At 62.3% G+C, this 56933-nt stretch carries 52 protein-coding genes and 1 tRNA gene (1 of these 53 running past the window's edge); 26 read left to right on the top strand and 27 right to left on the bottom strand.

The window, feature by feature from the left end; genetic code table 11:
• The 4 genes from MnOB_RS28085 to dinG all read right to left on the bottom strand — a co-directional run.
• Positions 1-262, bottom strand: partial view of an OmpA family protein gene (locus MnOB_RS28085; protein WP_352230911.1) — the beginning only. It extends 458 nt beyond the left edge of the window; the window shows 262 of its 720 coding nt (coding positions 1-262); the start codon lies at positions 260-262; the stop codon falls past the left edge of the window.
• 135 nt (positions 263-397) lie between these two features.
• Complete coding sequence (locus MnOB_RS28080) at positions 398-1546, bottom strand: serine hydrolase domain-containing protein (protein ID WP_077527822.1); 1149 nt, start codon at positions 1544-1546, stop codon at positions 398-400.
• Positions 1547-1629: 83 nt separating this feature from the next.
• Positions 1630-4005, bottom strand: coding sequence for a beta-galactosidase (locus tag MnOB_RS28075; RefSeq protein WP_077527821.1), 2376 nt, complete (start codon positions 4003-4005; stop codon positions 1630-1632).
• 164 nt (positions 4006-4169) lie between these two features.
• The gene (gene dinG / locus MnOB_RS28070; RefSeq protein WP_077527820.1) at positions 4170-6314 is read right to left on the bottom strand and encodes an ATP-dependent DNA helicase DinG; all 2145 of its coding nucleotides are present in this window, start codon (positions 6312-6314) and stop codon (positions 4170-4172) included.
• Between the two features lie 98 nt (positions 6315-6412).
• Here dinG and MnOB_RS28065 point away from each other — a divergent pair, with 98 nt between their 5' ends.
• Positions 6413-6877, top strand: a complete 465-nt coding sequence (locus MnOB_RS28065; RefSeq protein WP_077527819.1) for a CopD family protein — start codon at positions 6413-6415, stop codon at positions 6875-6877.
• Between the two features lie 33 nt (positions 6878-6910).
• On the opposite strand, the gene MnOB_RS28060 is transcribed toward MnOB_RS28065, so the two are convergent.
• The 4 genes from MnOB_RS28060 to MnOB_RS28045 all read right to left on the bottom strand — a co-directional run bounded on the left by MnOB_RS28060 (position 6911) and on the right by MnOB_RS28045 (position 9583).
• Positions 6911-7672 (bottom strand): hypothetical protein, encoded by a 762-nt coding sequence (locus MnOB_RS28060; protein ID WP_077527818.1) that lies wholly within the window; start codon positions 7670-7672, stop codon positions 6911-6913.
• The gene (locus MnOB_RS28055) at positions 7665-8036 is read right to left on the bottom strand and encodes a DUF1145 domain-containing protein (protein ID WP_352230912.1); all 372 of its coding nucleotides are present in this window, start codon (positions 8034-8036) and stop codon (positions 7665-7667) included. Before MnOB_RS28055 ends, MnOB_RS28060 begins: the two co-directional genes overlap by 8 nt.
• A gap of 30 nt (positions 8037-8066) precedes the next feature.
• Positions 8067-8795, bottom strand: a complete 729-nt coding sequence (locus tag MnOB_RS28050) for a PA1041 family peptidoglycan-binding anchor lipoprotein (RefSeq protein WP_077527816.1) — start codon at positions 8793-8795, stop codon at positions 8067-8069.
• A gap of 95 nt (positions 8796-8890) precedes the next feature.
• Positions 8891-9583: a PA1041 family peptidoglycan-binding anchor lipoprotein gene (locus tag MnOB_RS28045; RefSeq protein ID WP_077527815.1), complete on the bottom strand. Its 693-nt coding sequence runs from the start codon at positions 9581-9583 to the stop codon at positions 8891-8893.
• 130 nt (positions 9584-9713) lie between these two features.
• On the opposite strand from MnOB_RS28045, the gene MnOB_RS28040 reads away from it, so the two are divergent.
• Both MnOB_RS28040 and MnOB_RS28035 read left to right on the top strand, forming a co-directional pair.
• A complete protein-coding gene (locus tag MnOB_RS28040) occupies positions 9714-10211 on the top strand; it encodes a DUF6231 family protein (RefSeq protein ID WP_077527814.1) in 498 nt (165 codons plus the stop codon).
• Positions 10212-10213: 2 nt separating this feature from the next.
• Positions 10214-10684, top strand: a complete 471-nt coding sequence (locus MnOB_RS28035; RefSeq protein WP_077527813.1) for a YchJ family protein — start codon at positions 10214-10216, stop codon at positions 10682-10684.
• A 43-nt stretch (positions 10685-10727) separates the two neighbouring features.
• Here MnOB_RS28035 and MnOB_RS28030 read toward each other — a convergent pair whose 3' ends face one another.
• Positions 10728-11297 (bottom strand): hypothetical protein, encoded by a 570-nt coding sequence (locus MnOB_RS28030; RefSeq protein ID WP_077527812.1) that lies wholly within the window; start codon positions 11295-11297, stop codon positions 10728-10730.
• A 114-nt stretch (positions 11298-11411) separates the two neighbouring features.
• Here MnOB_RS28030 and MnOB_RS28025 point away from each other — a divergent pair, with 114 nt between their 5' ends.
• The 5 genes from MnOB_RS28025 to nadE all read left to right on the top strand — a co-directional run bounded on the left by MnOB_RS28025 (position 11412) and on the right by nadE (position 17332).
• The gene (locus MnOB_RS28025) at positions 11412-11912 is read left to right on the top strand and encodes an LEA/WHy family protein (protein ID WP_077527811.1); all 501 of its coding nucleotides are present in this window, start codon (positions 11412-11414) and stop codon (positions 11910-11912) included.
• A 7-nt stretch (positions 11913-11919) separates the two neighbouring features.
• The gene (locus tag MnOB_RS28020) at positions 11920-12114 is read left to right on the top strand and encodes an SEC-C metal-binding domain-containing protein (RefSeq protein ID WP_077527810.1); all 195 of its coding nucleotides are present in this window, start codon (positions 11920-11922) and stop codon (positions 12112-12114) included.
• 190 nt (positions 12115-12304) lie between these two features.
• Positions 12305-14848, top strand: coding sequence for a penicillin acylase family protein (locus tag MnOB_RS28015; protein ID WP_077527809.1), 2544 nt, complete (start codon positions 12305-12307; stop codon positions 14846-14848).
• Positions 14849-15287: 439 nt separating this feature from the next.
• Positions 15288-16493 carry a nicotinate phosphoribosyltransferase gene (gene pncB, locus MnOB_RS28010; RefSeq protein WP_077527808.1) on the top strand — a complete coding sequence of 402 codons (1206 nt, stop codon included), beginning with the start codon at positions 15288-15290 and terminating at the stop codon, positions 16491-16493.
• A gap of 11 nt (positions 16494-16504) precedes the next feature.
• Positions 16505-17332, top strand: coding sequence for an ammonia-dependent NAD(+) synthetase (gene nadE / locus MnOB_RS28005; RefSeq protein WP_077527807.1), 828 nt, complete (start codon positions 16505-16507; stop codon positions 17330-17332).
• Positions 17333-17486: 154 nt separating this feature from the next.
• Here the strand turns inward: nadE and dcd are convergent, their stop codons facing one another.
• The gene (dcd, locus tag MnOB_RS28000) at positions 17487-18053 is read right to left on the bottom strand and encodes a dCTP deaminase (RefSeq protein ID WP_077527806.1); all 567 of its coding nucleotides are present in this window, start codon (positions 18051-18053) and stop codon (positions 17487-17489) included.
• A 93-nt stretch (positions 18054-18146) separates the two neighbouring features.
• Positions 18147-19241 carry an iron-sulfur cluster carrier protein ApbC gene (gene apbC, locus MnOB_RS27995; protein ID WP_077527805.1) on the bottom strand — a complete coding sequence of 365 codons (1095 nt, stop codon included), beginning with the start codon at positions 19239-19241 and terminating at the stop codon, positions 18147-18149.
• 144 nt (positions 19242-19385) lie between these two features.
• Between apbC and metG the strand changes: the two genes are divergently transcribed.
• From metG to MnOB_RS27955, 8 genes are all read left to right on the top strand, one after another.
• Positions 19386-21419, top strand: coding sequence for a methionine--tRNA ligase (gene metG, locus MnOB_RS27990; protein WP_077527804.1), 2034 nt, complete (start codon positions 19386-19388; stop codon positions 21417-21419).
• A 264-nt stretch (positions 21420-21683) separates the two neighbouring features.
• On the top strand, positions 21684-22238 hold the full coding sequence (locus tag MnOB_RS27985) for an Rnf-Nqr domain containing protein (protein ID WP_077527803.1): 555 nt from the start codon (positions 21684-21686) through the stop codon (positions 22236-22238).
• Positions 22235-23605 carry an electron transport complex subunit RsxB gene (gene rsxB / locus MnOB_RS27980; RefSeq protein WP_077527802.1) on the top strand — a complete coding sequence of 457 codons (1371 nt, stop codon included), beginning with the start codon at positions 22235-22237 and terminating at the stop codon, positions 23603-23605. The genes MnOB_RS27985 and rsxB overlap by 4 nt, the downstream gene beginning before the upstream one ends.
• Positions 23606-23704: 99 nt before the next feature.
• Entirely contained in the window at positions 23705-24712 is a 1008-nt protein-coding gene (locus tag MnOB_RS27975; RefSeq protein WP_077527801.1) for an RnfABCDGE type electron transport complex subunit D, read from the top strand.
• Positions 24709-25317, top strand: coding sequence for an RnfABCDGE type electron transport complex subunit G (locus MnOB_RS27970; protein WP_077527800.1), 609 nt, complete (start codon positions 24709-24711; stop codon positions 25315-25317). The genes MnOB_RS27975 and MnOB_RS27970 overlap by 4 nt, the downstream gene beginning before the upstream one ends.
• Complete coding sequence (locus MnOB_RS27965; RefSeq protein WP_077527799.1) at positions 25314-25886, top strand: Rnf-Nqr domain containing protein; 573 nt, start codon at positions 25314-25316, stop codon at positions 25884-25886. The genes MnOB_RS27970 and MnOB_RS27965 overlap by 4 nt, the downstream gene beginning before the upstream one ends.
• Positions 25883-26521, top strand: coding sequence for an endonuclease III (gene nth / locus MnOB_RS27960; RefSeq protein WP_077527798.1), 639 nt, complete (start codon positions 25883-25885; stop codon positions 26519-26521). The genes MnOB_RS27965 and nth overlap by 4 nt, the downstream gene beginning before the upstream one ends.
• Positions 26522-26629: 108 nt before the next feature.
• Entirely contained in the window at positions 26630-26809 is a 180-nt protein-coding gene (locus tag MnOB_RS27955) for a PA3496 family putative envelope integrity protein (protein WP_077527797.1), read from the top strand.
• 247 nt (positions 26810-27056) lie between these two features.
• Here MnOB_RS27955 and MnOB_RS27950 read toward each other — a convergent pair whose 3' ends face one another.
• The 4 genes from MnOB_RS27950 to MnOB_RS27930 all read right to left on the bottom strand — a co-directional run bounded on the left by MnOB_RS27950 (position 27057) and on the right by MnOB_RS27930 (position 33283).
• Positions 27057-28370, bottom strand: coding sequence for an NAD(P)/FAD-dependent oxidoreductase (locus tag MnOB_RS27950; RefSeq protein WP_077527796.1), 1314 nt, complete (start codon positions 28368-28370; stop codon positions 27057-27059).
• A 109-nt stretch (positions 28371-28479) separates the two neighbouring features.
• Complete coding sequence (locus MnOB_RS27945; protein ID WP_077527795.1) at positions 28480-29844, bottom strand: glutamine synthetase family protein; 1365 nt, start codon at positions 29842-29844, stop codon at positions 28480-28482.
• Between the two features lie 526 nt (positions 29845-30370).
• Complete coding sequence (locus MnOB_RS27935; RefSeq protein WP_077527794.1) at positions 30371-31006, bottom strand: response regulator transcription factor; 636 nt, start codon at positions 31004-31006, stop codon at positions 30371-30373.
• A 24-nt stretch (positions 31007-31030) separates the two neighbouring features.
• Positions 31031-33283: a PAS domain-containing sensor histidine kinase gene (locus MnOB_RS27930; RefSeq protein WP_107504144.1), complete on the bottom strand. Its 2253-nt coding sequence runs from the start codon at positions 33281-33283 to the stop codon at positions 31031-31033.
• Positions 33284-33484: 201 nt separating this feature from the next.
• Between MnOB_RS27930 and MnOB_RS27925 the strand changes: the two genes are divergently transcribed.
• The 5 genes from MnOB_RS27925 to MnOB_RS27905 all read left to right on the top strand — a co-directional run bounded on the left by MnOB_RS27925 (position 33485) and on the right by MnOB_RS27905 (position 40410).
• Positions 33485-35107 (top strand): acyl-CoA synthetase, encoded by a 1623-nt coding sequence (locus tag MnOB_RS27925; protein WP_077527793.1) that lies wholly within the window; start codon positions 33485-33487, stop codon positions 35105-35107.
• Positions 35108-35249: 142 nt separating this feature from the next.
• Positions 35250-35579 (top strand): DUF485 domain-containing protein, encoded by a 330-nt coding sequence (locus MnOB_RS27920; protein ID WP_077527792.1) that lies wholly within the window; start codon positions 35250-35252, stop codon positions 35577-35579.
• The gene (locus MnOB_RS27915) at positions 35576-37225 is read left to right on the top strand and encodes a cation acetate symporter (RefSeq protein ID WP_077527791.1); all 1650 of its coding nucleotides are present in this window, start codon (positions 35576-35578) and stop codon (positions 37223-37225) included. The genes MnOB_RS27920 and MnOB_RS27915 overlap by 4 nt, the downstream gene beginning before the upstream one ends.
• 62 nt (positions 37226-37287) lie before the next feature.
• Positions 37288-39060, top strand: coding sequence for an acyl-CoA dehydrogenase C-terminal domain-containing protein (locus MnOB_RS27910; RefSeq protein WP_077527790.1), 1773 nt, complete (start codon positions 37288-37290; stop codon positions 39058-39060).
• 87 nt (positions 39061-39147) lie between these two features.
• A complete protein-coding gene (locus tag MnOB_RS27905; RefSeq protein ID WP_077527789.1) occupies positions 39148-40410 on the top strand; it encodes an OprD family porin in 1263 nt (420 codons plus the stop codon).
• Positions 40411-40719: 309 nt separating this feature from the next.
• Here the strand turns inward: MnOB_RS27905 and MnOB_RS27900 are convergent, their stop codons facing one another.
• The 3 genes from MnOB_RS27900 to pcsA all read right to left on the bottom strand — a co-directional run bounded on the left by MnOB_RS27900 (position 40720) and on the right by pcsA (position 42539).
• Positions 40720-41139, bottom strand: a complete 420-nt coding sequence (locus MnOB_RS27900) for a cupin domain-containing protein (RefSeq protein WP_077527788.1) — start codon at positions 41137-41139, stop codon at positions 40720-40722.
• A 7-nt stretch (positions 41140-41146) separates the two neighbouring features.
• Positions 41147-41587: a carboxymuconolactone decarboxylase family protein gene (locus tag MnOB_RS27895; protein ID WP_077527787.1), complete on the bottom strand. Its 441-nt coding sequence runs from the start codon at positions 41585-41587 to the stop codon at positions 41147-41149.
• A gap of 229 nt (positions 41588-41816) precedes the next feature.
• On the bottom strand, positions 41817-42539 hold the full coding sequence (pcsA, locus tag MnOB_RS27890; protein WP_077527786.1) for a phosphatidylcholine synthase: 723 nt from the start codon (positions 42537-42539) through the stop codon (positions 41817-41819).
• Between the two features lie 264 nt (positions 42540-42803).
• Here pcsA and MnOB_RS27885 point away from each other — a divergent pair, with 264 nt between their 5' ends.
• The 5 genes from MnOB_RS27885 (at position 42804) to MnOB_RS27865 (ending at position 46622) form a co-directional block, all read left to right on the top strand.
• Complete coding sequence (locus MnOB_RS27885) at positions 42804-43016, top strand: cysteine-rich CWC family protein (protein WP_077527785.1); 213 nt, start codon at positions 42804-42806, stop codon at positions 43014-43016.
• Positions 43016-43708: a pseudouridine synthase gene (locus MnOB_RS27880; RefSeq protein WP_077527784.1), complete on the top strand. Its 693-nt coding sequence runs from the start codon at positions 43016-43018 to the stop codon at positions 43706-43708. Before MnOB_RS27885 ends, MnOB_RS27880 begins: the two co-directional genes overlap by 1 nt.
• Positions 43709-44104: 396 nt before the next feature.
• Entirely contained in the window at positions 44105-44986 is an 882-nt protein-coding gene (locus MnOB_RS27875; protein WP_077527783.1) for an alpha/beta fold hydrolase, read from the top strand.
• Positions 44987-45083: 97 nt separating this feature from the next.
• A tRNA-Gly gene (locus MnOB_RS27870) sits at positions 45084-45157 on the top strand.
• Positions 45158-45332: 175 nt separating this feature from the next.
• Positions 45333-46622 (top strand): tyrosine-type recombinase/integrase, encoded by a 1290-nt coding sequence (locus tag MnOB_RS27865; protein ID WP_077527782.1) that lies wholly within the window; start codon positions 45333-45335, stop codon positions 46620-46622.
• A gap of 375 nt (positions 46623-46997) precedes the next feature.
• Here MnOB_RS27865 and MnOB_RS28960 read toward each other — a convergent pair whose 3' ends face one another.
• From MnOB_RS28960 to MnOB_RS29875, 9 genes are all read right to left on the bottom strand, one after another.
• On the bottom strand, positions 46998-47744 hold the full coding sequence (locus MnOB_RS28960) for a maleate cis-trans isomerase family protein (RefSeq protein WP_158713868.1): 747 nt from the start codon (positions 47742-47744) through the stop codon (positions 46998-47000).
• Between the two features lie 130 nt (positions 47745-47874).
• Positions 47875-48591 carry an ABC transporter ATP-binding protein gene (locus tag MnOB_RS27860; RefSeq protein WP_077527781.1) on the bottom strand — a complete coding sequence of 239 codons (717 nt, stop codon included), beginning with the start codon at positions 48589-48591 and terminating at the stop codon, positions 47875-47877.
• The gene (locus MnOB_RS27855; RefSeq protein ID WP_077527780.1) at positions 48588-49460 is read right to left on the bottom strand and encodes an ABC transporter ATP-binding protein; all 873 of its coding nucleotides are present in this window, start codon (positions 49458-49460) and stop codon (positions 48588-48590) included. The genes MnOB_RS27860 and MnOB_RS27855 overlap by 4 nt, the downstream gene beginning before the upstream one ends.
• On the bottom strand, positions 49457-50737 hold the full coding sequence (livM, locus tag MnOB_RS27850) for a high-affinity branched-chain amino acid ABC transporter permease LivM (RefSeq protein ID WP_077527779.1): 1281 nt from the start codon (positions 50735-50737) through the stop codon (positions 49457-49459). The genes MnOB_RS27855 and livM overlap by 4 nt, the downstream gene beginning before the upstream one ends.
• 1 nt (position 50738) lies before the next feature.
• Positions 50739-51650, bottom strand: a complete 912-nt coding sequence (locus MnOB_RS27845) for an ABC transporter permease subunit (protein WP_077527778.1) — start codon at positions 51648-51650, stop codon at positions 50739-50741.
• Between the two features lie 73 nt (positions 51651-51723).
• The gene (locus tag MnOB_RS27840; RefSeq protein WP_077527777.1) at positions 51724-52845 is read right to left on the bottom strand and encodes an ABC transporter substrate-binding protein; all 1122 of its coding nucleotides are present in this window, start codon (positions 52843-52845) and stop codon (positions 51724-51726) included.
• A 634-nt stretch (positions 52846-53479) separates the two neighbouring features.
• Positions 53480-54661: a M24 family metallopeptidase gene (locus MnOB_RS27835; protein WP_199824612.1), complete on the bottom strand. Its 1182-nt coding sequence runs from the start codon at positions 54659-54661 to the stop codon at positions 53480-53482.
• A gap of 63 nt (positions 54662-54724) precedes the next feature.
• Positions 54725-55723 (bottom strand): succinylglutamate desuccinylase/aspartoacylase domain-containing protein, encoded by a 999-nt coding sequence (locus tag MnOB_RS27830; RefSeq protein ID WP_077527775.1) that lies wholly within the window; start codon positions 55721-55723, stop codon positions 54725-54727.
• A 585-nt stretch (positions 55724-56308) separates the two neighbouring features.
• Positions 56309-56515, bottom strand: a complete 207-nt coding sequence (locus MnOB_RS29875; RefSeq protein WP_077527774.1) for a DUF7740 domain-containing protein — start codon at positions 56513-56515, stop codon at positions 56309-56311.
• Positions 56516-56933: the final 418 nt, after the last annotated feature.

Raw genomic sequence — 56933 nt, 5'->3', positions numbered from 1 at the left:
GCTCCACTTCCAGTTTGCTGCCTTTCACCGCCTCGCGCAGGCGCGGCTCGTACTGATCGAGCCAGGCTTGGGTCGCCTTGGTATCCACCTTGGCGACCTTGGTTTGTTTAGCCTTTTTATCGCCACCGAAGGGCCACCAGGACTGGCTGGCGGAGACGGTCTGCCCGGGCTTGGCAGGCACCTCGGCCTTCTGCTGGCCAAGCATGGTGCAGCCGGAGGCAGACACACAGAGTATCAGGGTGGAAATCTTTAACAGCTTCATGGGCAGGATTCCGTAGTCGCTGAAGGCCGCACGCCAGCACAAAAAGTGATGGCGTTTTAATCTCTCAATCGAGCTTAAATTCTCGCGCCAAGCCTTTATTCAGCAAAGATAAAAACAGTCGAGGTGACGAGTGGCTCAGCCCAGGCAGTCCTTGACCACACGGGCCAGCTTCTGGGCGCGCGGATCCATCAGAACGTAAGGGCCGAGGGTGTTGGTGACGAAGCCAAAGGCCAGTTCGCGTTCCGGGTCGGCAAAGCCGGTGGAGCCGCCTGCGCCGGGATGGCCGAAGGCGTATCGGCCCATGCCATAGGTGGCATTGGGTACGTCGGGTTGGTCGAGCATGCAGCCGAGGCCGAAACGGGTGGACGTCAGCAAGGTGAGGTCCTCGCCCTGGGCATGTTCGCGGGTCAGCTCCGCGAGCAGCTCGGAATCCAGCAGCTCGCCATCCAGCAAGCCGGCATAGAAGCCCGCTACGCTGCGCGCGTTGCCATGGCCATTGGCTGCGGGTTGCTGCATCCGTCGCCATTCCGGCTTGTTCGTGCTGGTCATGATCGACGGTGGATTGGTGAAGGAGCGCGTACTCAGCGAGTTCGGCTCGGTCATCATGCACTTGAGCAACCGCTGCGCTGCGGCATCGCCCATGTTGCCCTTGGCCCTGGCGATATGCGCTACGCGGTCGAATTCCTCATCCGCGAGGCCGACGTGGAAATCCAGCCCCAGTGGGGCGGCGACGCGGGCCACGATGGACTCGCCCGGACCCCGACCGTCCGCACGGCGAATCAGCTCACCGACCAGCCAGCCATAGGTGATGGGCGCATAACCATGGCCTTCACCCGGCATCCACCAGGGCTCTTCAGCAGCGAGGGCGGAGGTCATGGCCTCCCAATCGTAGAGGGCCTCGGCCGGCAGCATCGCGCGAATTGCCGGCAGGCCGGCGCGGTGGCAAAGCAGCTGACGAACAGTGATGCGTTCTTTCCCGGCCGCGGCGAATTCAGGCCAGTAGCGCGCGACGGGCGCGTCCAGCTCCAGCTTGCCCTCTCCCACCAACTGCAACAGGGTTACAGAGGCAAAGGTCTTGGTGCACGAGAACAGGTTGAGGATGGTGTCGCTGTGCCAGGCCTGCTGGCCATCCTTGTCGGCCACGCCAGCCCAGAGGTCGAGCACCGTCTCGCCTCCCACCTGCACGCACAGGGCGGCACCGCGCTCCTGCGGGTCAGCGAAGAGTTCGGCGAACGCGTCTTTCGCCGCCTCGAAGCGCAAGTCGAAATAGCCCTGGGTCTGCACCGGCGTGCTCCTGAAAGGAAATTGAGGCGGCATTGTTCCAGCCTTGCCGCCCCTTGTGAACCGTGCCGAAGACGGGTCGCCCATCAGGGCTTCCCGGTGTCTTCCTGCTTCGGCGCGTCAGGCTGGGAGGGCTCGTCGGCCTTGGGCTCAGCCGCCGGCTCAGTGCTCGGTTGCTCGGCCGCTTTCTCTGGCTCTGCGGGCTTTTCCGCCGCCGCGGGCTGGGCCGCTTCCTTGGGCTGTTCCTTTGCCGCTGCCTTGGGTTGCTCTTTCGAGGGAGCCGAAGATGCAAGGGGCTTGTTGATATCAGCCGCCAGCGCCAGGTTTGCCTTGCGCACGGCCTCGACGAAGCCCTGCCACGGACGGTCGGTGATGCCGACCAGGCCGAGGTGGCCGTTCTCGCCATCGAGCAGGCGGCCCGTGGCCGGCTGGTCGAGGTACTGGAACCAGTGGGCGCCGACGATCAGCGGCTCTTCGGCTGCCTTCTTGAGGTAGGCGGCGTAGGCCGGGCCACGCTCCTCTTCCTTGTAGACCTCGGAGACGCCACCCCAGAACGGACCACGGTCACGAGAACCGAAGTGGAACTCGGTGAGCATCAGAGGTTTGTCGAGGCGACGCAGCAGTTCCATGTCCAGGCCATGCTGCGGTTCACGGGTGTAGCGATTGAAGCTGATCACGTCGCAGTACTGCGCGCAGGACTCGATGGCCTCGGGCACGGTGGCGGCGAAACGGCCCCCGAGCAACATGTGGTTCGGCGCGTGCCACTTCATGGAGTCGGAGATGGTCTTGAAGTACGTGTCAGCATAGAAACGCTGGAAGCGCTGGAAGTCTTCCTCGATAGCCGGGTGCTCCGGATTCGGCAGCGGCGGTTCGAAGCCAGGGTCTTCCATCAGCTCCCAGGCCTGCAGATCGATACCCCAGGCTTTCGACAGCCCCTCCTGGTTGCGGTACTTATCGCGCAACTGCTTGAGGAAGGCGCGCTTGGCCGGCACGTCAGTGGTCAGGCGCAAGGTACCGTAGGCCAGCGCGTAGCGAGCTCGCGGATCCTCGCTGTGGCCGCCCCAGGCGAGTTCGTTGTCGGCGAAGAAGCCCAGGAGCCACGGATCGTCACGGTGGTCACGGGCGGCAATGGCGATGGCTCGCTCCGTCGCCATCGCAAATCGCGGATCGAACGGGTCGGGCATGCCGCCCCACCAGTCGAAGCCGGTATTGATGGTGGCGTAATCACCATGGATGGACAGCGGCAGCGTGTAGGGCATGCGCTGACTGGTGTTGAATGCCGGATCGCTCCAGTTGCCGACGGTGTTGAAGCCCCAGGCCTTGAGACGCTCAAGGCTGTGGCCGACCCAACGCTGCGGATCATTGCCGCCGTAGGTGCGCTCGATGTTGGCGCCATAGAAGTCGTACCAGCGGCCCTGGTTGAACGCACGCCCCATGTTGGCGTCGGTATCGGCACGGTCGTCGCCTTTGCCGAAATGGTTGGCCAGGGGTTCGTTGTCCTTCGGCAGTGCCTTGAACATGGCCTCGCGGCCTTCGACGTAGGTCTGGCTCAGGCCGGGGGTCACGGCGTTGACGCCCAGGGAGAAGAATGGATGGCCTTCCGGAGTGACGAGGAACCAGCGGCCGTTGCGCTTCTCGGTACGGAAGAAGCCGCTGGCTTCGAAGGTCTCACCGCCCAACCAACCACCGTAGGTGTCCTGTTGCGGCAACTTGGCGGTCCAGTCGGTCAGTTGTTTCGCTTCGTCCGCGGCGCCCTTCTTCAACTGCTCGTCGTTCTTCACCTTGCCTGGCCAATCGCCGCGGACGTACTGGCCGTAGGCGTCCATCAGGCCGTCGTAGAGGGCGCCCTGCTGATCCTGCTCCTCGGTGCCGAAACGGCCGAGCAGCACGTTCTGAGCAGCAGTCGGCTGATTCAGCGAAAGCGTCACGGAAGCGACCTTGCTGCGGTCGATCTCGCCGTTGACCAGCGTCGCTGGCAGCCAACGCTTGCCATCGAGGGTCCAGGGCACCGGCGGCGCCGCACGCATGCCGTGGGCATTGGGCGAGGTCGCGGAAAGGGGTATCAGCAAGGTCTGCGCCGGTCCTGCCGGCAGCGCAACCTGGGTGGTCAAGACCTTGCCGTCCGTGCTCTCGATGGCGACGTCCAGGGTAATCGCCCAATCCTGGGCGCTCTGGATGCGCAGGCTCATTGCCTCGGCCTTGGACCAGTCCCAGCTGCCGTTTTGCGGGGTGAGGCGCAGGCTGGGTTTCTCGGCGGCATTGAAGGTGAGGCGACGCAGAACTTCGCCATTGGCGGTGGTTTCAGCGGTCACGCTCGGCAGACTGGCATCCTGGGTAGTTACCTGCACCGCATCCAGCGGGCGGACGAAGTTGAACAGGGTCTCGGCCTGGGCAATCAGGGGGATTCCCGACATGCCGAAAAGGATGGCCAGGGCGAGGGGGCGTTTTGGTATCGAAAGCATCGGACCGGAGTTCCCAAGAGAATGCTGAGCATAGACCGCCAAAAGTTCGTATCTCGCCAACGGTGCGACAAAACGAAGCGGGACAAGGCAGGCGCGCTGGGCACCCGCAAAAACCCCGGCATCATCGCAGATGGGGGGCGCTCAGCGTCAAGGGCAGTCCTGTTTCAGGCAATCTCCCGACGGAACGGCGGCAGCGCATCGAGGATCGCGCGGCCGTAGCGCTGGGTGACCACGCGCCGATCCAGCAAAGTGATGGTGCCGCGGTCGGCCTCGGTACGCAGCAGGCGACCACAGGCCTGCACCAGGCGCAGGGAAGCGTCGGGCACGGCGATCTCCATGAAGGGATTGCCGCCACGGGCCTCGATCCAGTCGGACAACGCCGCTTCCACCGGGTCGTCCGGCACAGCGAAGGGAATCTTGGCGATCACCACGTGTTCGCAGTAGGCACCCGGCAAGTCGACGCCCTCGGAGAAACTCGCAAGCCCGAACAGCACGCTGGGCTCACCGTCGTCGACCCGCGCCTTGTGCTTGTTCAAGGTTTCCTGCTTGGACAGGTTGCCCTGAATCAGCACGCGCTTGCGCCAGTCACGATCCAGGCCTTCGAAGACGTCCTGCATCTGCCGACGGGAGGCGAACAGCACCAGCGTGCCGCGCGCACCCTCCACCAGAGCGGGCAGCTCACGGACGATGGCGGCAGTGTGGGCCGCCGCATCGCGGGGGTCGGCTTTCAGGTCAGGGACACGCAACAGGCCGGCATCGGCATGCTGGAACGGGCTCGGCACAACGGCGGTGACGGCAACCTTGGGCAAGCCGGCGCGCATCCGGAAGCGGTCGAACTTGCCCAGCGCGGTGAGGGTTGCGGAGGTTACCAGCGCACCGTAGGCCACATTCCACAGATTACGGCGCAGGGTCTCGGCGGCGAGGATGGGGCTGGCATTGACCTCGATGTCGTGCAGCGCCCCGCTTTCGGCGAGGGTCAGCCAACGCGCCATGGGCGGGCTGTCTTCCGGGTCTTCAACGGTGAAAGCCGTCCACAACTCCCAGTTGCCCTGGGCACGGCTCAGCAGGCTGCCGAACAACGGATACCACTCCTCCGCCTGATGGCTGGCGACGCCGGTGCTGGCCTCACCGTCCATGGCTTCCTTGAGGAGTTCGGTCAGGCGAGTGAATACATCGTGCAGCCTGGAGAAGCCCTTCTTCAGTTCGATGCCCAGCTCTCGCAGGTGCTCGGGCACCACGCCGGCCTCGAATCGATGGCGGGGACGGTCGCGGCCTTCCATGTCTTCGCCAGCACGGAAGTCAGCGATCTCTTCACAGGCGTTGAACATGAACTGCTGGTGGGTGCGAATCTCCCGGGCCAACTCGGGCACGCCCTCCACCAGACGACCGAATTCGCCAGGCAGGGGATTCTGCGCCAGCAATTTGGAGAGGTTCTTCGCCACCTGTTCCAGCCAGTCGGCGGTGGACCGCAAGCGGGTGTAATGGGCGAAGTGGCCGATGGCCTTGTCCGGCAGGTGATGGCCTTCGTCGAACACGTAGAGCGTCTCGCGCGGGTCCGGCAGCACCGCGCCGCCACCCAGGGCCAGGTCGGCCAGCACCATGTCATGGTTGGTGACGATGACGTCCACCTTGGTCATGCCTTCCCGTGCCTTATAGAAGGCGCACTGCTGGAAGTTCGGACAATGGCGCTTGGTGCACTGGCTGTGGTCCGTGGTGACGCGAGCCCAGTCCTGGTCCTCGATGGCTTCGGGCCAGGAATCGCGATCGCCGTCCCAACGGTTGCCGGCGAGGCGTTCGATCATCTGGTTGAGGAGTTTCTGTCCCTTCTCGTCGACGTCGATGGTGAACCCCTCGTCGGCGAACAGCTGGGCCGTGGCACTCTGTGCCTGGCCTTCCTGCAGGAGCATGTCAAGCTTGGACAGGCAGAGATAGCGGCCGCGCCCCTTGGCCAGGGCGAAACTGAAGTTCAGGCCGCTGTTGCGTATCAGGTCGGGCAGATCCTTGTGGACGATCTGCTCCTGCAACGCCACGGTGGCAGTCGCGATCACCAGACGCTTGCCGGCGGCCTTCGCAGCGGGAATGGTCGCCAGGCTGTAGGCAACGGTCTTGCCGGTACCGGTACCTGCCTCCACCGCCACCACGGCAGGCTCGCCCTCGCGGTGACCTTCGTCATCCACGGGAATGGCACCCAGGGCCTTGGCAACCTCGGCGATCATCAGGCGCTGGCCATAACGGGCTTTCAGCCCCTTGGCTTCGAGAAAACGACTGTAGGCGCCCTGGATCTGGGACTTGAGTTCGGTGCTGAGCATGAGTGACTGCGGCGGGAAGAGCTGGATAAATTTTCAGTACTTTAACAGGACGGCTATGATAGCGCGCCTTCTTTTACCCGCCGAATGGAGTTGACCGGATGACTGCCCACGCAGCCCTTTACGCCCTGCACTTGCTGGCCGCCCTGGTATGGGTCGGTGGCATGTTCTTCGCCTGGATGATCCTGCGACCGGCCGCCGTCGCCACCCTGGAGCCCCCGGCGAGACTGCGCCTCTGGCTGGACGTGTTCCGCCGCTTCTTTTACTGGGTCTGGCCGGCGGTGCTGGTACTGCCCTTCTCCGGCGTGGGCATGCTGCATATGTCCTACGCCAGCATGGAAGCCGCGCCGCGTTATGTGCACATGATGATCGGGCTGTATGTGGCGATGCTGGCACTGTTCCTGCGGGTGAGCGCCCTGCTGCTGCCGCAGTTGCGTGCAGCCGTGAATGCGGAAAACTGGCCGGAAGGTGGCGCGGTGCTGGGTCGCATTCGTCGCGTAGTGGGGTTCAACCTGCTGATCGGGCTTGCGCTGGTGACCATCGTCGCCATTCGCCCCAGCTTCTGAATCAGGCGCACGTCCCTGTGCGCCTTCCCTCGATCAGAAACGTACGACCTTGACGCTGCCGGTATTGCCGGCAGTGCCGGGCTTGCCGGGTTGCCCGGCGCGACCGCTCTTGGCGCCGTCGGCCTTGTACAGCAGGCAGCCTTTGCCGGCTCCGCCGTGGCCACCGGCGCCGCCCTCTCCCGCCGCGCCGCCGACGCCGCCGTCAAGACGCACGCGAACCAGATCCACCGGGAAGGACTCCGGCACTTCCAGGCGCACCTGACCGCCAGCGCCACCGACCTCGCCATTGGAGCCGGGTTGACCATCCCAGCCACGGCCGGCCGAACCCCAGAGGCAACCGGCAGCGTCGCCGTCGGCGCCATCCAGCCCCGGACGTCCCGGCGCGCCGATGCCGCCGCGTACATCCAGGGTCATTTCATTCACATGGACATCCACCAGGCGCAGTTCGAGATTGCGTCCTGCGCTGGCCGGCTTGCTCATGCTGCCGGCCGCACCCGATGCGGTGATATGGCTGCCAGGGCCTATTTCGCCTCGTTGCACCTCGAGGCGAAAAGCCTTCTCGGAGGGTGCGATGCCCAGTCGGGCCTCGCGCCCCATACGCAGTTCGCTGATGCGCAGCTCGGTCACGCCGGCCGGAATCAGCAGCGTGGCGTAGTCGGCGACTTCGACCTGGTCGAGGCTGAGGCTGCCCGTTCGGGTTGGCAGCTTGAGGAAGTTGTGTGCGTCCACCTTCACCTGGCCCTCGGCCAGGGCGACGGGGGCGATCAGTGCAAGCAGGAGTCCAAGCTTACGCATGGCGTGCCTCCTTGCCGCGGTGACGCGGAATGGTCAGCAGATGGAAAACTCCGAACAAGAGGAGTTGCAAGCGATCCAGCCAGGGATTGGCACGGCCGCGCAACAAGGAATTGAACAGCATGATTTCGAACAGGTGGACCACGATCAGCAGGATGCCGGCACCGTTGAGCAGCATGTCGAATGGTTTGGTGAATGGTGAAGCGACGTTGGCAATGACGACCAACCAGAACAACAGGGCAACCACCTTGCCCAGCCCCATGAATAAACGCATGCCTCCCTCCTGGCATTGTTCGAGTTTTTGCGGACCATACGCCGAAGCCCGGCGACGCACCAGAGCGTCGCCGGGAAAAGCATCGGCTTGCAATCGACTCGTTGATACAACGCAGGAAATCCGTCAGCGGTCGACCCGGATTTCGACCCTGCGATTCTGCGCCCGCCCGGCATCTGTCTCGTTGTCCGCCACCGGCTGGCTCTCGCCCATGCCTTCAGTCGTCAACTTGTCAGCAGGCACGCCCTGGCTGGCCAGGAAGTCCGCCACGCTCCTCGCCCGGCGCTCGGAAAGCCCCTGGTTGTAAGGGTCGGAGCCGACGTTGTCGGTGTGGCCGATCACCTTGGCGCTGACCAGGTTGGCGCCAGTGAGCCGGTTGGCAACGGCTGCCAGTTGATCTTTGGCCGCAGAGGTCAATTCGGCGGAATCGAAAGCGAAGAGCACATTGCCCATGTCGCTGAGGACGATGACTTCGTCCTGCGGCGGCGGTACAGGCTCCGCAGGTGCCTGGGCATAAGTCCGTTGCGGGCAACCGCGGCTATCGACGGTCGCTCCGGAGGGTGTGTTGGGGCAGGTATCGCGACGATCGAACACACCGTCGCCGTCAGCGTCGCCGTCCTGCGCGAAGCAGATGAGTCCACCGACAATGGCGCCCGCCGCAGCACCACCGGCTGCCCAGGCAGAACTCTCCACGGCGCCCAATCCACCACCTACGAGACCACCGACCAGACTACAGATTGGCCAATTCCCCTGGTTCAACGCCGCACTGCCATCGCTGGACGTGGACGCGCAACCAGAGAGGAAACTGCTGACCAGAAGAAGTGAAATCGCAACCCGGGGAAGTTGGTTGCCCATGATGATTCTCCTGTGCCACCGGCCAGGCCGGTAACACAGGAGTAAAGACCCGAGGCCCGCGGCGCACAAGGCGTGCGCCGCAGGCTTATCGGGGTTTAACGATCGATCTGGATCTCTACGCGACGGTTCATGGCACGACCGTCTTTGGTGGAGTTGTCGGCCACCGGCTGGCTTTCACCCGCACCACCGACACCGACGATATTGGAAGCCGAGATGCCGCTGCGCACCAGATAGTCAGCCACCGCATGGGCACGGCGCTCGGAGAGTCCCTGGTTGTATGCGTCGGAACCAACACTGTCGGTATGACCGGTGATGGTCAGCTTGGCGTCAGGTGCTTCGTTCTTCAGGCGAGTAGCTACGTTGTCGAGGGTGGCTTCATCCGCCGCATCGAGCTTCGAGGAGTCGAAGGCAAACAGCAGGTCACGGACAACGATGGTTTCGTGCTCGACGACCACTGCTTCCACCACAGGCTCTTCAGCCTTGAGCGGGCAACCGTCGGCGTCGACCTGGGTGCCGGGCGGAGTGCCAGGGCACTTGTCACGGCTGTCGAATACACCATCGCCATCTTCGTCGCCATCGCCGTGTACCCAGCAATAGGCAGCCGCCGTACCGGCACCGATCAAGGCGCCCCAACCTGCGTATGTACTGCTTTCGATCGCACCCAATCCCGCACCTACCACACCCCCTACTGCTGCACACTTGGGCCAGTCGGTCTTCTGCAGACCGGCGCAACCGGTCAACAAGCTGGTCACCAGGATTAGGGGTAAAGCTGTCCGTGTAATGCTCATAAGCGAGTCTCCTCTTAGAATCGGCCCATACCGACAATTAGGGAGTAAAGACGCCAGCCCCGGAAACCGCCAGCACTAGGCCATGACTCGCCTTCGGGCTAGTCTTGCTCCACTTGTTCGAGGATTTTCGATGACTGACAGCTTCTCTTCCCGTACCCCCCAGCAGGCTCTTGCGGCCCTGCTCGAACGCTACGCCCCGCAAAGTCTCCTGCTGGTGGGCAACAGTCCGCTTCCGGCGTTGGAGGCCTTCGCCGCCGCGCACCCTGATAGCGAGATCGTGCACGTGCCCGCCGGAGCGCTTCCAGCCGAACAGGCCGCGCGCCGCTTCGACCTTGCCCTTCTGGCGGACTGCCTGGAGCACCTGCCCAAGCGAAGCGGGCTGCAACTGCTCGGCGGCATCCGCAACCTGAATGCCAGCCGGGTGGCGGTGCTGGCCGACCTCAGCGCCTGCGGCTGGCAGGACACCGACTTCTTTTCCCTAGCCTTGCAAGCCAGCGAGCGCTTTCGCCGCGAGCAGCAAACCCTCACCCTGTTCACCTACGACCTACGCGAGTACAAGCAGGTCCCCGATTGGCTGAATGCGAAGTTCTGGGCCAACCCGCAAAACTTCGGCAAGTACTGGTGGTAGCCATGAGCACTGCAATCTGCCCCTGCGGAAGCGGCAATCTCCTAGAGGTCTGCTGTGGCCGTCATCACGCCGGCCATCCTGCCGCCAGCGCCGAGGCGCTGATGCGCTCGCGCTACAGCGCCTATGTACTGGGCCTGGTGGATTACCTCGTGGAGACCACCCTACCCGCCCAGCGCTCGGGGCTGGATATAGAAGCCATCCGCGCCTGGAGCCTCGGCAGCACCTGGCTCGGGCTTGAGGTGGAAAACCATGAGTTACTCGGCGGCCAGCCGGAACATGCCTTCGTTACCTTTACGGCGCGCTGGCACGACCAGAGTGGTGAACACAGCCATCGTGAACGTTCAGCTTTCGTCCAGGCGGACAACCACTGGTACTTCCTCGACCCGACCGTGCCGGTGAAAGCGAGCCGCAACGATCCGTGCCCCTGTGGAAGCGGTCTCAAGTTCAAGAAATGTTGTGCGAGTTATTTCTGATTCGATGTCAGAAAAGGCCCGCAATAGCGGGTCTTTCTTCTATCTATTTGTGCTCTTCGAGTCGCAGATGGGAGGTGTCGGGCGGCGGCCCTGATGGGGACTTCTTCTGCTGCCCCATGTCGCTGCCTACGGGCGCCACGCTGAAACTGGAAAAGTCGAAGCGCGGTGCCGGCGCCTGCGGCTTGGCATCCTGAAGGTCGGCGCCAACCGGTGCAATGCCGAAGTCCGGCGCGTCCACCCCGACGAAAGCTGCCATGTACTCATCTCGCGGTACCACCTTCAAGCGGCCGGGCGATGCAGGCTGCACGGGACTCATCGCGGGCGCGGGCTGGACCTGTGGTTCGGGCTCTGGCGGCGGCGCCAGCTCCACCTCTTCTATTTCCGGCTCCATGGATATCACTTCGACCAGCGCACCGGCGCGTTCCAGGGTCGAGCGATACTTCTCCGCAGAGGCTTCGTCCAGGTTGTTCTTGAGAATCACGCGCCGCCCGGAGAAAAGCATGGCAACGCGTTGGGCGTCAGCCTGGAACAGCTTGGCCAGATTGGCCTGCACCAATTCCAGTTGTGCCCCCGGTACCAGCTTCCCGGAGAAGGCGATCTCATAACGCCCCATTGGTAACACTCCTGTCCAAATTACCTTGCAGTATGGCGCAGCTTTTTTTACCCCCACAACTGGTTGCGGCCGAGCAGTTGCTTGTTACACTGGAGCGTCACTTGGAGTATTGCAATGTTTTACCAGGCGCAAACGATAAGAATTCTCAGCCTACTGTTTTTCTTCGCCCTCCCATTTTCGGGCCTCAGTGGATGCTCTACCTGGATCAGCAACAGCTTCCAGGACCCCGACGTGCGCCTGATCAAGGTGGACGTGGTCCGCGCCAAGCTGCTGGAACAACAGTTCGTGCTGCGTTTTCGCATAGACAACCCCAACGACGTCAGCCTGCCCGTGCGCGGGCTGGTCTACACCGTTCACCTCAACGAAGTGAAACTGGCCTCCGGCGAATCCAGCACCTGGTTCACCGTGCCCGCCCATGGCAGCCAGACGTTCGAAGTCCCAGTGCGCACCAACCTGTGGCGCCACATGAAGTACATCGTGAAGCTGCTGGAAAAACCCGACGAGCCGATCAAGTACCGCCTGCAGGGCGAGGTCAAGACCGGGCTGATGTTCGGCAAGAGCGTGCACCTGAGCCGCAATGGCGAGATAATCCCCGGCAGTTACATCCCGGAGTAGTACTTTCATGAGTCAAGAACCCCACGTCCACGGTCCGAACTGCAATCACGACCACGACCACGACCATCACCACCATGTTCACGGCCCGAACTGCAACCACGGCGCCCAGGAGCCGGTGCGCAACCCGCTGAAGGAAGTGGGCCGCAACGATCCCTGCCCCTGCGGCAGCCAGAAGAAATTCAAGAAGTGCCATGGCGCCTGACGGCCCCGGCACTCAAAAGGCCCGCCCAGTGCGGGCCTTTTCGTTTCCGGACGACGTCCGTGCCCCTGCACTGCTTGGGCAGGTGACCCGGCGGCTGTGAAAAAGTAGTCCGGGCGGTGCTTGCACGGCGCGGGGCGGCTCACTAACGTAGCGCGTTTGATCCGATGCCCCTCTCAGGAGAGCCCGTTCCATGGCTTCGCCAGCCTTCAAGCGCTTCCTTCCCCGGTTCTGCGTAGCCGCCGCCGCTGGCGCCATGATCGCCCTCAGCGGCTGCCAGTCCTGGCTGGACAGCCGCTACTCGGACAGCCTGCCGCCCACCTCCGGCTTCCAGCCGGTGAAGGGCCTCGCGCAGAGCGTGTCGATCCGCCGCAATCCGCTGGGCATGCCGCTGATCGAAACCACCACCTTCCACGACGCGCTGTTCACCCTCGGCTACGTCCACGCGTCCGACCGCCTCAGCCAGATGGTCGGCCTGCGTCTGATGGCCGAAGGCCGACTCGCCGAGTTGGCCGGCCCCGGCGTACTGGAAATCGACCGTTTCATGCGCGCGGTGAACCTGCGCAAGAGCGCCGACATCCTCTACAAGAACGCCTCGCCGCGCCTGAAGGAGTTCTTCGCGGTCTACGCACGCGGGGTCAACGCCTACCTCTATCGCTACCGCGACAAGCTGCCGATGGACCTGGCCGAGTCCGGCTACAAGCCCGCCTACTGGAAGCCAGAGGACTCGGTGCTGGTGTTCACCCTGCTGAACTTCGGCCTGGCGGTGAACCTGCAGGAAGAGATTGCCTCCCTGGTCCTGGCGCAGAAGGTCGGCGCCGACAAGCTGGCCTGGCTCACGCCCATCTATCCCGATGAGCCCTTGCCCTTCGAGGAGGCCGAGAAGCTCAAGGGCCTGCAACTGGGTGGCCAGATTCCGGGCCTGACCGCACTGGAGGATGCCGCGAGTCAGATCGCCTCGCTCAACATGCTCGGTGTCGCAGCCTCCAACAACTGGGCCATCGCCCCGCAGAAGAGCCGCACCGGCCGCAGCATCCTGGCCAACGACACCCACCTCCCCATTTCGATGCCTTCGGTCTGGAACTTCGTACAGATCCGCTCGCCGAAATTCCAGGCCGCTGGCGTCTCCGTCGCCGGCGTGCCGGCCATAGTCGCTGGCTACAACGGCAAGCTGGCCTGGGGCATGACCATGGTCATGGGCGACAATCAGGACCTGTTCCTCGAGAAGATCAAGCGCGAAGGCAACCGCCTCTACTACCAGGCCAATGGCAAGTGGGTACCCGCCAGCGAGCGCATGGAAACCTTCTTCGTGAAGGGCGAGCGCCCGGTACGCGAGGTGATCTACGAGACCCGCCACGGCCCGCTGCTGAACTCGGTGCTGGGCCAGCGTAAACACCCGCTGCAGCCCCTGGAAATCAAAAGCGGCTACGGCATCGCCCTGCAGACCAGCCAGTTCGAGGCCGACCAGTCACTGGACGCCTTCTTCGCCCTGTCCCGCGCGCAATCGGTGGAGCAGGCGCATGAGGCCACCCGCGAAATCCGCGCCATGGGCCTGAATATCCTCTACGCCGACGACAAGCACATCGCCTGGCAGGTCACCGGCCGCTACCCGAATCGCCGCGAAGGCCGCGGCCTGCTGCCGTCGCCCGGCTGGGACGGTCGCTATGACTGGGACGGCTATGCCGACCCGATGCTCCATCCGTACGACCAGGACCCGGCGCAGGGCTGGCTCGGCACCGCCAACCACCGCACCGTCCAGGGCGGCTATGGCGTGCAGCTGTCCAATTCCTGGTACTACCCGGAACGCGCCGAACGCATCGCCGAACTGGCCGGCGGCAGTGGCAAGCACGACTGGCAGAGCATGATCTCCATGCAGTACGACCAGACCAGCCCCTTCCCGGTCAAACTCAAGGCCATGCTGCAAGACCCCGGCATGACCCAGCCGCTCAAGCAGGCGATCAATGCCCTGCCGCCCGCCGACCGGGCCAAGGCACAAGAAGGTTTCGACCGCCTGCTGGCCTTCGACGGCCGTCTCAGCCCGACGTCCGCCGACGCTGCCTACTACGGCGCCTTCCTTCATGAAAGCGCCCGGCAGATCTTCCTCGACGAACTGGGCCCGGAGACCAATCCGGCCTGGCGCGCCCTGGTGCAAACCGCCGACCTGTCCTACTCGGCCCAGGCCGACCATCTGCTGGGCCGGGTCGACAGCCCGTTCTGGGACGACGTGAACACCCCGCAGAAGGAAGACAAGCCGGCCATCCTCGCGCGCAGCCTGGCCGCCGCCGTCAGCTACGCCGAAAGCCGTTTGGGCGCGGACCGCAAGTCCTGGCAGTGGGGCAAGTTGCACACCTACGAGTGGGTCACCGAAAGCACCCAGCTGGCGCCGCACATGAGCGCCAGCCAGCGCACCGGCCTCAACGCCCTGAAGGGCTACCTGGATCGCGGCCCCTACCCGGCCGGCGGCGACCATAGCACCCTCAATGTCTCGGCCTACCACTGGGGACAGGGCTTCGATACCTGGCTGATCCCGGCCATGCGTATCGTCGTCGACTTCGGCCAGCCCGAGCCCATGATCGGCGTGAACAGCTCCGGTCAGTCCGGCAACCCGGCCAGCCCGCACTACGCCGACGGCATCGACGCCTGGTTGAAAGCGCGCTACGTGAAGTTCCCCTTCCAGTCGCAGAACCTCGATGCCGTCTACGGCACCAAGCGCCTGATGCTGACCCCGCAAAAATGATGGACCGGCGGTGGAACTTCCCACCGCCCCACCGCTCTGATCTGGTGGACTTACTCCATAGATCACATTTCAAGGCACCCTCGGGTGCCTTTTCTTTTGTCTGCACGCCGGTACCTGCTCGTCACCGACCACAAGGCCGACCTATTTAACCCGGTCTGGACCGTAGGGTGCGCTGTGCGCACCGACTCCCGGATCAGCTTCGGCACCAAACCGCTGGTGCGCACGGCGCACCCTACCGAATCGGCTTCATCCTGCTAGCCCAGGCATTCGAATCGTCACAGGAAGAGCCGGTGATTCATGACCACGTCCTCAGGGCGTGGTTTCCCAAGCTCAAATGAATACGCCCCCACAACAAGCATTCCCGCAACCTTGCGTATCACCCGCCCGTGCCGCATCCTGCGCCCTTTCCACGGTTTGCCCGGAGCTCCGAGAACCGACCATGCCCGACAGCGCCTTTTCCGGCCGCATCATCCAGAACCTGCTGGACACCGACTTCTACAAGCTGACGATGATGCAGGCGGTGCTGCACAACTACCCCAACGCAGAAGTCGAGTGGGAGTTGCGCTGCCGCAACGATGAAGACCTGACGCCCTACCTCGCGGAAATCCGCTTCCAGATCGAACAGCTGGCGGACATCTCGATCACGCCCGACCAGCTGAACTTCCTCGAGCGCATCCCCTTCATCAAGCCCGACTTCATCCGCTTCCTCAGTCTGTTCCGCTTCAACCTACGCTATCTGCAACTCGGCATCGACAACGGCCAGCTCTGCGTGCGCCTGCGTGGTCCCTGGCTGCACGTGATCCTCTTCGAGATCCCCTTGCTGGCGATCATCAGCGAAGTCCGCAACCGCTACCGCTACCGCGACGTCAAGCTGGTGCAGGCGCGTGAGCGGCTCTACCGCAAGCTCGACTGGCTCAGCGCCAATGCCAGCGACGACGAACTGGCCGGCTTCCAACTGGCTGATTTCGGTACCCGCAGACGCTTCTCCTACCGTGTCCAGGAAGAAGTCGTGCACATCCTCAAGCGCGACTTCCCGGGTCGTTTCGTCGGCACCAGCAACGTGCACCTGGCCCGCGAATACGACATCAAGCCCATCGGCACCATGGCGCACGAATGGCTGATGGCTCACCAGCAGCTCGGCCCGCGTCTGATCGACAGCCAGATCGCCGCCCTCGACTGCTGGGTCCGCGAATACCGTGGCCTGCTGGGGATCGCCCTGACCGATTGCATCAACATGCAGGCTTTCCTCAACGACTTCGACCTGTACTTCGCCAAGCTCTTCGACGGCCTGCGCCACGACTCCGGCGACCCGCTGCAATGGGCGGAAAGGGCCATCAGGCATTACGAGAAGCTGGGCATAGACCCGCAGACCAAGACCCTCGTATTCTCCGACGGCCTCGACATGCCCCGCGCACTCGCGCTCTACCGCGCCCTGCGCGGGCGCATCCAGGTCAGCTTCGGCATAGGCACGAACCTGACCTGCGATATCCCCGGCGTCGACCCCATGAACATCGTGATCAAGATGACCGCCTGCAACGGCCAGCCGGTGGCGAAGATTTCCGATGAGCCGGGCAAGACCCAATGCCGCGACGAGAACTTCGTCGCCTACCTGAAACACGTTTTCCGCGTCACCGACGCCCAGTAAGGACTCCGTACATGAGCAACCGCCAGCAAGAAATCGCCAAAGCCCTGGATGTTGTCCCGCCCTTCGCCGATGAAGCAGCGCTGGTGGCCGAAGTCGAACGCCGCAAGGCCTTCATCAAGGATTGCCTGCGCAAGTCCGGCCTCAAGGTCCTGGTGCTGGGCATCAGTGGCGGCGTCGACTCCACCACCGCCGGCCGCCTGGCCCAGCTCAGCATCGAAGAGCTGCGCGCCGAAACCGGTGATGATGGCTACCGTTTCATCGCCGTGCGGCTGCCCTACAACGTCCAGCACGACGAAGCGGACGCCCAGGTGGCGATGAACTTCATCCGCGCGGACGAAGAAGAAACCGTGAACATTGCCGACAGCGTGATCGGCCTGTCCGAGCAGGTCACCCACCTGAACCACCTCACCGATGCCCGCCGCGACTTCGTCGCAGGCAACATCAAGGCGCGCATCCGCATGGTCGCCCAGTTCGCCATCGCCAACGCCAACAACGGCCTGGTGATCGGTACCGACCACGCCGCCGAGGCGGTCATGGGCTTCTTCACCAAGTTCGGCGACGGCGCCTGCGACCTCGCCCCACTCTCCGGCCTGGTGAAGAACCAGGTACGCAGCATCGCCCGCTACCTGGGTGCACCGGAAAGCGCCGTCCACAAAGTGCCCACCGCCGACCTGGAAGAGCTGCGCCCCGGCAAGCCCGACGAAGAAGCCCACGGCGTGACCTACGTCGAGATCGACGCCTTCCTGCATGGCCAGGAAGTCAGCCCCGAGGCCTACGCCATCATTGTCCGCACCTACGACAACAGCCAGCACAAGCGCGTCCTGCCGCTGGTGCCCTGATCGGTTGATGGGTATCGCGTAGCTCAACCCATCCTACTGGCTGACCCCGGTGGGGCAACATCGTAGGGTGGGGCTTCAGCCCACCGATGGCCCCTCCGACAGGCACAAAAAAGCCGGGCAATCGCCCGGCTTTCTTATGGATGCCAGAAAGGCTTCAGGCCTTGGGCAGGGTCACGCCACGCTGGCCCTGATACTTGCCGCCGCGATCCTTGTAGGACACTTCACAAGCCTCGTCCGACTGCAGGAACAGCATCTGTGCTACGCCTTCGTGGGCATAGATCTTCGCCGGCAGGTTGGTGGTGTTGGAAAACTCAAGCGTCACGTGGCCTTCCCACTCGGGCTCCAGCGGGGTCACGTTGACGATGATGCCGCAACGGGCATAGGTGCTCTTGCCGAGGCAGATGGTCAGTACGTCGCGGGGAATGCGGAAGTATTCCACGGTGCGGGCCAGCGCGAAGGAGTTCGGCGGGATGATGCAGACGTCGCTGTTGATGTCGACGAAGCTCTTCTCGTCGAAGTTCTTCGGGTCCACCACAGCGGAATGGATGTTGGTGAACACCTTGAATTCGGCGGCGCAGCGCACGTCGTAGCCGTAGCTGGAAACGCCGTAGGAAATCACCCGGTTATCGTCCGCACCACGCACCTGGCGCTCGACGAACGGCTCGATCATGCCGTGCTCCAGCGCCATGCGGCGAATCCACTTATCCGATTTGATGGTCATGGCGGGCGTCCTGTGAGGGGGGCTGAAAATTTGACCGCGAATCTTACAGTCCGGCGGAAGCCTCGGCAAAGGCCCCGCCGGATGGCCGGAGGGTCAGTCGTCGCTGATCGTGATGTTCGGCATGGCGGTGGCGGCCTGGTCGGACAGCGCGATACGCGCGCCGACGCAGCGGGCCGCCTGCTGGTAAATCATCGCGATCTGGCTTTCCGGGTCGGCGATGGTGGTGGGTTTGCCCCCGTCGGACTGCATGCGGATCGCCATGGAAAGCGGCAACGATGCCAGCAGCTCCACGCCGTACTGGGCCGCCAGCTTCTCGCCGCCACCCTCGCCGAACAGGTGCTCGGCGTGGCCGCAGTTGGAGCAGATGTGCACCGCCATGTTCTCCACCACGCCTAGCACGGGGATGTTCACCTTGCGGAACATCTCCACGCCCTTCCTGGCGTCCAGCAGGGCCAGGTCCTGCGGGGTGGTGACGATCACCGCGCCGGCCACCGGCACCTTTTGCGCCAGGGTCAGCTGGATGTCGCCAGTGCCCGGCGGCATGTCCACCACCAGGTAGTCCAGATCTTCCCAGGCGGTCTGGGTGATCAGCTGGATCAGCGCGCCAGACACCATCGGACCGCGCCATACCACGGGGGTGTTGTCGTCGGTCAGGAACGCCATGGACATCACCTGCACGCCATGGGCTTCAAGCGGAATGAAGAACTTCTGGTCGCGCACCTTCGGCCGGGTGCCTTCGGGAATGCCGAACATGATGCCCTGGCTGGGGCCGTAGATATCGGCGTCGAGAATGCCCACCCGCGCACCTTCACGGGCCAGCGCCAGGGCCAGGTTGGCCGCGGTGGTGGACTTGCCCACACCGCCCTTGCCGGAGGCCACGGCGATGATGTTCTTCACGTTGGCCAGCGCGGGCACCTGTTCCTGGGCCTTGTGCGCCTCAATGACGCAATCCACCTGAACCTCGGCGCGGTCCACGCCGTCCAGGTTTTCCAGGGCCATTTTCAGCATCTGTGCCCAGCCAGCCTTGAACAGGCCGGCGGCATAGCCGAGCTCCAGGCGCACGCGGACGTTGCCGCCCTGGATATCGACTTCGCGCAGACAGCCGGCGCTGACCGGGTCCTGATCGAGGTGGGGATCGGTGAACTGGCGCAGGGTGGCTTCGACCTGGGCGCGGGAAAGGCTACTCATCGCATGACTCCGGAAAGACCGAGCAAATCAGGCGGCTATCCTACCCGACCACCTCACCGCTGGGTCGTCCACGGGTGAAAAAATCGCGCCAGGCCTATATAGTTGCCGACTTCCCTTTTGTTCCATATCCGGTAGCCGAGCACCATGAGCGAGCCCCGCAAGATCCTTGTGACAAGCGCCCTTCCCTATGCCAACGGGTCCATCCACCTCGGGCATATGGTTGAGTACATCCAGACCGATATCTGGGTGCGCTTCCAGAAGATGCGTGGCAACCAGGCTGTCTACGTCTGCGCCGACGACGCCCACGGCTCGGCCATCATGCTGCGCGCCGAAAAGGAAGGCATCACTTCCGAGCAGCTGATCGACAACGTGCGCACCGAGCACACCGCCGACTTCGCCGATTTCCTGGTGGACTTCGACAACTACCACTCGACCCATTCGGAAGAGAACCGCGCGCTGTCCAGCAGCATCTACACCAAGCTGCGCGACGCCGGCCACATCGCCACCCGCCCGGTGACCCAGTACTTCGACCCGGACAAGCAGATGTTCCTGGCCGACCGCTTCATCAAGGGCACCTGCCCGAAATGCGCGGCCGACGACCAGTACGGCGACAACTGCGAAGTGTGCGGCGCGACCTACTCGCCCACCGAGCTGAAGAATCCGAAGTCCGCCATTTCCGGCGCCACTCCGGTGCTCAAGGAATCCCTGCACTACTTCTTCAAGCTGCCGGACTTCGACGCCATGCTGAAGGAGTGGACCCGCAGCGGCGCCCTGCAGGACTCGGTGGCCAACAAGATCGCCGAATGGCTGGACGCCGGCCTGCAGGAGTGGGACATCAGCCGTGATGCGCCCTACTTCGGCTTCGAGATCCCGGACGCCCCCGGCAAGTACTTCTACGTCTGGCTGGACGCCCCGATCGGCTACATGGCCAGCTTCCAGAACCTCTGCGCGCGCCGTCCGGAACTGGACTTCGACGCTTTCTGGAACAAGAACTCCAACGCCGAGCTGTACCACTTCATTGGCAAGGACATCGTCAACTTCCACGCCCTGTTCTGGCCCGCCATGCTCGAAGGCGCCGGCTACCGCAAGCCGACCGCACTGAACGTGCACGGCTACCTGACCGTGAACGGCCAGAAGATGTCCAAGTCCCGCGGCACCTTCATCAAGGCTCGCACTTACCTGGATCACCTGCAGCCGGAATACCTGCGCTACTACTACGCCTCCAAGCTGAGCCGCAGCGTCGACGACCTCGACCTGAACCTCGAAGACTTCGTGCAGAAGGTGAACTCCGACCTGGTGGGCAAGGTGGTCAACATCGCCAGCCGTTGCGCCGGTTTCATCCACAAGGGCAATGCCGGCAAGCTGGTGGCCGAGAACGCCGCGCCAGAGCTGTTCACCGAGTTCGCCGCCGCCGCGCCGAGCATTACCGAAGCCTATGAAAACCGTGACTTCGCCCGCGCCATGCGCGAAATCATGGCGCTCGCCGACCGTGCCAACGCCTGGATCGCCGACAAGGCGCCCTGGGCCCTGGCCAAGCAGGAAGGCAAGCAGGCCGAGGTCCAGGCCGTATGCGCCGCCGGTGTGAACCTGTTCCGCCAGTTGGTGATCTTCCTCAAGCCCGTGCTGCCGCAACTGGCCATCGCCGCCGAGCAGTTCCTCAATGTCGCTCCGCTGAGCTGGGACGACCACAAGGTGCTGCTGGCCGACCACCAGTTGAACGCCTTCAACCCGCTGATGACCCGCATCGAGCCGGCGAAGATCGAAGCCATGGTCGCCGCCTCCAAGGAAGACCTGGCCGCTGCTTCGGCGCCCAAGGGCAACGGCGAACTGGAGAAGGACCCGCTGGCGGCGGAAATCGCCTTCGACACCTTCGCCGCCGTCGACCTGCGCATCGCGCTGATCGAGAAAGCCGAGTTCGTCGAAGGCGCAGACAAGCTGCTGCGCCTGACCCTGGACATCGGCGACGCCAAGCGCAACGTCTTCTCCGGCATCAAGAGCGCCTACCCGGACCCGAGCAAGCTGGAAGGCCGCCTCACCCTGTACGTCGCCAACCTGGCGGCACGCAAAATGAAGTTCGGCGTCTCCGAAGGCATGGTCCTGGCCGCCGGCCCCGGTGGCGAGGAAATCTACCTGCTCAGCCCCGACAGCGGCGCCAAGCCCGGTCAGCGCGTGAAGTAAACCCGCCTCAGCAGAACGCCCGCATATGCGGGCGTTTTTGCTTCGGAGCTTCGACCCTTATCCCCAGACGCAGGATGTGGCGGGCGGCGCTCCGCTGGAACGAAGCGATACCCATCGCTGACTTCTGCCCGCCGACCGAATCCGCATGGACCTGAGCTAGCCTTGTATCAGGGCGCCGGCCATCGCGGCTGCACCCCTGTACCGCTCCGGCTGCATCCCGGATAATACGCGGCCCTTTTTCCAGCCTGGCGACGCTCCGTCCCTATGACCGACTTCATCTTCGCCCTGCTCGGTGCAGCGCTGGCCAATAACCTCATCCTCGGCCTGCCCCTTGGCGCCGACAGCCTGCGCCAGCCGCGCAGCCAGGCGCTGGCCCTGGCGGGTGGCGCGCTGATCGCCCTGGCCACCCCGCTCGCCTGGCTGCTCGACCAGTTCGTACTGGCGCCGCTGGAGCTGGGCGCGCTGCGCCTGTTCATCCTCTTGCCCTTGCTCGCCCCGCTCGCCTGGCTCTGCCTGGAGGGCGTCGGCCGTGCGCGACCTAATCTGCCCCGCGAAGGCCTCTGGCCCCTGCTGCTAGCGAACGGTGCGGCGCTCGGCGCCATGCTGATCGGCAGCGAGAGCGGTTTCGCCGCGGCTATTGGCCTGGGCCTCGGCGGTGGCCTGTGTTTCTGGCTGGTGCTGACCCTGTTGGACGACCTGCTGCAGCAAGTGGATGAAACCAAGGTGCCGGTTGCGTTCCGTGGCACACCGATGCTGCTGGTGTGTGCCGGCCTGATGGGGCTGGCCTTCCTCGGCTTCAATGGCATGGGGGCACAATGAGCCAGGCCAACCTGATCCAGAGCATCGATGCCCTCCTGCCACAAACCCAGTGCGGCAAGTGCGGTCACCCCGGCTGCAAGCCCTATGCCGAAGGCATCGCCCAGGGCGAGGCGATCAACAAGTGCCCGCCCGGCGGAAGCGCCACCATCCATGCCCTGGCCGATCTGTTGAAGGTCCAGCCGCTGCCGCTGGATGCGCCCAACGGCCCGGTGCCACCGCAGATCGCGTTCATCCGCGAGGCGGAATGCATCGGCTGCACCAAGTGCATCCAGGCCTGCCCGGTGGACGCCATCGTCGGCGCCGCCAAGCAGATGCACACCGTCATCACCGACGAATGCACTGGCTGCGAGCTTTGCGTGGCGCCCTGTCCGGTGGACTGCATCGACATCCTGCCCCTGGCCGAACCGGCAGCCAGCGCCCAGCGCCAGCACGCCGACCAGTTCCGTCAGCGTTTCGAATTCCGCAATGCACGCCTCGCCCGCGACGACGCCCGCCGCCGCGCCGAACGCGAGGCCCGTGCCGCCCGTGCCGCGCAGGCCCAGCAGAGCACGACTGCGGCGCCGCTGGACGCTGTACAGGCCGCCATCGAGCGGGTAAAGGCGCAGAAGGCCGCCATCCCGAGTCTCAGCGACCAGCAGAAGCGCCTGAAGATCGAGGCCGCCATGGCTCAGGTGGCGCTGAAGAAGGCCGAAGACAAGCTGGAGGTTTACGGCACGTCCGACCTGCAGGCACTGGTCGTCGAATTGCGCGCCGCCAACGACAAGGCCCAGACCGCGCTCAAGGCAGCCCTGGAGGCCGCCGCGCCACAGGCAGACGAAGCCACCCTCAAGCAGGCGAAGATCGCCGCCGCCATGAGCCGCACCCAACTGGCGAGGGCCGAGAAAGCCTTCGGTGATTCCCCCACCGAGGATCAGCAGGCCCAATTAGCTGAGCTGCGTGCCGCCGTGGACCAGGCACAGCAACGCCTGGACGCTGCTCATGGCGCCCCGGCCTCACCGGTGGCCACGGAAGGTGAAGCGCGCCTCAAACAGGCCAAGATCGCCCTCGTCAGCCGTCGCGCGGAGCTCAAGGGCGCCAAACAGCGCGGTGCAGATGAAGCGGAACTGGCTCCGTTGCGCCAGGCGCTGGCCGATGCCGAAGCCGCCCTGCACGCCGCCGAGGACGCCTCCGGCAAGCAGCCGCCGGACCTCCAGCGCATAGACAAGCGTCCCGTGGACCCGGCCGTGCGAGCGCTGAAAACCGAACTGGCCTACGCCCGCGCCGACGTCAGCAAGCTGGAGCGCCAGACTGACGCCGACCCGGCAGCGCTGGCCCAGGCTCGCGAGCGCCTGGCCCGGGCTGAGCGAAACCTCAATGAGCAGTCCTGAGCGGTGCTTCGTCTGTAGGAGCGAGCTTGCTCGCGAACGGACGCTGCAGCGCATTCTTCGCGAGCAAGCTCGTTCCGACGATTTCTTGCAGGTCCGCTCATGACCACGCGCCCGGCCTTCGACCCGCGCCCCAGCATGCAGCTGGTGTTGGTCGCCTGCCTGCCGGGCCTTCTCGCGCTGTTCTGGCAATACGGCTGGGGCAGCGTCCTGCAGTTGCTGGTGGCCTTGCCGGTCGCCCTCGCCTGCGAGGCACTGGTGCGCCGCCTGCGCCAGCAGCCCGCCCTACCGGAGTCGTCACTCCTCAACCAACCCTTGCTGGGTGAAGGCAGTGCCCTGGTCAGTGCAGTGCTGCTCGCGCTGGCCCTTCCGCCCTACTCACCCTGGTGGTTGACCGCCTGCGCCTGCGCCTTCGCCCTGTTATTCGGCAAGGCGCTGTTCGGTGGCTTTGGCCAGAATCCGCTCAACCCGGCCATGCTCGGCTATGCCCTGGTGCTGGTGGCCTTCCCGGCTCAGCTCAACCAGTGGCCCACGCCCGGCCAGCACCCCGGCCTGGGTGAATCCCTGCAGCAGGTGCTGGGCTTCGGCGGCGGTCTGGTGGATGGCTGGAGCCAGGCCACCGCGCTGGACAGCCTCAAGCACAACAACCGCCTGACCATCGACGAGCTCTTCGCCGGCCACGCCGCCTTCGGCAGCTTCGGCGGGCGCGGTGCGGAATGGGTCAACCTGGCGTTCCTGCTGGGCGGCCTGTTCCTGCTGCAGCGCAAGGTGATCCGCTGGCACGCGCCGGTGGGCCTGCTCGCCGGTCTCTTCGTGGTCAGCCTCGTGTGCTGGAACGGCTCCGGTTCGGATTCCAATGGCTCTCCCCTGCTCCATCTGTTCAGCGGCGCCACCATGCTCGGCGCCTTCTTCATCGCCACCGAACCGGTGTCCGGCGCCGGGAGTGATCGCGCGCGCCTGTTGTTCGGCGTCGGTACAGGCGTGCTGGTGTATGTAATTCGCACCTGGGGTGGGTATGCGGACGGCATGGCCTTCGCCATTCTGCTGATGAACCTGGTGGTGCCGACCCTCGATCGCCTTGCCGCGCGTGGCCAGGAGACGCAGCCATGAACGGGCGCAGCCTGGCATGGCTGGCGGCATTGGCAGGGCTTGGCCTGGCCGTGTTGATTGCCACCAGCCAATTGCTCGACCACCGCATCGACGCAGAACGCCAGGCGGCCGATGAGCGCGCCCTGCTCGACCTGCTCCCCCCAGGCAGCTACGACAACCATCCCCTGGCCCACCCCATCGCACTGCCCGCCAGCGAACTGCTGGGCGATCCGGCGCCAACCCAGGCCTGGCTGGCCACCCGCGAAGGCACGCCGATTGCCGTCCTGCTACCGGCCACTGCCAAGGGCTACGAAGGCCCGATCCACCTGCTGCTGGCCATACGCCCGGACGGCCGCCTGCTGGCCAGCAAAGTCCTCGGCCACCGGGAAACCGCGGGGATCGGCGACCGCATCGAACCCGCCCGCAGCGCCTGGCTGCAAATCTTCACCGGCGCCTCCCTGGCCGGCCATCCGGAAGCGGAATGGCGAGTGAAGGCCGACAAGGGCGAATTCGACCAGATCGCCGGCGCCACCATCACCTCCCGCGCCGTGGTCAGTGCCATCCAGCACGCGCTGCAATATTTCGATGGCCATCGCCAAATACTGCTCAGGAGCCCATCGCCATGAGCGTCCGGCATTTCGACCTGATAGGGCTGGTCCTGCTGTTGGGTGCCACGGACCTGCTGATCAAGGGCGTGGGGATTGCCCTCGCCGGCTTGCCTGTACTGGTGGTATTCGCCCTGGTCTTGCCGATCCTGCGCCGCCATCTACAAGACGCCGGCTACTGGCTCGGCGCGTTTCTGCTGGCCGCCCTGCTGGCGAGCCTGGCCAGCCTGCTGCTGCAGGCGGGCGCCTTCGAGTTGCATCGTGCCCTCGGCCCTTACCTCTACCTGCTGGTAGTGCCCTGCCTGCAATTGGCCGCAATGGAGTCCACGGACGCCGTCGATGGCCTGTACGCCGGGCTTGTCTTCACGTTGCTCGCCCTGTTGCTGGGTGCCCTGCGGGAAGCCCTTGGACATGCCAGCCTGTTCACCCACTTCGACTGGCTGTTGGGGCCTGTCGCGCTCGGCTGGCGCCTGCAGTTCGGTGCCGATGGCATTCCGCTGTTCGCCCTCGCGCCCGGAGCCTTTATCCTGCTGGGTACGCTATTGGCATTGCTGCGCCACTTGACCAACCGGACCGCTGATTCCCGATGAATGCCGCAAAACGCTACGAAATCTTCCGTCGTCTCCACGACGATGACCCCAACCCCACCACCGAGCTGGCCTACAGCACGCCATTCGAGTTGCTGATCGCGGTCATCCTTTCCGCGCAGTCGACCGACGTCGGCGTGAACAAGGCCACGGCCAAGCTGTACCCCGTGGCCAATACCCCGGAAGCCATCCATGCGCTGGGCGTTGAAGGCCTGTCGGAGTACATCAAGACCATCGGCCTGTACAACAGCAAGGCGAAGAACGTCATCGAGACCTGCCGCCTCCTCATCGAGAAGCATGGCAGCCAGGTGCCGGACAACCGCGAGGACCTCGAGGCCCTGCCCGGCGTCGGCCGCAAGACGGCCAACGTGGTGCTCAATACCGCCTTCCGCCAACCCGCCATGGCCGTGGATACGCACATCTTCAGGGTCAGCAATCGCACCGGCATCGCCCCCGGCAAGAACGTATTGGAAGTGGAGAAAAAGCTGCTGAAGTTCGTACCAAAAGAATTCCTGCTGGATGCCCACCATTGGCTGATCCTGCATGGCCGCTATGTCTGCGTGGCCCGCAAACCGCGCTGTGGGGCATGCCGCATCGAGGATCTGTGCGAATACAAGGCGAAGACTTCTGACGATTGATGTCCTATTGAATCGCTCAGGTATCTGATTGAAAAAATCTTTTTTACCAGCTCTGGCTTTGTGGTTATAAGGTGCGCCAAGAGCGCCCCGCATTGTGGAGTGAACCTTATGACCACTGCCAAAGAAGAAATCGAACTCGAAGAGGAATTCGTCTCCGAGGAATCCGACGATTCGGAAGCCCCGGCCGAAACCGCGAAGACCAACCTGACCAAGCGCCGCATCATCGACAACTACCTCGAAGAACGTCGCCTGCAGAAACAGCTCTCCGACTACGACTTCGACCTGTGACTGGCGCCTTGCCTGAAAAGCCCCGCAAATGCGGGGCTTTTTGTTTTGTGCTGTTAGCTGATCGCAGAACCCTTGTAGGGGCGAATTCATTCGCCAAGGGACGCGCAGCGGCCCACCCGTATTCCGAAAGGCAGGCCTTCGGCCTGCTTGGCGATTGAAATCGCCCCTACACGTGCAGGTCGCCGGCACAAACAACGGGCAAAAAGAAGCCGGCCCAAGGCCGGCTCAAAGACGCACAACAATTCGGTCAGCGCAGCTTTTCCATCATCTGGTAGTACCACATGCCCACCGCCAGCATGTGGTTGCCGAGGCGCTCGCTCAGCGGCACGCGGATGTGCTGGCACTGGGCGAAGGTGTCGAACTTCTCCAGGCTGCCGCTCATGGCGTTGGCCATGACCTCGCCCATGATGTGGGTGGTCGCCACGCCGTGGCCGGAGTAGCCCTGGCAGTACCAGACGTTCTTCGACAGCTTGCCCAGCTGCGGGATACGGTTCATCACGATGCCCATGGCGCAGCTCCACTTGAAGTCGATCTCCACGCCCTTGAGTTTCGGGAATGTGCGCTCGATGCAGGGCCGCAGCTCTGCGGCGATATCACGGGAATCGCGGCCGGAGTAATTGGCGCCACCGCCGAACAGCAGGCGGCCATCGGCGGTCATGCGGTAGTAGTCGAGCACGAAACGGCAGTCGTACACCGCCAGATCGTGCGGGTTGAGTTCCTTGGCCAGGTCACCCAGGGGTTTGGTGGTGACGATCCCGCCCATGGCCGGGAAGATCATGCCCTTGAGCTTCTTGCGCTCCAGCTTGTGGTAGACGTCGCCAGCCAGCAGGATCTGCTGGGCGTTGATCCGGCCGCGGCTGGTGACCACCGCCGGGCGATCGCCGTGGATGATGTCCTGCACCTCCGAATGTTCGAAGATCAGCGCGCCCAGGCTCGCAGCGGCCTTGGCTTCGCCGATGCACAGATTCAGCGGGTGCAGGTGCATGTTGCGAGTGTTCTTGACGGCGCCGACGTAGAGATCGGAGTCCAGGTGCTCGCGCACGCCGGCTGCATCCAGCAGGGTCACGTCGTCGCCCAGGCCACGGCGCACCGCCTCTTCATAGGACGCCTTCAGCTCGTCCATGTGCGAAGCCTTCATCGCCGCATGCAGGTGGCCGTGCTTGAGGTCGCACTGGATACCGTACTTCGCCACCCGGTTCTTGATGATCTCGTGGCCGCGCCAGCGCAGGTACCAGATGAAGTCGTCCACGTCCTTGCCCAGGAATCGGCTCATCTGCTTGCGCATTGCAGCATCGCCCGAGAGGCTGCCAGTTACCTGGCCGCCGTTGCGGCCGGTGGCGCCCCAGCCAATCTTGTGGGTCTCCACCAGGGCCACCTTGTAGCCGCGCTCCGCCATCTCCACCGCCGTCGCCACGCCGGTGAAGCCGCCACCAATAATGGCGACGTCGACGTTCACCTCACCGTCGAGGGTGGGATAGGCGGTCTCCTCGTTGAGGGTCGCGGAGTAATAGGAGGGCGCGCGCTCGGCGGCGGGCAGTGGGTGTTTGATTGCAGCGGTCATGGTGGAGTCCTTCGAAAATTCACAAGGCCGTCAGGGCAGACCTTCGGCCTGCTTGGCGAATGAATTCGCCCCTACAAGAGCAGCCTCGATTCAACATTGAGATTCGGGTTCAAGCCTGGTTCAGGTACCAGCGCCAATCCTGCTCGCCGACTTCGGACATGAACTGGCGGTACTCGGCGCGCTTCACCGCCTGGTAGACGCCCAGGAAGGCAGTGCCGAACGCGTCGCGGGCCCAGCTGGATTGCTCCAGGGCGCACAGCGAAGTCAGCCAGTCGGTGGGCAGCAACTCCGTCGCCTGGGCGTAGCCGTTGCCTTCGATAGGGTTGCCCGGATCGATGTCCTCGCGGATACCACGATGGATGCCGGCCAGGATGGCCGCCGCCGCCAGGTAAGGGTTCGCGTCGGCGCCGCAGATGCGGTGCTCGATGTGCCGGCTGTTGGCCGGGCCACCCGGCACGCGAAGGCTCACGGTGCGGTTATCCACACCCCAGGTCGGTGCCAGCGGTGCGTAGCTGTTGGCCTGGAAGCGGCGATAGGAGTTGGCGTTCGGGCAGAACAGCAGCAACGAATCCAGCAGGCTCTTGAGCATGCCCCCCACGGACTGCCGCAGCAGCGGGGTACCGGCGGGGTCTTCGCTGGCGTAGAGGTTGCGGCCTTCGGCGTCGGCCAGGCTCACATGCATGTGCATGCCGGTGCCGGCGATCTCGGCGAAGGGTTTGGCCATGAAGCAGGCCTGCATGCCATGGGCGTGGGCGACGCCCTTCACCAGGCGCTTGTAGCGCACGGCCTGATCCATGGCTTGCAGCGCATCGCCATGTTCGAGGGTGATTTCCACCTGGCCAGGAGCGTATTCGGAGATCGCGGTACGCGCCGGAATGCCCTGAGCCTTGCAGGCGGCATAGAGATCGGCGAGGAACGGCTCGATCTGCTCCAGTTCACGCAGCCCGTAAACCTGAGTGCCACGCGGACGATGGCCATCGGCATCCAGCGCAGGCTGCGGGCGGCCATCGGCGTCGCGTTTCTGATCCAGCAGGTAAAACTCCAGCTCGCAAGCCATTACCGGGTAGAAACCTTCGGCCTTGAGACGATCGATCACTTCCACCAGCACATGACGCGGGTCGGCGATGGCGGCGGGCATCCCCTCTTGCGGGTGCATGCTGACCTGTACGGCGGCGGTGGGCATCTTGCGCCAGGGCATGCGCACCAGGCTGCCGGTCAGCGGATAGGCGCGGCAGTCGATATCGCCCACATCCCATACCAGGCCGGAGTTTTCCACATCCTCGCCGTGCATGGTCAGGCCGAGGATGGTGCTGGGTAACGGACGGCCGCTTTCGTATACGGCCAGGAGCTCATCGCGATGCAACAGCTTGCCGCGAGGCACGCCATTGGCGTCGAGGATGAAGAGTTCGAATGCGTCGATATCCGGATTCTGTTCGAGGAAATCCCGGGCTTCCTGCACGCTGGCAAATGTCATGTCGCTCTCTTTAGTGCCCATGGGCACGCAATCTGACCCTCGCCGCTTCGGACAAGAGTCGAATTTCTCTTTCTGGGGTGAGGTGGCCGCTGCGGTGGCGGCCCGATCAGACGAGAGCGCTATCCGGCGGACGAGCGTGACGGCAATGCCAGAGCGCCCAGAAAGCGAGTTCGAGCGGCAGGGAAATCAGAAGGTGGCTGGCCCACTTGCGGGAGAACAGGACCGTGGGTGCGACTCCGGGAGCACGGCGCGCGGCGCGGGTCTGACCAAGGGTCAGGGCGCGGAGCGGGGAGGTGTGCGGAGTGGAACAACCCATGTAGGAAAGCTGCTTTATTGGAATGGGTTGGAGGCTCGCACGGCGTGATGGGTGAATAAAATCCAGGTTTTCCTATCTTTAGTTAAGCAACGGATAAACATTAAACCGGCCGTGAGAGCGAATTCATTCGCGACTGAACTCTCCCCCACATCTCCAGCTGTGGCTCCCGTGCGCACGGCGCACCCTACCGAAATAGGCATACCACCCGGCCTAACGCAGCTTCAGAGGGTCAACCAGGCCCGCCGCGATGGCCATGCCCACCAGGTCAGGCAGGCGCTCGGCCTGCATGCGTTTCATCACGCGGGCACGATAGAGGTCAATGGTCTTCACACTGATGTCCAACTGCTCGGCAATCTCGCGGTTGGTGTAGCCCTGTACCAGCGGTAGCAGCACATCGCGCTCACGCGGAGTCAGGCTGTCGAGACACTCCTGCAACTGGCCCTGGTCGCCCGAGACCGTGCGCTGGTGGTCGACGCGGGACAATGCCTGCTGCACGCTATCCAGCAGGAGCTGCTCGTTGTAGGGCTTCTCGATGAAATCATGGGCGCCCGCCTTGAAGGCGCGTACCACGATCGGCACATCGGCGTGGCCACTGACGAATATCACCGGTAGGTCCAGGCCGCGGCTGCGCATTTCCTCCTGAACATTGAGGCCACCCATTCCGGGCATGCGTACGTCGAGCAATACACAGGCGTCGAGGCTGGCATCGCAGGCATCGAGGAAGGCACGGCCGCTGGTGAATGGCAGCGCCTTGAGGCCTACCGACTCCAGGAGCCAGACCGTGGAATCGAGCATGCCCTGGTCGTCGTCCACCACATAGACCACCTGTTCTCCACTGTTGGACATCAAATCGCTCCTGTTGCCTTCTTGTTATTGCAGCGGCAGGCGGCAACGCATGAGCAGCCCGCCCTCCCCGTTCGGCATCCCGTCCAGTGCGCCGCCGAATCCTTCGACAATGCTGCGGCTCATCGACAGCCCCAGGCCCAGGCCATCCGGCTTGCTGGTGTAGAAGGGGGTGAAGATGCGCCCCAGTTCCTCTTCGCCCAGCCCTGGCCCCTGATCGCAAACCTCGATGAGCAGTTGGCCGTCCTGCGCCGAGGCTGCCAATCGGATGATCGATTCCCGGCCCGGATGAGCCTCGCGGTTGGCGTCGATGGCGTTGCGCAGCAGGTTGAGCAGCACCTGTTCGAGCAGCACCCGATCGGCGTAAACCGGCGGCAGATTGTCCGGTAATTGCTCGGCGATCGCCACCTGGCAGGCGCTGGCCTCCCAGGCGCACAGCCGTACCGCTTCGCGGACCACTTCGGCCACGTCCAGCGCCTGCATCTTGCGCTGTCCCTTGCGCAGGAAGGCCCGCAGCCGCTTGATCACTTCCGAGGCATGGTTGGCGTGTTCGGTGATGCGCTCCAGCCCCTGGGCCACTCGCTCTGCCGCCTTGGGGTTGCTGCCCAGGGATTGCAGGTAGCGCTGGCTGGCACTGGCGTAGTTGACTACCGCGGCGAGGGGCTGGTTGATCTCGTGGGCAATGCCGGAGGCCAGCTCCCCCAGGGTCACCAGCCGCGCGGTATGCGCCAGCTCATCCTGGTGGCGACGCTGCTGAGCCTCGCGCAGCTCGCGCTCGGTCATGTCGTGGGCCACCAGCGAGTAGTAGCGTTCGCCTCCCGCCGTACTGTGGGCCAGCAGCACCATGGACACCGGCACCGATGCGCCGCCGTCCGGTGGCAGCAGCCGCGAATCGATGCTCCACACCCCCTTGCGCTCGGCGGTGCGCCAGCCCTCCCGTTGCAGGCGCGCAAGATCGTCCGCCAGCATCACCTCGGCCAGAGCCGGCATCGGCTGTCGGGCCTCCAGGCCCAGAGCCCGGCGGGCGGCCGGGTTAAGGTAGGTGATGTGCCCAGCGGGGTCGACGAACAGCACAGGGTCGGTGTTGGCCTCCACCACCTCGGCCAGACGCCGCCGGTTCTCCTCGGCCTGCACCCGCGCGGTGATGTCGCGGGACACGCTGACCACCTCCACCACTGCCCCGGTGTAGGTCTCGCGGATAGCGCGGCTGGCCGTCTCGAACCAGAGGTAATGCCCTGCACGATGGCGGATGCGGTAAGTCATGGTGTGGTAACCGTCTTGCTCCAGCGCATCCCGGGCGCGCTGCACCAGTTGGGCCAGCTCCTGGGGATGAAAGAGGCACTGGGCGAGCTGTCCGCGCAGCTCTTCCGGCCAGTAACCGAGCAGGGTCCAGGAGGCCGGTGAGGCGTCGAGGAAGCGACCTTCGGGGGTATGCCGGGAAATCAGGTCGGTGGTGTTCTCAGTGATCAACCGGTAGAGGCGACGCGCCCGTGCCGCCTCGCGCTCGGCGAGGATCTGAGTGGTCGCTTCGCGGCAGCGCGCCAACACCCGCTGCTCCCGTAGATCGGGAATATAGGTCCAGACCAGAATGCGTTCGCCGCACTGGGCCTCCACCCCTTCAATGGCACGCTCCTGGGCCAGGCAGGCACGCACCAGGGAGGCATGGTTCACCGGCAAAAAGCGCAGCACCTCGGCCATGGGCATTTCCCCGAGCATCGCCAGCAGCGCGGCGTTCAGTTCCAGTGGGGCGGCTCCGGCATCCACCAGCAGGCTCGGCTGCGGGTCATGGCCAAGCAACGGCGAAGCGCGCAACAGGCCGTTGACGCTGCCGAGCAGAGTGGTGAGTAACTCATGCACGCAACCCAGCCAATCCAGCCCCACGCCTTCGTGTACTTCCACCAGCAGCAGCCCCCGCTGGCCGATCTCCAGCGTCAGGTCGAACGCTTGACCATGGCTGATCGCGGCCCGGCGCAGGCGGCCAGCCAGCCAGCAATCGAGCTGACGGAGTTCATGCAGTGACAGCCGCCCATCCTCTGCCAGACGCTCGACCAGACGTTCGTCGCTGGCCTGCAGCGGATCACCTTGGCCCGGTGGTAGCTGCTGGCAACTGCCCTCATGGCTGTAAATGCGAGCACCGGATTGCCAGCTCAGATAGAAGGCCTGCCGCACCTCAGCGCAACCGCGCAGCGCCCTGCATAGGGCATCGGCGCGGGCCGCCAGGGGCACGCCCTCGCGTTGCAGGCGCAGCCAAGTGTGAAGTCGAACCGGAGTCTGGGTCATGGCGAGTCCAGCGCTGGGGGGGTGGGCAAGGATATACCGGCCTGCAGAAGGAACAGAAACAATATAGTACTTCTACTATATGACTATAGAATTACTTCCATACCATTGTGAACTTGGTATATAAATCACCCCAGAGAGCTACCGGCCTCTTCCAGATGCGCCGGTGCAGAAGAGCTAATAATCAGCCGCCGGGTATCCAGCATGTCGATCTACGATCAGGGCCTCGCCCCTGCTGCCGTCAACCACATCGCCCTCTCCCCCCTCAGCTTCATCGAGCGCACTGCCGCCGTTTACCCTCATTACCCGGCCGTGATCCACGGCTCCATCCGCCGCAACTGGGCGCAGACCTATGCGCGCTGCCGGCGTCTGGCGTCGGCCCTGGCCGGCCGTGGCATTGGCAAGGGAGACACGGTGGCGGTGATGCTGCCGAACATCCCGCAGATGCTCGAGGCGCACTTTGGCGTGCCGATGATCGGCGCGGTGCTCAACACCCTGAACGTGCGCCTGGACGCCGAAGCCATTGCCTTCATGCTGCAGCACGGCGAAGCCAAGGTGCTGATCACCGACCGCGAGTTCCATGAGGTGATCCACGCCGCCATCGGCATGCTCGACCACCCACCACTGGTGATAGACGTCGAGGACCCGGAATACGGCGAGGGCGTGGCCGTGAGTGAGCTGGACTACGAAGCGCTGCTGGCAGAAGGCGACCCGGACTACGCCTGGCAATGGCCCGAGGATGAATGGCAGGCCATCTCCCTGAACTACACCTCTGGCACCACCGGAAATCCCAAAGGCGTGGTCTACCACCACCGTGGCGCCTACCTGAACGCCCTTGGCAACCAGATGACCTGGAACATGGGCAACCATCCGGTCTACCTCTGGACGCTGCCGATGTTCCACTGCAACGGCTGGTGCTACCCCTGGACCGTAACCGCGCTGGCAGGCGTGCACGTCTTCCTGCGCCGGGTCGACCCGCAGAAAATCCTCAACCTGATTCGCGAACACCAGGTCAGCCACCTGTGCGGTGCGCCCATCGTGCTCAACGCCCTGGTTAACATGCCCGAATCGGCCAAGGCCGCCATCGACCACCCGGTGAACGCCATGGTGGCCGGTGCCGCACCGCCGGCCAAGGTGATTGGTGCCGTAGAGGAAATGGGCATCCGCGTGACCCATGTCTACGGCCTCACCGAGGTCTACGGGCCGGTGACCGTCTGTGCCTGGCACGAGGAATGGGACGAGCTGCCGCTGGAAGAACGCGCCCGCATCAAGTCCCGCCAGGGCGTGCGCTACCCCACCCTGGAAGGCGTGATGGTGGCTGATCCGAAGACCCTCGAACCCGTCCCCATGGACGGCCAGACCATCGGCGAGATCTTCATGCGCGGCAACACCGTCATGAAGGGCTACCTGAAGAATCCCAGCGCAACCAGCGAAGCCTTCGAGGGCGGCTGGTTCCACACCGGCGACCTGGCGGTCTGGCACCCGGATGGCTACGTGGAAATCCGCGACCGGTTGAAGGACATCATCATTTCCGGTGGTGAAAACATCTCCACCATCGAACTGGAAGGCGTGCTCTACCGCCACCCAGCGGTACTGGAAGCGGCCGTGGTGGCGCGCCCGGACGAAAAATGGGGTGAAACCCCCTGCGCCTTCATCACCCTCAAGGCCGACCAGCAGGAAACACGTGAGGCCGACATCATCGCTTTCTGCCGCGAACACCTGGCCGGTTTCAAGGTGCCGAGGACGGTGATCTTCACCCAGTTGCCGAAGACCTCCACCGGCAAGATCCAGAAGTACGTCCTGCGGGATATGGCGAAGAACCTCTAACCCGCCTCCGGCAGCGGCCGGACACAGCAGCGCTTCAAGAACAGGGTGGCAGCCAGCGGTTGCCACCAAGGGTCGTCGCATGCCCAAAAAAACTGCGGCGGCCGGCAACAGGCATCGACAACAACAACAAGCGGAGCCCGTCATGAGTACCCACGACACACCTCACGTCCAAAGCTGCGACCGCATCCGGTCAAACCCCAAGTTCCAACGTCTGGCACGCCAACGCGCGGTGCTCGCCTGGTCGCTCAGCGCCGTGGTGCTGGGCGTCTACTACCTGTTCATCATGCTGGTGGCCTTCGTCCCCGGCTGGTTGCACATGCCACTCTACGAGGGCAGCCACCTCAGTCGGGGCATCCCACTGGGCGCCGCCATCATTGTCCTTTCCTGGCTGCTGACCGCCTGGTACGTGCGCAGCGCAAACACCCGTTTCGACAGCCTCAGCACAGAAATCCTCGCGGAGGCCCAGGCATGAAAGCCCTACTCGCCCTCTTCGCCCTGGCACCCCTGAGCGTCTTCGCAGACACCATCACCGCGCAGAAGCAACCGCTCAACCCGCATGCCATCGGCATGTTCTTCGTTTTCGTCCTCGCCACCCTGGCGATTACCTGGTGGGCCGCACGCCGCACCCGCTCCACCGCCGACTTCTACACCGCTGGCGGCGGTATCTCGGGCTTCCAGAATGGTCTTGCCATTGCCGGTGACTACATGTCCGCGGCCACCTTGCTGGGCCTGACCAGCCTGGTATTCACCAAGGGCTACGATGGCTTCGTCTACATCATCGGTTTCTTCGTCGGCTGGCCGGTGATCACCTTCCTGATGGCCGAGCGCCTGCGCAACCTGGGCAAGTACACCTTCGCCGACATCGTCTCCTACCGCCTCGACCAGACCCGCGTACGCAGCTTCGCCGCCCTCGGATCGCTGACGGTGGTCTGCTGCTACCTGATTGTGCAGATGGTCGGCGCGGGCCAACTGATCAAGCTGCTGTTCGGACTGGACTATCAGATGGCGGTGGTGGTGGTCGGTGTGCTGATGCTGGTCTACGTGATCTTCGGCGGCATGATCGCCACCACCTGGGTGCAGATCGTCAAGGCCGTCCTGCTGCTGGCCGGTGGCACCACCCTGATGCTGATGGCCATGAGCGAGTTCGGCTTCAGCTTCGAGGAACTGGCCGGCCGCGCGGTGGAAACCCATGCCATCGGCAACGGCATCATGGGCCCCGGCTCGATGCTGGCCGACCCGATCAATGCCGTCTCGCTGTCCCTCGGCCTGGTGTTTGGCATCGCCGGCCTGCCGCACATCCTCATGCGCTTCTTCACCGTCCCCAACGCCAAGGAAGCCCGCCGCTCGGTGCTGTTCGCCACCGGCTTCATCGGCTTCTTCTTCCTGGTGGTGTGCGTGCTCGGCTACACCGCCATCGTCATCGTCGGAACCGACCCGCAGTACTTCGTCGACGGCAAGCTGGGCGGCGCCCTGGTAGGTGGCGGCAACATGGTCGCCATGCACCTGGCCCAGGCCGTGGGTGGCAACCTGTTCCTCGGTTTCCTCTCCGCTGTGGCCTTCGCCACCATTCTCGCCGTGGTCGCAGGCCTCGCCCTGGCGGGCGCCTCGGCCATCTCCCACGACCTTTACGCCACCGTGCTGAAGAAAGGCCGTGCCAGCGAGAAGGATGAAATGCGCGTGAGCCGCATCGCCACCGTCTGCCTGGGCCTGGTGGCCATCGGCCTGGGTCTGTTGTTCGAGCAGATGAACATCGCCTTCCTGGTCGGCCTGACCTTCGGCGTCGCCGCTTCGGCCAACTTCCCGGTGCTGATCATGGCCATGTACTGGAAGGGCCTGACCACCCGTGGCGCCCTCTGCGGTGGCCTCGTCGGCCTGGTGTCGGCCCTGGTGCTGGTGATCCTCTCGCCAGCGGTGTGGGTGACGGTGCTCGGCCATGCCAAGGCGATCTTCCCCTATGACCACCCGGCGCTGTTCTCCATGCCGTTGGCCTTCGCGGTGATCGTGCTGGTTTCCAGCCTGGACCGCAGCGCCCGCGCAAGCCGCGAGCGGGCCGCCTACGCCGACCAATTCGTCCGCGCCCAGACCGGCCTGGGAGCCGCGGCCGCCAGCAGCCATTGATCCATCCGGCACGGCCTGCGGGCCGTGCCTTCCCGCAATCGCCGTAACAGAGGTTCCTCGCCATGCCCGAATACAACGCCCCGCTGCGCGACCTGCGCTTCGTCCTGCATGAGGTCTTCGACGCCCCGTCCCTCTGGGCGCGCCTGCCTGCGTTGGCCGAACGGGTCGATGCCGATACCGCCGACGCAATCCTGGAAGAAGCGGCCAAGGTCACTGGGCAGCTCATCGCCCCGCTCAACCGCAGCGGCGACGAAGAAGGCGCGCAGTGGCACGCGGGCGTGGTCAGCACCCCCGCAGGCTTCAAAGAGGCCTACGGCACCTACATCGAGGGTGGCTGGGTAGGGCTTTCCGGCAACCCGGACTTCGGCGGTCTGGGCATGCCGAAGATGCTCGCCGTGCAGTTCGAGGAAATGCTCTACGCCGCGAACTCCAGCTTCGCCCTGTATTCCGCGCTGTCTTCCGGCGCTTGCCTGGCCATCGACGCCCACGCCAGTGCCGAGCTGAAACAGGCCTACCTGCCCCCGATGTACGAAGGGCGCTGGGCCGGCTCCATGTGCCTCACCGAACCACAAGCTGGTACCGACCTCGGCATCATCCGCACCAGGGCCGAACCCCAGGCCGACGGCAGCTACCGCATCACCGGTACCAAGATATTCATCACCGGCGGCGAACAGGATCTCACCGAGAACATCATCCACCTGGTGCTGGCCAAGCTGCCGGATGCGCCCGCCGGACCAAAAGGCATCTCGCTATTCCTGGTGCCCAAGGTCATGGTCAGTGCGGACGGTTCGCTGGGCGAGCAGAACGCCGTGTCCTGCGGCTCCATCGAACACAAGATGGGCATCAAGGCCTCGGCCACCTGCGTCATGAACTTCGACGGCGCCAGCGGCTGGCTGATCGGCGAAGCCAACAAGGGCCTGGCCGCGATGTTCACCATGATGAACTACGAGCGTCTGTCCATCGGCATCCAGGGCATTGGCTGCGCCGACGCCTCCTACCAGGCCGCCGTGACCTACGCCCGCGAGCGCATCCAGAGCCGCGCACCCGCCGGCCCGGTGGCGCAGGACAAGGTGGCCGACCCAATCATCCATCACCCCGACGTGCGCCGCATGCTGCTCAGCATGAAGGCCATGACCGAGGGCGGCCGCGCCTTCGCCTGCTATGTCGGCCAGCAACTGGACCTGGCCAAGTACACCGATGACAGCGACGAACGCAAGCGCGCCGAGGCCCTGGTGGCCCTGCTCACTCCGGTGGCCAAGGCCTTCTTCACCGACACCGGACTGGACAGCTGCGTGCTCGGCCAGCAGGTGTTCGGTGGTCACGGCTACATCCGCGAATGGGGCCAGGAACAACTGGTACGCGATGTACGCATTGCGCAGATCTACGAAGGCACTAACGGCATCCAGGCCCTCGACCTGCTCGGCCGCAAGGTAGTGGCCAATGGCGGCGCCGCGCTCAAGCTGTTCTGCGCCGAGGTGCGCGCCTTCGCCAGCCAACCTGCCGCGCCCTACTCCGCCGAGCTGCTGGAAGCACTCGGACGCCTGGAGGGCACCAGTGAATGGCTGCTGGCCCAGGCCAGCCGCAGCCCCAACGAAGTGGGCGCTGCCTCGGTGGAATACCTGCAGCTCTTCGGCCATGTGGCCTACGCCTGGCTGTGGGCGCGCATGGCTGCCGTAGCCGAAGCGCGTCAAGCCGAGGACGAGGCCTTTTACGGTGCCAAGCGGGCCACCGCCGAGTTCTTCTTCCGCCGCCTGCTGCCGCGCACCCTCGCCCTGGAGGCCAGCATCCGCACTGGCGCCGAGCCGCTCTTCGGCCTTTCCAGCGAACAGTTCTGACGATTGAGCGTGGCGCGGCCTGGGCTCCTTTGGGCCGCGCTTTTTTATTCCGCTGTACCTGAAAAAACAACAACAAGAGGAATCACGATGACCCGTAACCCCCTCACCACCGTCCTGCTGCTGTCTGGCGGCGCCCTCGGTCTATCCGGCACCGCCACAGCGGACTTCATCAAGGATTCGAAAGCCAGCCTGGAGCTGCGCAACTTCTACTTCAACCGCGACTTCCGCCAGCACGCCGCCCCGCAGGCCAAGGCCGAGGAATGGGCGCAAGGCTTCCTCCTGCGCTACGAGTCGGGCTTCACCGAAGGCAGCATCGGCGTCGGCCTGGACGCTATCGGCCTGCTGGGCGTGAAGCTGGACTCCAGCCCCGACCGCGCCGGCTCCGGCCTGCTCAAGCGAGATCGCGAAGCCCCCAAACGCGCCCAGGACGAGTACGGTGAGCTGGGCCTGACCGCCAAGCTGCGGGCCTCGAAGAGCACCCTCAAGCTCGGCACCCTGATGCCCAAGCTGCCGGTGCTGCTGGCCAACGATTCGCGCCTGCTGCCGCAGACCTTCGAAGGGGGCCAGCTGAATTCCCTGGAGATCGACGGCCTGACCGTCGACGCCGGACGCCTCACCCAGGTGAACCAGCGCGACTCCTCCGACTACGAGGACATGAGCATCACCACCGTCGGGGTGAAGAACATCCGCGCGCGCCAGACCACCAGCGACGCCTTCGACTTCGCCAACCTCAGCTACAAGTGGAACGACGCCCTGACTACCGGCTATGGCTTCGGCCGCCTGGACGACTTCTACCGCCAGCACTACCTGAGCCTGAACCACTTGCTGCCCCTCGGCGACGGCCAGAGCCTGAAGAGCGACCTGCGCTTCGCCCGCTCCACCGACGAGGGCGGCAGCAATGTCGACAACAAGGCCTTCGGCGCCATGTTCACCTACGGCTTCGGCGGCCACGCCCTCGGCCTGGGCTACCAGCGCATGAGCGGCGACACCGGCTTCGCCTACGTCAACGGCAGCGACGCCTACCTGGTGAACTTCGTGCAGATCAGCGACTTCGCCAACCGCGAGGAGCGTTCCTGGCAGGCACGTTACGACTACAACTTCGCGGCCGTGGGGATTCCCGGGCTGACCTTCATGACCCGCTACCTCTCCGGCGACGGCGTGGAACTGGGCGCCGGTCGCGAAGACGGCAAGGAATGGGAGCGCGACACCGACATCGCCTACGTGGTGCAGAGCGGACCGCTGAAGAACCTCGGCCTCAAATGGCGCAATGCCACGGTGCGCACCACCAACTTCGGCAACGACCTCGACGAGAACCGCCTGATCCTCAGCTACACCCTGCCGCTCTGGTAAGGGGTCACCGCGGCAGGACTGCGTCCTGCTTGGCGAATGAATTCGCCCCTACAGGAGCCGGCTCCTGTAGGTTGGCGCAGAGCGCAGCGAAGCCCAACACAACGGGTTCCCCCCAAAGCTGAGTACCACAGCATTTGTAGGAGCGAGCTCTGCTCGCGAACCTTCCGAGCCGGACCCTTTCGCGAGCAAGCTCGCTCCTACACAAAAGCTGTGCTGCGTATTTAGATCGACCTACGGCATCCACCCTCGCAAAGCACAACAACGGGGCGTTCCCTGCAGCACCAACCTGCGACAGCGAGCCAAGCACCATCACTGCTTGTAAGGATCCAGAACCGCTTCCTTCGGGCCCTTCAGAATCCACACCACCAGCTTCGCCGGTTTGGATTCGCTGGCGTTGCGCGATTGCAGGTGGACGCTGCCGGCGGGTTCATACCAACTTTCGCCCGCCTTGAAGTGCTTGGCTTCCTCGCCCTTGAGCTGGGAGATCACCTCCCCTTCCTCCACGTAGGCGAACACCGATCCCGCATGACTATGAGCCACGGAGCGCTGCCCCGGCGCATAGTCCACGGTCAGCAGGATGGCCTGCTTGCCTGGCGCGTTGAGCAGCTCGTGATCCTGCAGGATCGTGACTTGCTCCTGGCCCTCGCCCGCTTCGTGCGCATACGCCAGGGGGAGGTTCAACAGCACCAGGCCGGCGGCCAGGGCACTCAAAGTCTTCAGGTTGCGCATGGTGGCCTCACTCGCTCGGGATTTTGCGGAAGCCGACTGCCAGCCGGTTCCAGGAGTTGATGGTGCTGATGGCCAGGGTCAGGTCCACGCGCTCGCGCTCGCTGAACTCGGCGGCCAGCTGCGCGTAGTCCTCATCCGGGGCGTGGGTTTCTGACAGACGCGTCAGCGATTCGGTCCAGGCCAGGGCAGCGCGCTCGCGGGCGGTGAAGAAAGGGCTTTCACGCCAGACGGCTACCGAGTAGAGACGGCGCTCGGTTTCCCCGCGCTTGCGGGCGTCCGAGCTGTGCAGGTCGACGCAGAAGGCGCAGCCGTTGAGCTGCGATGCACGCAGCTTCACCAGTTCCAGCAGCGGCTTCTCCAGCGGCAATTTGCTCACCGCCGCGTCCAGGGCAAGCATCGCCTTAAGGGCATCGGGGGAGGCGGCGTAGAAATCCAGGCGGGGTGTCATCGGGGCATCCTCAGGGTGGGAAGGGATGCCTCCAAACTACTGCTGGCGGTGTCTTTGACCTACGGCCAATTGGCCTGAATACGGGGAGGCCAATCCTGATAAATCAGGCGGTCGCAGATCACCTGTAGGGGCGAATTCATTCGCCAACCGGACCGAAGGTTCGGCGCTTGGGCTTGGCCGTGGCAGCTGCGCAGCCATTGGCGATTGAAATCGCCCCTACAAAATACGGTCAGGCTTTCAGCTTATGGGTCCAATCCAGCAGGCTGCGCCACAGGCAGATGCCCACGAAGTAGGCCGAGGCCAGCCACCAGATGCCCAGCACCAGGGATTTGTAGAACGGGTGCTGGAGGATGAGCAGCATGCTGCTGATCATCCATACGAAGGTGACCACGATGTTCAGCGGCATCAGCTTGCGTACCCGGAACGGGTGGAGGAACTTCAGCTTGGTCAGCGTCAGCGCCGCGAGGACGCAGATCAGCAGCAGGCTTACTACCGGCGGCAGATCGATGATCCAGATGTACAGCGCCACCACGTTCCACGCAGCGGGGAATCCCACGAAGTAGTTATCGCTGCTCTTCATGTTCAGGTTGCAGAAACAGAACAGTGACGACACCAGGATCAGGCTCACCGCCACCAGCGCCGTGTGCTCCGGCAGGTCGATGTAGCGGTAGATGAAAACGGCCGGAATGAACACATAGGTGAGATAGTCGATCACCAGGTCCAGGGTCGAGCCGTCGAAATTGGGCAGCATGGTGCTGGTCTGTACACGCCTGGCGAGGGTGCCATCCAGACCGTCTACCAGCAGGGCGGCGCCAAGCCAGAGGAGGCAATCGCGGGGCTGGTTGTCGAACAGGGCGAGAATGGCCATCAGGGCCAGCACAACGCCGGTGGCAGTGACACCGTGAGCGGACCAGGCCTTGGCTTTATTGACGACACTTATGTTGGTGGACACGAGGCAGCTCTGCTCTAAATGGTGGGTGACAGAATCGATAGACCGCGATTATGCGTTAGCTTCTCAAATGCCTTCAGAGTTTTCTGAGTCCGGCCATGTCGTTTTCAGACATCTGCATCTTGCATATTCGAGCCTAGGTCATCCGCGCCAGACAGCAATACCGGTCGGCGCGCGATCATCCGAAAAACGGCACCCATCGGCGCGGACTTGCAGCCCGAATCTCAAGTCGGCACCCTTGCGCCCTCTCCCCCCAGATCAACCGCCATGAGCGCCCCATCCGATCCCACCCGCTGCCCGCTATGCGGCCAGAGCAACCAGTGCACCCAGGCTGATCCCGCCAGGGCCGGCGAGGCGTGCTGGTGTTTTGAGGCGAAGATCGACCCGGCGGTGCTCGAAAAAATTCCCCCGCAGGACATCGACCGCACCTGCCTCTGTCCCCGCTGCGCACGCGCGTTGCCACCCGATGCACCAAGCTGATGCGCCTTGATCGATTTTTGAGCAATTTTCCGGAGTTCAGCCGCCTCGATGCGCGCCTGCTATTGGCCGCCGGTCGAATTCGAGTGGATGGCCAACCCGTTACCGACAGCCGCTTCGAGGTCCGAGAATTCAGTCGGGTCGAGCTGGACGAACGCCTGCTCCAGGCCGGCAAGCCGGCCCGTTACTTCATGCTCTACAAGCCTTCCGGCCATGTCAGCGCCACCGAGCACCCGGAGCATCCCACGGTGCTCGACCTGCTGGACGAGCCCGACAAACACGAGCTGCACCTGGGCGGGCGTCTGGACCTCACCACCACCGGCCTGGTGCTGATCACCAACGACGGGCTCTGGTCGCGCCGGCTCACTTTGCCCGGCAGCAAGCAGCCCAAGGTCTACTACGTGGAAACCGAGCAGCCCATCGGTACCGAGTACATCGACACCTTCGCGCAAGGGCTCTACTTCGCCTATGAAGGCCTGACCACCCTCCCCGCCCAGCTGGAAATCCTCGCCCCCTGTGCCGCCCGCCTGACCCTGCACGAGGGTCGCTACCACCAGGTGAAGCGCATGTTCGGCCACTTCCAGAACAAGGTCGTACGCCTGCACCGCGAGAGCGTAGGCCCGCTGAAGCTTGACCCCCACATGCAGCCAGGCGACTACCGGTCGCTCACGGCTCAGGAAGTGGCCTGCTTTTAGCTAGAACACTCGTGAGTCACATCGGGATCGAATAACCCGACGAACTGCAAGAATTTTTCCTTTCAATACGCTTGCGAGTGAAATCATGGCCTGCTTAAATCGGACACAAGGTCAGAGCGTGACCAAAGAGTCACGCCGACCGTCTAAGCGTTCCCTGCGGTCTCTTGTGCTCTGCACTCGTAGGTTCCCTGCCTGGTTAGAAGACTCGTTCGGTGCCCCTGAAGCGCCGGACTCCCTCGTCTTTTCTCGACCTAACCGCTTGATAAATAAAGAATTCTAAAAATTCCCGCCTGACATTCGATTGTCATCGAAAGGCGTTTTCCTACTGCCAAGACTTAGAGCGGACCAAGCCGTTTAGAGGGCCCGCATGACCCATCTGCGCCAGGAGGAAACGACATGAGGCCGGAAACCGCCATCGTCGAGATTCACAGCCAGTACAAGGTTTACACGGAGTTCTACGGCAACCCGGAAGCCAGGGAGACCATCATTCTGGTCAACGGCTCCTTGTCGACGACCGCCTCGTTCGCGCAGACAGTGAAATACCTGCAACCGCATTTCAACGTGGTGCTCTTCGACGAGCCCTATGCCGGCCAATCCAAGCCGCACAACGACAACTCGCGCTTCATCGGCAAGGAGACCGAGGCCGACATCCTCCTTCACCTGATCGAGCACTTCCGGGTGGACTACCTGATGTCCTTCTCGTGGGGCAGCGTTTCCGCCCTGCTCGCCCTGGCCCAGTGCCCGGCACGGATCAAGAAGGCCATCGTCACCTCCTTCTCGCCCATCCTCAACGCACCGATGATGGACTACCTCTCCCGCGGCCTGGATTGCCTGTCGGCCATTGATCGCGACGCCGTGGGCCACCTGGTCAACAACACCATCGGCAAATACCTGCCGAGCCTGTACCAGCGCTTCAACCACAAGCACTGCAGCAGCCTCGACGACCACGAATACCTGCAAATGCACCACCACGTTTGCCAGGTTCTGAACATGGATTCGCGCTGCTACGTGGATTGCCTGGCCAATGTCGACATCCCGCTGCTGTTCATCAATGGCGATCGGGATGAGTACACCTCCGCCGAGGATGCCCGCCACTTCGCCAAGCACGTGCGTGATTGCCAGTTCGCCACCATCGACAACGCCGGCCACTTCGTCGACGTCGAAACCAAGGCCGCCTGGCTGCAAACCCAGCAAGCCATGCTGGGCTTCCTCAAGACTCCGGCCACCAAGGGCATGGCTCGCCCGCAGGTTGCCGACTACCAGGCTGTAGCCGTTTGAACGCGTGGCCGCCCGGACAGGCGCAAGTATTTTCAGTAACTTGTGGCTGCCCCGGGCTTCACCTCGCCCGCGCCTTCTGGTAAAAAGAGCACCCTTCGCGGGCGTCGTATAATGGCATTACCTGAGCTTCCCAAGCTCATGACGAGGGTTCGATTCCCTTCGCCCGCTCCAGCTTCTTGTTCCCGTATGCTCCCTATTGCTCCGACATGACGCGGAACCCCAGACAAACCGGCACTTTCAGCCGGTTTTTTTGTGCCCGCATATTCCCTGTTGTTCCCATATAGCGTTGTCCCTGGTGTACACCCACCTGTACACTGAAAATAAATCGTAACTTTGGTGTACAGGGATGAAACGATCAGAGATCAAAAAGCGACCATTGGCAGACACTGTACTTGCGAGCTTGGAGCCGGAGGGCAAAGAGTATCGCGAGCTAGATGGTCAGGGGTTGTACTTCCGGGTGAAACCCAATGGCCAAAAGGGCTGGCTGCTACGTCACAAGAAGCCAGACGGTAGCTGGAGCTGGCATGGGCTGGGGGCCTACCCGGAGATTCCAGCCAAAGTCGCCCGGAAAAGAGCCTCGGAGCTTCGCGACCTGGTTGCCCATGGCGTTGACCCGGTACAACACAAAGCTGTCCAGCGGGCAAAACGCGACTCAGCGGTGCTCAACCCATTCCACGAGTCAGTAACCTACTGGTACCAACGCAAAATAGACGATGGTTTGAGGGACAGTACGCTGAGGCTCATACGCGGCTACCTCGACAATGACATCCTGCCTGCCTTGGGCGACAAACCAATCAAGGAAATCACGCCGAGAGACTGTGCCCTGTTGCAGGAGAAAATTGACGCCCGAGGAGCAACGAATACACGCGACAAGATTCGTTCAGCCTTGCGTCAGATTTTCAGCCAGGCGATTGCCCGAGGGCTTTGCGAGTTCAATCCTGCTTCAGAGCTGGGCGCCATTGCAACCAAGCGGCCCAAAGCAACTCCGTACCCTCATTTGCTCGAACACGAGCTCCCTTGCTTCCTGCAAGCGCTGCGGCGAAGCACAAGCCGCATGCCCGCGCGTACAGCGACCTGGCTGTGTCTATGGACAGCCTCCCGACCTGGAATGGTTCGCTGGGCAGAATGGTCTGAAATCGACTTTGAAAACGCACTATGGACGATTCAGGCTGCGAAAATGAAGACAGCCAATCCACACGTGGTGCCCCTCAGCCGTCAGGCGCTCAATGCACTACGTGAACTCCACCGAGTCACAGGGCGGGGACGTTACCTTTTCCCTGGGATTGGGTGGAAAAAGCCCGTTATCAGCGAGAACACCATCAACCTGACGCTCACCAAGGTCGGTTACAAAGGGAAGCTGGTGGGACACGGTACGCGTCACACGGCAAGCACGTTGCTTCGCGAACACGACTGGAAAAAGGATCATGTCGAAGCTCAGCTTGCGCACATAGAGCCTGGTACATCTGGGATATACAACAAGGCCCAGTACCTCCCTCAGCGACGAGCCATGATGCAGTGGTATGTCGACTATTTGGATTGCCTTGAGAATGGCATGACCCCTGCCCAACGAGCCGATTTCGATAGCCGGGTGAATACGGTGGAGGTCAACGTGGTGGAGCTGGTGGCCCACGCATGACGTCAAAGTTTCAACACACTGAGGAATTGCATCTGACTTGGCCAGCGCTTGTACTCGACCTGACCACCACCCCTAAGTCGCAATAGGCAGAAAACGGCGAAAAGCAACCAATCCACAGGCGAGCGACATTGGCGTTGAACCCGTACCTCATCGCAATAGCGGCCACTGCACACTCGTGGACGACTTGGGTATTGAAGGATTTCGAGTAGGACTTGCGTTGGCGCCTGGCGATCCAGACGTTAAAGGTGATTGCGTCCGACTAAAAATGCGTGGACACAATTACCCTGATCGGCCGGCCTCGGAAGGTGTGTTCACCAGCCACATACGAATCGCACACAGCCACTCTGCAAGGTCGTATGCGGGCATACGCAATTATTATGAGAGAAGGCGACCAAGGCCGGGTATAGAGCAGTCAACTCCCATCATCTGCATCGCGTGCCAGAAAGATGCTTGGTTTGAAGTCACAACGGGCAGCCCTGTAGCCTGCTCCAGACTTTCTATCGAGTCCAACGCACGTGAGGTGGTGCAGGATAAAAATATTGCTTGAGCTTGCGCTGTGTCCATGTCTGATAGCACTGCGTGGTAATGGTCAGGGCCAGGCACTGCGATCTGCGCATCGGTTAGCAAGCCAAGACAGCGCGCATCCGTGATGGTGATGCCGGCATTTGTAAAAACGCTTGCTGTTTGCTCAGCCACATCGGCGGTATAGGGCGCGACGAAAGCTATACGTTTTGCTTGCAGATATTCCAGTGCGGCGACCGCTGCGATTGCAGGGTTCGTTACCCCTAAATGAGGTCGAATCGAATGGACTCGAGCCGCGACGTTCTCAGCCCCGATCACGGCGGAACCGGAAGTGCAGCCGAAGACAACTGCATCAAGAGTTTCTTCTGGTAGAAGGCGTTCCGTTGCCCCAGCGATACCATCCGCAAGACGAGCGAGAGTAATTGGTGTTAGCGGCATGTCGAGGGGGATGCGTGTAGTGAAAATATCAACCCCTGCCGCCAGACCCATGCGCCAAAAATCCCGTTCAATCAGAATATCTGAAGCCGGTGCGATCAGACCCAGACGAGGGCGGCGCTTGGTTGGGTCGTTTTCGGAAACCGTAGTCGGAAATAGAATCATTATTTTATCCTCCCGATGATATGAAAATCGCTCAGGGATCAGAGGATGAGACGCCATAAGGTGCAATCCACAAACTTATGGATTGAGGCGAACGCCCCGACAGTTCGAGGCGCCGCCGACGGTCTGAGATTTAGTGTCCGCCGAGGTACGCTGCTCGTACCTGGGGATCCTCCAACAGCTCCTGGCCGCTGCCGGTCATGCGGATCTCGCCGGTAACCATCACGTAGGCTCGGTCGCTGAGCTTCAACGCGTGGTTGGCGTTCTGCTCCACGAGGAAGATGGTCATGCCTTCGGCGGCAAGATCGCGCAGGGTCTGAAAGATCTGCTTCACCACGATTGGCGCAAGGCCGAGGCTTGGCTCATCCAGCAACAGAATTTTTGGTCTACTCATCAGAGCACGCGCAATGGCAAGCATTTGCTGCTCACCGCCGGACATGGTCATGGCACGCTGGTTACGCCGCTCCTTCAAACGCGGGAACAGCTGGAACATGCGCTCCTTGTCGTGATCGGCGTTGTCCATTCCGACGGGAATGGTCCCCATCAACAGGTTCTCTTCAACCGTCATGTCAGGAAAAACACGACGCCCCTCTGGTGACTGCGCAATACCATTGGAAGCGATGAAGTGCGGAGACTTCTGGGTGATATCGGTTCCCCGATAAACGATCGATCCGGACGATGCACGCGGCTGACCAAAAATCGACATCAGCAGGGTCGACTTGCCGGCGCCATTAGCGCCTATCAGGGACACTGTTTCACCGGCGTGAATCTCCAGCGATACCTTTTTCAGTGCCTGGATGGGCCCGTAGAAAACATCCACGTCCCGGAGTGCCAGAATGGGCGAACTCATGCCGCCTCCTCCTCTTCCGCGCCAAGATAGGCGGCGATGACCCGCTCGTTGTTTTGGATGTGCTCCGGCTTGCCCTCCGCAATTACGTCGCCGTGCTCCAGGACGATGACGTGGTCGGAAATGCTCATGACCATGCCCATGTCGTGCTCAATCAGAAGAACAGTCACGCAATGCTTGTCTCGCAGGGTGCGAATGATGGAGGTCAGGGCAACGGTTTCCGCCGGGTTGAGGCCGGCAGCCGGCTCATCGAGGCAAATCAGCTCCGGCCCGGTACACATGGCACGAGCGATCTCGAGGCGACGCTGTTGCCCGTAGGAGAGCTCACCAGCCAGTCGGTTGGCGCAGCTCAATAAATCAACCACGCCGAGCCAATAGAAGGCCCTTTCCAGCAGCTTTTCTTCGGCGCGTCGATAGCCCGGCGTATTGAAGATGCCGGCCAGGAGATTCCGATTCGCCTGCATGTGCTGGGCCACCAGCAGGTTCTCGACGACCGTCATTTCCCTGAACAGGCGAATGTTCTGAAAGGTACGCGCCAGACCGGCGCGATTCACCTGATGAGTGCCACCAAACATCTTGTACCAAAGGCGCCGTCCGAACTTGACCGGATTAACGAAATCCGCCGCCTGGAACGATTCACCCAGCACTCGGATGACGTTGGTCGAAATGCCCCGGGCATTCAGTTCGATGCCACCACCACTAGCGGTATAGAAGCCGGTGAGGCAGTTGAACACGGTGGTCTTGCCGGCACCATTGGGGCCGATCAGGGCGGTGACTGAACCACGCTTGACCGACAGGTTGACGTCCTTGAGCGCTTTGATGCCACCAAAGTGCATCATCAAATGCTCGACTCGCAGAATATCGTCACTCATTGCGCATACCCCTTCGGTGCCGCTACACCCACACGACTTACTCGGATCAATCCCCTTGGCTTCCAGATCATCATCAGCACCATGAGCACGCCGAACAGCAGCACCCGGAAGTCTGCGAAATTACGCAGCAGTTCCGGTGCAACGGTCAGCACGAAGGCGGCGATCACAACGCCTACGGTAGAGCCCATGCCGCCGAGCACGACGATGGCGAGGATCAGCGCCGACTCGAAGAAGGTAAAGGACGAGGGGTTCACGAAGCCCTGATAGCTGGCGAAGAACACCCCAGCCAGACCGGCAGTGGAGGCACCAATCATGAAGGCAGAGAGCTTCACCAGCACATGGTTCAGGCCCATGGCACGGCAGGCGATCTCATCCTCACGCAAGGCTTCCCAGGCACGCCCAACTGGCATGCGGGTCAGGCGGTGCTTGATGTACAGGACCAGCAACACAGTGAGGAACAACACGCCATAAATGAACACGAACTTCAGATTGGGGTTGTAGGCAAAGCCGAAGAACTCGTGGATGGGAACCCCGCCGTCCTTGGCCCTGCGACCGAATTCCAGCCCCATGAAGGTGGGGCTAGGCACGGACATGCCGTTGGGGCCGCCGGTGAACTCAAGCCAGTTATTCAGCACCAGCCGAATGATCTCACCAAAGCCGAGGGTGACGATGGCCAGGTAGTCGCCGTGCATACGCAAGACGGGAAAGCCCAGGATCGCTCCCGCGAGCGCCGCAGCGATGGCGGCCAGAGGCAGTGCGGACCAGAAGCCGAGCCCAAGGTGGTCGTAACCCAGCGCCAGGCCATAGGCACCGATGGCATAGAAGGCCACGTAACCGAGGTCAAGCAGACCGGCCAGGCCGACCACGATATTCAGACCCAAGCCCAGCAACACATAGATCAGCCCGAGGATGATCACGGTGAGCAGGTACTTGCCGGCCACAAAGGGCAACGCTATGGCCGCAACAATGATCAAGGCCATGACCCAGCGAGTATTGGACTTGTGACCAGGGGCCAGGACATGGACGCCACTGCCACTGAGCTCGAAACGGCTGTGAAAGGCTTTGCCTCTGGGAGTCTGCAGGAACAGACTGACAGCGAAGCGGCCAAGCATCACAGCGGCGATCATCCACGCGACGCGGTTGAATTGGAGATTGAAGCCGTAACCCTCGAGGACTACGCCAACGATGGGGCCGAATACGATCAGAGCCAGCAGGCCAGCAACGACCGCGTCCAGCAGACTCTTCTTGATGTCGAGAGAAGTCGATTGAGTCGACATGTCACACCTTCGCGACTTGCGGACGGCCCAGCAGGCCTTGGGGACGGAAAATCAGGATCAGAACCAGCAGCGAGAAGCTGAACACGTCCTTGTAATCGGTGTTGACCAGGTCCGAGAACTGCGCCTCGGCGATGCCGAGGATGATGCCGCCGAGCATGGCGCCGGGTAGCGAGCCGATGCCGCCGAGCACCGCCGCAGTAAAGGCCTTCACTCCGATGATGAAACCGGCGTAGAAGTCGAATGTGCCGTAGTTCATGGTAATCAGCACGCCGGCGAGAGCCGCCATGGCAGCGCCGATAACGAACACGTAGGAGATGACCCGGTCGGTGTTGATACCGAGGATCGACGCCATCTTGCGGTCCTGCTGCGTGGCGCGGCACATACGACCGAGCCTGGTGCGCTGGATGATGTAGGTCAGCACTGCCATGCCGAGGAAGGCTGCCACCAGGATGAAGACCTTGGTGTAGGTGAGTTGCACAAAGCCGTCACCCACTGGGATCTTGAGCGCTCCGTCCAGCAATGTCGGAATGCCCTGCTGCCGTGCACCCTGGCTGAGCTGCACATAGTTCTGCAGGATCAGCGACATGCCAATGGCAGAGATCAGAGGCGCCATACGGGTGGAGTTGCGAAGCGGCTTGTAGGCGATGCGTTCAATGACAAAGCCGTAGACACCCGTCACCGCCACAGTGAATAGCAAGGTACCCAGTACGATGATGGGAAAGGACTGCAGGCCGAAGAACGACAGCAGAGCGAGGGATATGGCCATGAGGTAGGCCGAAATCATGTATACCTCGCCGTGGGCGAAGTTGATCATGCCGATGATGCCGTAAACCATGGTGTAGCCAATGGCAATCAAGCCATAGACCGACCCCAGGGTGAGGCCATTGATCATTTGTTGAAGTAGAGCGTCCACAGCGGGCTCTCCCAAATCGAAGAATTACAGGCACCCATGCCGATCGCTCGGCATGGGCCACGACAGCGGCAGGTCAAAGCTGCTTGTATTTTCCTTGGGCGTCCCAGCGGTACATCACGTAGGGCGAATCTGTCAGATCGCCCTTCTCGTCCCACTGCTTGGTGCCCATCACGGTGTCCACTGGGTGACTCTTAAGCCATTCGCTGGCCTTGGCACCATCGGTGCCACCAGTGGCCTGGAAGGCAGCAGCGATGACCTGCAGGGCTGCATAGGAGAACAACGTGAAGCCTTCCGGCTCGTAGCCATGCGTACGGAAGCGCTCGACAATATCCTTACCCGCAGACCGGTTCCGGGGGTCCGCCACGAACGTCATGAGCACGCCATCGGTGTATTTCGCGCCGCCGGCGGTGGTAACCAGCTCATCGGTGACAATCCCGTCATCGGACATGAATACAGCCGTCAGCCCCTGTTCGCGCATTTGGCGCACCAGCGGGCCAGCTTCCGGGTGCAGGCCGCCAAAGTAGACGACCTCGGCACCCGAACCGCGGATCTTGGTGACCAGGGCGTTGAAGTCCTTCTCGCCACGAGTGACACCCTCGTAGAGCACTTCTTTAACGCCGCGCTTGGCCAACTGTGCACGCGTGGCATCGGCCACACCCTGACCGTACGTGTCCTTGTCGTGGATGACGGCGACCTTGGTGGCCTTTAGGTCATCGATGATGTAGTCGCCTGCGATGATGCCCTGCTGGTCGTCACGACCGCACACACGGAACATGCCAGCCAGGCCGCGGTCGGTGACATTCGGATTGGTGGAGGCGGGGGTGATAGTGATGATGCCGGCCTCATCGTAGACCTCGGACGCGGGAATAGTGGACGAGGAGCAGAAGTGGCCGATGACAGCGGCCACCTGGTCAGAATCCACGAGGCGGTTGGCCACAGCGATAGCCTGTTTCGGCTCACAAGCATCGTCGGCTTTCACCAGTACGATCTTCTCGCCGTTGATGCCGCCCTTGGCGTTGATGTCTTCGGCTGCCTGTACCGCACCGCGCCAGAGTTGGTCGCCGTAGGTGGCGTTGGCACCGGTGTGGGGGCCGGCGACGCCGACCTTGATATCCGCATGAGCCGCGAAGGCAAGACCCATAGCGGTAAACAGTGCTGCAAAACGAGCTTGTTGTTTGAGGTTAGGTTTGCTCATGAGTGACCTCTTTTATTTTTCTACATCTATCTAGAAACGCATCGAAATGCGTAGCCAATTACAACAAGAACAGTTACACCAACAACTTAAGAGGCTTCTTTTGGGAAAGCAGCCACTCTCGAGGGCACTTTAAAAGCACCCTCCAGATTCTTTCTAAATCAGCTCAGAGAATTACCCGAAGACATTCCTTGCGCGGCAATCGATAAGCCTGCCTCATAGAAGCGGCTTACGTCCTGCCGCACGCAGCACATCCATGGGTTAAAAAGTACTTGTAAGTTTGTTCGATTAATTTTTTAGGAGGGACTCTGAAACCCACCGCCAAATTACAGTTCCAGAAGTATTTCCCGGGCAGCCATACTCAGTATTCCTGGAGCGGGCTTAAAGATCCGCATCAAACGATCGGAAATAAAATCAATGCAGTCCGCCCAGTGCGTATCCCATTCGACTTTCCCCGACTAAGGGAAGTGGAGGGGGTGGATGCGGTCGGCCCAACTGCGTATGAACCACCAAAGCTCAAACCCAGCGCGCGCGCGCACAAAACTTTCATGCTTGAAATAAATTTCACGGCACTCTCCACGCTGAAAACAATCAAAAGCGCGGCTTTGATGACAAAGCCGCAGGGTGGCGTAGTGGTTTAACGCTTGATATTCACACCGCGTGGAAATTCCGTGAGGCATTCATAGCCTTGTGGCTGAACAACGATGGTTTCGGACGTTTCCATCCCCCAACCCTTCATCCACATGCCCAAAATGATATGCAGTGTCGTATTGGATTCGATTGGCTCATGTTCGCCAGGGCGAAGGCTGATTACATGCTCACCCCAGTCCGGCGGCAAGCCAACGCCGATCGAATAGCCAATGCGGCTGTCCTTACGCAACCCGTAACGATTCAGGACCTGCTGCCACGTCGCATGAATTTCGGCGCCACTGACACCTGCCTTGACCATGGAAAGAACCTCCTGCATACCCTCTTCGACCGCGGCAGCAGTGTTGACCAGTTCCGTCGGAGGGTTGCTTCCCAAGTGCAGAGTTCGGGCCAAGCCAGTGGTGTAGTGGCGGCGCGCGCCGGCAAGTTCAATGGCGACGGTTTGGTTATCAGTGAAACGTTCATCAGTCCAAGCTGGATGTGCAGCAGAAGCTTTTTCACCGGCCAGGATAATCGGGCACAGCGCCGTAATATCACCGCCGAAATGGGCATTTGGCGAAATTTGTGCCTTGTAGATCTCAGCGATTACATCGGACTGCCGAACGCCAGGCTGAATCAGATCGTGAGCAATTTGCATTGCCCCCTGAACGATTACTGCAGCCTCACGGTGATACTGAATTTCAACGTTGCTCTTGACCACCCGAGCCCGATTTACCAGGAGGTCACAGTCGACAAAAATTGCGTTTGGCAACTGTGCAATCAGACTACTGAACGAGCGGGGTGAGAAATAGTAGCTATCCGACTCGTAGCCAATACGGCGTGCGTTTGGCCAACGCCCGATAATGTACTCGCCAATGTACTGACTTGGGTGGATATCTTTGCGCATGACGTAGTCTTCAGGGTAACCCACGACATAGTCGCCCCCCATCCAGCAGGTCAATGCCGCGCCTGGGGCATCCATTGCGCGACCGATCCACAGCGGCTTGTCCTCTTGCAGGCTGACAATCACAAACTGAGGCGTATAGAAGGACCAATCTGCAGCGCCCGTCAGCCAGAAAATGTTGTTCACATCCGCGACCAACAGGATATCTACCGACGACTCGACCATGCGTTGCTTAACTTTCTGCAGACGGCTTTCATATTCGGCGTCTGTGAAGAACGGGTTACTCATAATTCAACTCACTTCAATTGAACAAATGGGTATCTGGCAACTCTCTTGAAGAGCGTAACCGGCTCAGTCTTCTGGGCTTGCGAACATCGCCAAGAAGTCGCCTTTGTAGGCATATCCACCAAAGTGACGGCCCAGTAACGTGCCCGTCACTGGAGCGGTGACCGGGAGCGGTTCGTTATGTAGGTTGTCGAAGTCGTGAATGCGCGCAATTAGCTCGCCCGCTTCGATCACCTCACCCAGTTCACGGGTGAATTCGATGAAGCCGCTGGTGGAGGCGCTGACGTAACCGTCGGATTCATTCTTCATAATCGCAACTGGCACCGGCGGAGCTTTGACCGCAGCCCGGTAAACGCCGGTATGTACTAAGAAGTTATGTGCGCCGTCGTAGGCTAGTTTGATAGTAGCGGCCGTGGTCGACCCCCCTCCCCCCAACTCCGTGGAAAGGAAGAGTTTGCCTTCCCGCTCAACTGCCGTGTCCAGCATCCCTTCGTTATCCAGCTCTTCCAGAATTAGGCCAATGGGCGCGCCAAAAGCGATCAGCGCTTCGCGCGCGCGCGATGTCTGCACAACGTCGGGCAACTGGTGAGAGACCGCGAAGGGCTGGAACATCATGGTTCGGCCCCCCGCATGAATATCGAGCACGGCGTCAGCACGACCGATGAGCTCGACTTCAACAAAGTGAGCAATCTGCTCGGTAATCGATCCTTCGGCACGCCCCAGGAACGCACGGTTCATGTTCAGACCGTCGATCGGGGAAAGCCGGGTTCCGGCTTTCAACGCGGGGTAGTTAAGGGCAGGAACGATGCAGATGGTTCCGCTGACACGCTCCACTTCCAGCTCGCGCGCCAGATTTGACAAGGCAAGGGGCCCCTCGTACTCGTCACCATGGTTGCCGCCGACCAGCAATACGAACGGACCTTCACCATTGGCAATGACGATGATCGGGATCTGCAGACTTCCCCAGGCCGATTCATTCCTCGACCAAGGGAAGTTGAGGCTCGCGTATTGGCGCCCCTTCCTCTTCCAGTCGACCGCCAGCCGGCCTTTGCTTTTCTTATTCATGTTCACCTCCAAAACAACTCTTCGTCTTTGTGGAACCTGCGACGTAGAAAAATAGTAACAACATGGTGAAACCGAACCCTGCGATAAACAGGCGCACGACGCAGCATTTCGTACAAAATCACAGAAAAAACGAATAAAAAGAGCGCAACCATGAGAGAAGACGTCCGCTGACTGAGAAGCGGGTTAGGCGCTAAACAAGAGAAGGTCAAGTGGATCGGCGGAGTCTGCGCCGAGCCTTGACGCGATCACTGACGACCTCCTGCCGAAGCGCCTCAATCATGACCCGGCCGTATTCAGTGCCTTCACAAACGACGAGATATGAGTCGCACTGATCGTAGACGCAGTGAGATGTCTGATCCTGGGCGCACCCTAGGCGTTGGTTGTAGCCTCCATCGCCCCCCTTCCCACCTTCATGCTCGTGTGCATGGCACTATTGGGTATTTGTACTTGTATTTACGCGCGTACCTGCTCTGAAGCAGAGCGCACCAATTTTGGGAGGAGGCCAGTGCTCCCTAAAGAAATTTCGGACAATGCAATTAATTGCGCAGCATATATGCGGAAATTCATTACTCAATCCCAGATTATTTATAGCCCCCTCCAAATGTAGTGAACAATTTTCAGTGGATCTGGACTGTTTATGATCGAGTACATTAGGTAACGCCGCCGCCTTGGCAAACGATCAGCACATCGCTTCGCCGTCATCCGTATTGACTGCTGAGTCCCGTAAATTTTTTCACTTAGAAGCAAAGCAACAACAGCATCCACTATTGTAATTGTTACCTTTTCAGCCATACGACACCCTGGGAAAGAAACGCGCGCCGAATAATTGCGCGCTACTTAAAAAAACTAGCCATTCAGCAATCTCGACCAAAGCCCCGTCAATGACTTACCTTATTGGAGTATTTAAAGTTCTAAACAAGTAGCTCAGCCATCAGCAATGGCACCTTAGGGCCTGCAATATGTCCCGTGTCGGCGCCACTATCGGTCGCATCTTCAACGAGCTCTATACTGCGGATCGATACCTGAAGAATTGATCTGAGTTCTTCAGCATGTGACTCAATGCGAAGTATTTGAGCAGCTACTCGACCTCCGCCAGAAAATCCACATGGCTTTAGCGTGTTATACGGACTTATTTAGCCTGCTCAGATAACGCCCCAAAAAAAAGGTTCTTCGCGGATTTCCGGGGAGCCATGAAAAAAGAACGGCGATT

Origin of the sequence: Metapseudomonas resinovorans, from assembly GCF_002003485.1 — a bacterium.
Lineage (GTDB): Bacteria > Pseudomonadota > Gammaproteobacteria > Pseudomonadales > Pseudomonadaceae > Metapseudomonas > Metapseudomonas resinovorans_D.
Note: the sequence above shows the minus strand (reverse complement) of the source record. Positions and strands in the feature narration are given on the sequence as shown.

Bases quoted from the DNA above. Each gene is read 5' to 3' on its own strand.
- MnOB_RS28075 (WP_077527821.1), bottom strand. From the start codon at position 4,005: ATGCTTTCGATACCAAAACGCCCCCTCGCCCTGGCCATCCTTTTCGGC.
- dinG (WP_077527820.1), bottom strand. From the start codon at position 6,314: ATGCTCAGCACCGAACTCAAGTCCCAGATCCAGGGCGCCTACAGTCGT.
- MnOB_RS28065 (WP_077527819.1), top strand. From the start codon at position 6,413: ATGACTGCCCACGCAGCCCTTTACGCCCTGCACTTGCTGGCCGCCCTG.
- MnOB_RS28060 (WP_077527818.1), bottom strand. From the start codon at position 7,672: ATGCGTAAGCTTGGACTCCTGCTTGCACTGATCGCCCCCGTCGCCCTG.
- MnOB_RS28050 (WP_077527816.1), bottom strand. From the start codon at position 8,795: ATGGGCAACCAACTTCCCCGGGTTGCGATTTCACTTCTTCTGGTCAGC.
- MnOB_RS28045 (WP_077527815.1), bottom strand. From the start codon at position 9,583: ATGAGCATTACACGGACAGCTTTACCCCTAATCCTGGTGACCAGCTTG.
- MnOB_RS28040 (WP_077527814.1), top strand. From the start codon at position 9,714: ATGACTGACAGCTTCTCTTCCCGTACCCCCCAGCAGGCTCTTGCGGCC.
- MnOB_RS28035 (WP_077527813.1), top strand. From the start codon at position 10,214: ATGAGCACTGCAATCTGCCCCTGCGGAAGCGGCAATCTCCTAGAGGTC.
- MnOB_RS28030 (WP_077527812.1), bottom strand. From the start codon at position 11,297: ATGGGGCGTTATGAGATCGCCTTCTCCGGGAAGCTGGTACCGGGGGCA.
- MnOB_RS28025 (WP_077527811.1), top strand. From the start codon at position 11,412: ATGTTTTACCAGGCGCAAACGATAAGAATTCTCAGCCTACTGTTTTTC.
- MnOB_RS28020 (WP_077527810.1), top strand. From the start codon at position 11,920: ATGAGTCAAGAACCCCACGTCCACGGTCCGAACTGCAATCACGACCAC.
- MnOB_RS28015 (WP_077527809.1), top strand. From the start codon at position 12,305: ATGGCTTCGCCAGCCTTCAAGCGCTTCCTTCCCCGGTTCTGCGTAGCC.
- pncB (WP_077527808.1), top strand. From the start codon at position 15,288: ATGCCCGACAGCGCCTTTTCCGGCCGCATCATCCAGAACCTGCTGGAC.
- nadE (WP_077527807.1), top strand. From the start codon at position 16,505: ATGAGCAACCGCCAGCAAGAAATCGCCAAAGCCCTGGATGTTGTCCCG.
- dcd (WP_077527806.1), bottom strand. From the start codon at position 18,053: ATGACCATCAAATCGGATAAGTGGATTCGCCGCATGGCGCTGGAGCAC.
- apbC (WP_077527805.1), bottom strand. From the start codon at position 19,241: ATGAGTAGCCTTTCCCGCGCCCAGGTCGAAGCCACCCTGCGCCAGTTC.
- metG (WP_077527804.1), top strand. From the start codon at position 19,386: ATGAGCGAGCCCCGCAAGATCCTTGTGACAAGCGCCCTTCCCTATGCC.
- MnOB_RS27985 (WP_077527803.1), top strand. From the start codon at position 21,684: ATGACCGACTTCATCTTCGCCCTGCTCGGTGCAGCGCTGGCCAATAAC.
- rsxB (WP_077527802.1), top strand. From the start codon at position 22,235: ATGAGCCAGGCCAACCTGATCCAGAGCATCGATGCCCTCCTGCCACAA.
- MnOB_RS27975 (WP_077527801.1), top strand. From the start codon at position 23,705: ATGACCACGCGCCCGGCCTTCGACCCGCGCCCCAGCATGCAGCTGGTG.
- MnOB_RS27970 (WP_077527800.1), top strand. From the start codon at position 24,709: ATGAACGGGCGCAGCCTGGCATGGCTGGCGGCATTGGCAGGGCTTGGC.
- MnOB_RS27965 (WP_077527799.1), top strand. From the start codon at position 25,314: ATGAGCGTCCGGCATTTCGACCTGATAGGGCTGGTCCTGCTGTTGGGT.
- nth (WP_077527798.1), top strand. From the start codon at position 25,883: ATGAATGCCGCAAAACGCTACGAAATCTTCCGTCGTCTCCACGACGAT.
- MnOB_RS27955 (WP_077527797.1), top strand. From the start codon at position 26,630: ATGACCACTGCCAAAGAAGAAATCGAACTCGAAGAGGAATTCGTCTCC.
- MnOB_RS27950 (WP_077527796.1), bottom strand. From the start codon at position 28,370: ATGACCGCTGCAATCAAACACCCACTGCCCGCCGCCGAGCGCGCGCCC.
- MnOB_RS27945 (WP_077527795.1), bottom strand. From the start codon at position 29,844: ATGACATTTGCCAGCGTGCAGGAAGCCCGGGATTTCCTCGAACAGAAT.
- MnOB_RS27935 (WP_077527794.1), bottom strand. From the start codon at position 31,006: ATGTCCAACAGTGGAGAACAGGTGGTCTATGTGGTGGACGACGACCAG.
- MnOB_RS27930 (WP_107504144.1), bottom strand. From the start codon at position 33,283: ATGACCCAGACTCCGGTTCGACTTCACACTTGGCTGCGCCTGCAACGC.
- MnOB_RS27925 (WP_077527793.1), top strand. From the start codon at position 33,485: ATGTCGATCTACGATCAGGGCCTCGCCCCTGCTGCCGTCAACCACATC.
- MnOB_RS27920 (WP_077527792.1), top strand. From the start codon at position 35,250: ATGAGTACCCACGACACACCTCACGTCCAAAGCTGCGACCGCATCCGG.
- MnOB_RS27915 (WP_077527791.1), top strand. From the start codon at position 35,576: ATGAAAGCCCTACTCGCCCTCTTCGCCCTGGCACCCCTGAGCGTCTTC.
- MnOB_RS27910 (WP_077527790.1), top strand. From the start codon at position 37,288: ATGCCCGAATACAACGCCCCGCTGCGCGACCTGCGCTTCGTCCTGCAT.
- MnOB_RS27905 (WP_077527789.1), top strand. From the start codon at position 39,148: ATGACCCGTAACCCCCTCACCACCGTCCTGCTGCTGTCTGGCGGCGCC.
- MnOB_RS27900 (WP_077527788.1), bottom strand. From the start codon at position 41,139: ATGCGCAACCTGAAGACTTTGAGTGCCCTGGCCGCCGGCCTGGTGCTG.
- MnOB_RS27895 (WP_077527787.1), bottom strand. From the start codon at position 41,587: ATGACACCCCGCCTGGATTTCTACGCCGCCTCCCCCGATGCCCTTAAG.
- MnOB_RS27885 (WP_077527785.1), top strand. From the start codon at position 42,804: ATGAGCGCCCCATCCGATCCCACCCGCTGCCCGCTATGCGGCCAGAGC.
- MnOB_RS27880 (WP_077527784.1), top strand. From the start codon at position 43,016: ATGCGCCTTGATCGATTTTTGAGCAATTTTCCGGAGTTCAGCCGCCTC.
- MnOB_RS27875 (WP_077527783.1), top strand. From the start codon at position 44,105: ATGAGGCCGGAAACCGCCATCGTCGAGATTCACAGCCAGTACAAGGTT.
- MnOB_RS27865 (WP_077527782.1), top strand. From the start codon at position 45,333: ATGAAACGATCAGAGATCAAAAAGCGACCATTGGCAGACACTGTACTT.
- MnOB_RS28960 (WP_158713868.1), bottom strand. From the start codon at position 47,744: ATGATTCTATTTCCGACTACGGTTTCCGAAAACGACCCAACCAAGCGC.
- MnOB_RS27860 (WP_077527781.1), bottom strand. From the start codon at position 48,591: ATGAGTTCGCCCATTCTGGCACTCCGGGACGTGGATGTTTTCTACGGG.
- MnOB_RS27855 (WP_077527780.1), bottom strand. From the start codon at position 49,460: ATGAGTGACGATATTCTGCGAGTCGAGCATTTGATGATGCACTTTGGT.
- livM (WP_077527779.1), bottom strand. From the start codon at position 50,737: ATGTCGACTCAATCGACTTCTCTCGACATCAAGAAGAGTCTGCTGGAC.
- MnOB_RS27840 (WP_077527777.1), bottom strand. From the start codon at position 52,845: ATGAGCAAACCTAACCTCAAACAACAAGCTCGTTTTGCAGCACTGTTT.
- MnOB_RS27835 (WP_199824612.1), bottom strand. From the start codon at position 54,661: ATGAGTAACCCGTTCTTCACAGACGCCGAATATGAAAGCCGTCTGCAG.
- MnOB_RS27830 (WP_077527775.1), bottom strand. From the start codon at position 55,723: ATGAATAAGAAAAGCAAAGGCCGGCTGGCGGTCGACTGGAAGAGGAAG.
- MnOB_RS29875 (WP_077527774.1), bottom strand. From the start codon at position 56,515: ATGGCTGAAAAGGTAACAATTACAATAGTGGATGCTGTTGTTGCTTTG.